We start from the raw sequence: 55,891 nt of genomic DNA, 5'->3' as shown, positions 1-55,891 counted from the left end.
GGCCCCAGGCCAATGCAGCCGTGCGAGAGGTTTGCCAAGCCGAGGTAAGGCATGGCGGAGTCCGTGGCCTGGTGGATGAACTCCCCGCTCGGGGTCAGGCGAGTCGCGAAGTTAACGTCCAGCTGGCCGTAGTAGGCAGGGTCGCCCGGCTTGAGCCCGATCGTGGACGCATCCATGTGCTCCACGCGGTACTTCTCCATGAATACGAGATACCCCCGCGCCGAGGGGAACCGGGTGTCTCCCATGGTCGCGGGCCACTGGCCGACCTTCTGGTCGTTGATGCTGGCCGTAAACGTATGCGCCGCCGCGTCCGCGATGGCGACCCTCTTGTCGCCGATGTGGACGGTGACTTTCTTGTTGAAGTTACCGACCTGCCCGTTGCCGAGCTCCACGCCGAACAGCTGCATGTCCATCGTGATGGTGCTGTTTGCGGTCCAGAAATTCTCCGGGCGGTACCTGACCATCGAGTTGCTGAACCAATGGAAATCCCCCGCCTGCCCGGAGGTGGAGCTAATCTTGATCGCCTTTTCCACGGCGTCCCGGTTCAGGACAGGCTCGCTGAAGGTAATCTGCAGCGGCTGGGCCACTCCGACGCTCATGCCGTCCAGGGGGTAGATGGCGGCGTCGGCTTCGTTGGCGGTGGAGACCGTGCTGAAGGTCCGCGTCACGTTGTCCTTGCGGCCGGCGCCGTCCACCACGGAAAAGGTGTAGCTGTACCGGGTGTTGAACTTCAGCGGTCCAGTCGCCGTCCAACTGGAAGCATCTGCGCTGAGGGTTCCGTCCACGGCGTCACCGGAGCCACTCGTGAGCGAGACGCGGTCAATGCGGCCGTTTATGACTTTCAAGGTGACGGGCGCGGCAGGGTTGACCTGTTTGGCTTCGTCCGCAGGGACGACGTCCAGCTTTGCCGGCGCCACCACCGGAAAGGCGAGTCCCGGCGTCGAGCGTTCCGGCGAGGCGGCCTCGGACGCGAAGGATGCGCGGGCCAGCCCCGGGCCTGCCGCGAACACACCGCCGGCCGCGGCGAGGGCGCAGACGGCCCCGAGCACGGCGAGCTTGCGGCCTGTGCGGCTTCTCGGGGCGTTCACAATACTCAGGTCCTTCCAGACGTTACCTTGAAAGCATAGGTGAGTTTAGGGCGGGAATTGCCGTCGGTCCCGGCACGATCCGGTCACGAATAGGGCCCCGGACGGAAGCCCGGGGCCCTCGTGGCAGTCGCGGTTCCTAGTAGCGGTAGTGGTCCGGCTTGTACGGGCCGGACACCTCGAGGTCGAGGTAGTCGGCCTGCTCCTTCGACAGCTCGGTGAGTTCAACGCCGAGGGCGTCCAGGTGCAGCCGGGCGACCTTCTCGTCAAGGATCTTCGGCAGCACGTAGACCTGCTTGTCGTACTCCCGCTCCCCCTCCGGCTGGTCGCGCTTGGTGAAGAGCTCGATCTGCGCGATCGTCTGGTTGGCGAAGGAGTTGCTCATCACGAAGGACGGGTGTCCGGTGGCGTTGCCAAGGTTCAGCAGGCGTCCTTCGGACAGCACGATGATGGAACGGCTGTCCGCTCCCGTGGCCGCGTCAGCCTCGAAGACCCACTCGTGGACCTGGGGCTTGATCTCGACCTTCTTGATGCCCGGGATCCGGGCCAGCCCGGCCATGTCGATCTCGTTGTCGAAGTGGCCGATGTTGCCCACGATCGCCTTGTCACGCATCCCGGCCATGTGCTCGGCCATGATGACGTCCTTGTTGCCCGTCGTGGTGATGAATATGTGGCCCTCGCCGAGGACGGATTCCAGCTTCGCGACCTGGTAGCCGTCCATGGCTGCCTGGAGCGCGCAGATGGGGTCGATTTCGGTGACGATGACGCGGGAGCCCTGGCCGCGGAACGCCTCCGCGGCGCCCTTGCCGACGTCGCCGTAGCCGCAGACGACGGCGACCTTGCCGCCCATCAGGACGTCGGTGGCGCGGTTGATGCCGTCCGGCAGGGAGTGGCGGATGCCGTACTTGTTGTCGAACTTGCTCTTGGTGACGGAGTCGTTGACGTTGATGGCCGGGAAGAGCAGCTTGCCCTGTTCCGCGAGCTGGTAGAGGCGGTGCACGCCGGTGGTGGTTTCCTCAGTGACGCCAAGCAATCGGGATCCGATGCGGGTCCATTTCTGCGGGTCCGCCTGCAGCGAGGCGCGCAGCACGTCGAGGAAGACGCGGCCTTCCTCGGACTCGTCCTCAGCGGCGGCCGGGACCGCGCCGAGCGCCTCGAAGTCGGCACCCTTGTGGACCAGCATGGTGGCGTCGCCGCCGTCGTCGAGGATCATGTTCGGACCCAGGTCCGGGTTGCTGTCCGCACCGGGCCAGGTCAGGATCTGCTCGGCCGTCCACCAGTATTCCTCCAGCGTCTCGCCCTTCCAGGCAAACACGGGAACACCCTGAGGGTCCTCGACCGTGCCGTTGCCGACCACGACGGCGGCGGCTGCTTCGTCCTGGGTGGAGAAGATGTTGCAAGAGGCCCAGCGGACCTCGGCGCCGAGGGCAGTGAGGGTTTCAATCAGCACGGCGGTCTGTACGGTCATGTGCAGGGAGCCGGCGATCCGGGCGCCCTTGAGCGGCTGACTGGCGCCGAACTCCTCGCGCAGGGACATCAGGCCGGGCATCTCGTGCTCGGCGAGGCGGATCTGGTGGCGGCCTGCCTCGGCCAGGGTGATGTCCGCAATCTTGTAATCGAGAGTCATGTGTTTCCTTCGTTGTGGCCGGCGGGCCCGTCCGGAACCCGGCTGCCTGGGAACGTGCTTATCGGTGGCTGGAAAGTACTTCGGTGCCGAAAGGTGCAGCGATGGGACGGCAGGCTAGCCTGCGGCGGGCTGGCCGGCGTCGTGCTGGAAAGCGGGCGCCGCGGCGGCGGCGGGGAGGAGTTCCGGCGGCAGCAGCAGCGGGATGCCATCCTCGATCGCGTAGCGCAGCTTCTCTCCGGAGGGGCCGGCCGTCGTGGTGACGAGTTCCTCGCCCTCCTGCAGCAACGGCGAACCGGTGACGGGGCATCGCAGGACAGACAACAGTTCGGGACTGATCTTCGGCATGGTGAACGCTCCCTGATGGGCGCCGCAGCAGGCGCCGGTGGCTTACGGATTTTGCAGTTCCCAGCCTACCGCCAGTTGCAGCCTAGGAAGGTTCTCGCAGGACCCGCAGGTGCCCCCGGCGGGTGCCCTCGGCCGGGGCCGGGGCTTCAAGGGCAGCGTGGATGCCGCGCTGGCCCGGGCCGGATTCCGGCGCGGCCGGCCGGGAGGCCGCCTCCCGGACAGCGTTGGCGAGGGCCAGGAGGTCATCAGGGCCGGGTCCTGCCGGGGTGGCGGGCATGGCCAGCCTCAGGACTTCCCAGCCGCGCGGGACGGTCAACGATCCGGCGTGCTGTTCACACAAGTCGTAACAGTGCGGTTCGGCGTAGGTTGCCAGCGGCCCCAGGACGGCCGTTGAATCCGCATAGACGTACGTCAAAGTTGCCACCGCCGAATTGCGGCAGGCTGACCTTGAACAAAGACGAATTGCACCCACGACATCACAGACTACTCCCCCGGGGCCCGGGACGCCGTCCGACGCGCTGACGGCGGGTCGGGCGGGCCATATCGCGTAAACCATTCGCCGGGTTTAGAGTCGAGATATGCAGTCATCGCACCACGATCCGGGGTTTACGGTCCGCTTGGCTGAACCCGCCGCCGGACGCCACGACGCCGGTTCCGCACCATCAGGCACCGGACGCACCGTGACGCCGAGGGGCTTCCGGCAGCGGCGTAGGAACCGGCACGGCCGCGGGCTCCGCGGCGAGATCATGTTGCCCACGCTGCCCGGCTACCGCACGCGTTCGGACCGCTTCGACGACTTCGTCCTGGACTCAGCCGAGCGGCTGCACGACATTTGGGGCAAACCGTTGGACGGCGTCCGCTTCGCCGTCGACGAGATCCCGCCGGGGCTCGAGCAGCTCGTGGCGGACCGGGCTCCCGCCCCGATGGGCGCCTACACCCCCGCGACAGCGGAGGAGGGTCCCGTCATCACCCTGTACCGCCGGGTTGTCGAGCAGGCCTGCGGCACCCGGGAGGAGCTCCAGGACCTGGTCCATGACGTCGTGGTGGAGTACACGGCAGAGATGCTCGGTGTGCCGCCCGAATCCCTGGACCCGGTCTACCGCCGGCGTTACTAGGCAAGCGCGGCCTGAAACCCATTCCCGGAACTGGACGGCCGGGGCCCGGTCAGTAGCCCAGCGTGACCGGGACCTGCTCCTGGCCCGTTGCCCCGGGCGCAATCGCAACTGTGGCGATGTCCGGCCTGCCCTCCTGTTGCAGCAGGACGGCGCCGAAGGCGGGATCTCCAGCGGCGGACACCACGTAGCCGACGATCGGTGAGCCCCCGACGTCGGCAGGGACCTTGATGGAGGCTGTGGTGCCGCCGGCGATGTCGGCGGCTGCGGCCGCGCGGATCTTTCCGTCCGCCGTAACCGGCGTGTAGGAAATCGTCGCCCGGCCGTCGGGAGCGCCGAAGACGAGGTAGCGGTCGCCTGTGCTGGGCACCGGCACGACGTGCTGGCTTCCCAGCCTGGCGGACGCCGCGGACCAGGCGAAGTCGGAGGCATTCTCGGGATCGAGGCCCCTGGTGACGCGGGCCGCCGCGGTGAAGGAGACATCGGAACTGACGGCCACCGTGTAGGACCCCGCCGGCATTCCGGAGAGCGGGACCTCGGTCACGGCTCCGGCCTTGGCCGTGACCACTCCGCCGCCGGGCAAAGCCTTTTGGCCGTCCCGTCCGAACAGCTTAATCGCAGCGACGGCGTCGGCCGACCCGGGCACCGTGATCTGGAGCGCCGGCCCGGCATCTGCGAAGCCGGGCTTCCCGGTGAGGTTCGCCAGCCCGGCTGGGTCCTGGATGTCGACGGCGGAGATCACCTGGCGTACGGCCGGTGCTGTGGCGGGCGCGATGAACTCGACTCCGCCGGGGGTGAGCCCCCGCAGCACACTCTGCTGGATGACCGCGGCCACCGGCCCGCCGGCGCTGCGGACCCGAACGCTGAGCCTCTCCTCTCCCGGGGCGAGCCCGGCCAGGATGACGGCGCGCGTGGTGCCGGGGGCCACGAGGAGTCCGCGGCTGCCCGGGGCCTGGATCTGGGCCTTGGCTCCGAAGAGGTCCAGGCTGACGGTGGCCGGGCTGCCGGAAGTGTTGGTGAGGTTGAGCACGGCCGTCCGGCCGAGCGCGGTGTTCGCGCCGACGAGCCAGAGATCGTTGGCGGGCTGCTGGCACGCCGCTGCCGCCGAACCGCGGAGGTCCCCGTCCTCGGCGGCATAACGCATGACAGCGCCCGCGGAGGCCTGCCTGCCGTCCTGTGAGTCAGCGCTCAGGACACTCACGTCGTCAACGCCCCGCTGGGACACCACGCCGGCCAGTGGGACGGGAGTGCCGTTCGCGGGCCTTGTGGCGGTGCCCGTAGGGCTTGCGGATGCCGGTGTGGCCTTGGCGAGTTCAACCAGGGTGCTGCCCTTGAGCGAGGCAAGGCGGCTGCCGGGCAGGACGCCGGCGCTGGAGCCCAGCACCACGGCATTCACGTCGCTCTTGGCGGTCGCGGACTCCGGGCTGAACTGCGGATCGGTGCCCACGGGAGCGCCTTCTAGAAGCCGCGCCGGCCCCGGGCAGACGCCGATGCTGCTGCCCGCGGGGACCGCCGCCAGCGGAGCCGCGACCGTCCGGCTGCTGCCGGGGCCTTGGGGCGAGAGCGCCGTGGCGGAAACGAGTCCACCTCCGGCGGCGACGAGGACGACGGCGGAGAGGACTCCACCCAGCCGCCCGGCATGCGGCAGCGCCTTCCAGCGTGACAGCAGCGGCGCGGCTGACCGGCGCGCGGACCGGCCGGACCGCTCCGACGTCGGGCCGTTGGGGCTGCCCGCGGTGTCGGGCGCCCCGGCGGAGCTGCCGGCGGTGTCGGGGGTTTCCGGGGCGTTGGTCGCGGGGGTGTCATCCCTGGGCATGGTGATGTTCCTTACGCAGTGAGCCTTCGTCCCTGGAGAGGCCGGTGTTCGGCCGGCGGGCGGGCATGGGGATGGCAAGCAGGATGGTCAAGCCGATGATCACGGCCTGGGCCACGCCCGTCCAGATGGCCCAGTGCGCTTCGTAGCGGAGGCTCAACTGGCCGCCCTGCGCCGGCAGAGTGAAGGCCTGCGCCCAGCCGGACGTGGTGGCGGTGAGGCGGCGGCCGTCGAGCCAGGCGCTCCAGCCCGGATCGGCGCGTTCTGCCAGCACCACGAGCCGGCCCTCCGGCCCTGCGGGAACCGCGGCATCGGCGGACACCGCCGCGGAGGGGACCAGCCCGACGGTGACCCCGGCACCGTCGACGATCCGCACGCGGTGCGCGACGTCGGCCGCCTGGATCACCGGCTGGTTCAGTGGGCTGATACGCCAAAGCCAGCCGACGTCGGTCTTGCCAACAGCGACGAGTCCGGGGACGGCGTCCATGCGGCTCGCGGTGAGCTGGGCCGCGGTGTCGGCGGCCCGCAGGACGACGAAGCCGACGCCGAGCTGCTCGAGCTCTTCGCGCGGGTCGACACCCTGGCCGGCCACGATGGAGGCCACGACGTTGCGGAGCGACGCCGCGACGGCGTCGTCGTCCCGGACGGTTTCCTGCCCCGGTTCCCCCATGATCGGGCGGGCGGCGGCAATCGTGGACAGGGCGTCAAGGGTGGTTCCGGCACCGCGCATGAGCGTGGCGTCGAATGAGCCGTTTTCGCCGGTGGAGATGAGGAGCGTGCGGGATTGTTCCGGCCCCTCGCCGCGGTCGATGGCCGTGGCCGGGAGGGTCCGGGACTCGGCCGGCTGCACGAGTCTCGTCGTGCCGAGGGAGGCAGCGCCGAGCGGGTCGGCGCCGTCGGCTCCGGGTGATGCGGCGGATGCCTCCGTGGCAGGGGCTCCGGCAGCCGGCGTCAGGACGTTTTGCGCGGCCCACACTGTGAGGCCGGCGAGCGGTCCGGCCAGCAGGAGGACCATGGCGGTGACCGCGGTGGTGCGGAGCAGGATCCTGCGGCCCGCCGCCGCGGCAGCGGCACGGTCGGCGGAGTCCAGCAGTCCCGCCGCGCCGACCAGCGCCGCGCCCAGGATGGCGAAGGCGGCGGCCGATACGGCCGGTCCCGTGAAGGCGGTAACCATGACGTCGGCGCTGGCTCCGGTGGCGACCTGGCTGCTGAGCCACCCGCCGGCCAGCAGCAGGAGGGCCGCCGTCCAGAACGCGCGGGCCACCCGCGGCGGCCGGCCGGGGAGGAACAGCGCTGTGACGGCCAGGAGCAGGACGGGCAGGCCGACCAACAGCGCCAGCAGGAGCGCCCACGGCACGGCGGAGTCCGGGCCGAACAGCGGGAGGCCGGTGAGGCCGCCCCCGGCGGCGAAGCGCAGCGGCTGGCCCAGAGCCTGCTGCCAGAGCGGTGCGGCGTCAAAGGCCAGCGGCAGGCCGGGGTCCGCGAGCACGGCGCGGGGACGGTCAAGAGTGGAGACCAGGAACGGCACGAACAACGCAAGGCTGGGCAGCAGCGCCCACCATACGGTGCGGCCGCGGCGGCCAAGAAGAGTGCCGCAAAGTGCCACGAGCACGACGGCGGGCAGCAGCAGCGAGGGGGCTGCCGCGGTGACGACGGCCAGCGCCAGGCCGGCTGCTGCGGCGGCGGTCCAGGACGGTGTGCCGTTGATTCCGGGCTTGGCCGGGGGCGGTTCGGTGAAGCGCCGCTCCCCGGGGGCCGGAACGGCGTAGCGGCCGCGTCCTGCTGCGGAGCCGGTGGCCCGCAGCAGGGCGAGCACCAGCAGCGGCATCATCACGTGGACAAGAAGGGCACCCACGCGGCCCTGGTTGAGTGCCACCTGGAGGGCAGGAGCTCCGGCCCAGACGAGGGCGGCGGCCAGGCGCAGGCGGCGGCGCTGCGTCAGGGCGCCGGCGGCGAACCAGGCGCCGAGGGCGGAGAGCGGCATGGCCAGAATCAACAGCCAGCCGAGCGAACTGTTGGCGTTGCCGGCACCGAGGACGCCGAGAACCCACAGTACGTAGCCGAAGGGGTCGCCATGGCCGGGAAGTCCCGCTCCAAGGGTGATCCACCAGCCGGAGGCATGGCCCCAGATCTCCCCCAGCCGCGGCGAAACCGGAATCATCGCGCCGCCGGAGACTGCCCCGGCCCGGAACAGACTCAGCAGGCCGATCAGGGAGGCGGCGGTGGTGATCAGGATGGCGAGCAGCGCGCCGTTGCCCACCCAGCCCCGCTCCGAGGTCGTGAGGGCTGCGAAGTCCTCAGCCGAGTCGCCGGTCGGTTGCTCCGCCAGCGGGTCGTTCCCGGTAAGGCCTTCCCCGGAGTCGTCGGATCCGAGGGCCTCCATCAGAGAGCGGCGATGGGCCCAGACCTCACGCCGCGGAGTCTGCAGCCCTCTAATCACCGAACGCCGGATCCGGCGGGTCCGGGCTGCGTTGCGGCGGCCGCGGAACACGGCCGCGGGACGTCCAAGCGCACCGAACGTGGCCAGGAGCTGCGAGAAGCCGTGGCCCGGATCTTTGACCGCGATGCTCAGGACCAGCTTGAACAGGCTCCCGAGCAGGGCGCCGGCGGCGTGCAGCGGCACCTTCCACGCGGAGGAGTGCTTGAGCCGCAAGTGCACCTGGGCCTTGCGGGCCGCCGTCGCGTTGCCCAGGGCGTTCGGACGGTGTGTGACGTGGTGCATCCGGGCGCTGGGGACCACCACCACGCGGTGTCCGGCCAGCCGGTTCCGCCAGCAGAAGTCGACGTCGTCGCCGGTGCCCGGCAGGGCGGGGTCGAAGCCGCGGAGGTCCTCCCAGACGTCGCGGCGGACCAGCATGCCGGCGGAGTTGACGGCAAAGGTGTCGCTGCGGCCGTCGTACTGTCCCTGGTCAAGTTCGTCGGCGTCGATGAGGGTCAGCCGTTCCGCCCAGCGGCTGGTGGAGAGTCCGACGTCGATCAGCCGCCTCTCGGAGTGCCAGTCCAGCTGCTTGCAGCCGGCCACGGTGACGGACGGCGCGCGCTCCACGGCATGAAGAAGCTCGGCAAGGGCTTCCGGGGCAGGGGCCGCGTCGTCGTGCAGCAGCCAGATCCATTCGGCTGCCGGTGCGGCGGCAGTACCGTCGCCGCCGCCGTCCCGCCCGGGGGCCAGTGCGCTGAGTCCGGCCTGCACCGCAGCGCCCATACCGCTGCGGGCCTGGTTGAAGACGGTGACGTTGGCTGTGCCGAAGGCCTGCTCGAGGAGGGCCGCGGAATGGTCGTGGGAACCGGTATCAACCCCGATGCAGGTGTCCGCGGGCCGGGTCTGGGCCGCAAGCGCAGCGAGTGTCCTGGGGAGAAAATCACCGCCGTCGTGGGAAACCACGACGGCGGTGACTCGTACTTCCTGAAGAATTAGATCGCTCGCTTCCTAAGCCGGCGCCGCTCGCGCTCGGAGAGGCCACCCCAGATTCCGAAACGCTCGTCGTTGGACAGGGCGTACTCGAGGCACTGCGAGCGGACGTTGCACGCCCCGCAGACCTTCTTGGCGTCGCGGGTGGAGCCACCCTTCTCGGGGAAGAATGCCTCCGGGTCGGTCTGTGCGCACAGCGCGTCTGTCTGCCAGCCCAGTTCGCCTTCATCGTCGAAGTCCTGCTGGGAGGGCAGCCCGATCCATACCGGCTGCGCGGTGGTTCCCGAATGGAGGGTCTGGAGCTCCATCGGCGGATCGGAAAGATCGTTGTCCTGGTCCGGACCGGCCAGAAGTTCGTCGTGCGCCGCAAGGAAGGCAGTCGCCTGGTCCTGCAGCGAGTCGTTGGTGTGTTCGTTGTACCGGTCCGCGGCGTCCGGATCGGCCGGATCTACATACCAGTCACTCGGCACCCCGCGTGAACGGTATTTGGCCGTGGCCTGCCCAGCAACGACGGCCTCTTCATGGATACGCTCTGCTAGCCCCATTGGCGTTCCCTCTCTGATTTTGCAGCCTATGCCTGACCCTCGGACACTCGGTTGTGTGCCGGTTTCTGCGCATTGGCCTTCGATACCTAATTACACGTGTGTAAGTATCCGCGAGTCAAGCCACGGCGGAGATAATAATCAACTTGAGACCTAATTCCGGGGCACGCCACGCCCGCGTTTTTTCGGACCAGCCCCGCAGAACCCGCGGAATAATCAGGGTGCTGAGCACTTCGGGAGGTTTTTGTTGAATTTTCGGGAAACTTTCCGGGGTGGTCCAGGCGCGGCGGCCGGCGGCCCCCAGTCCCGGTATGACGGAGATCACAGCAGCATCCGCCATGGCAAGATGAAGCCATGAGCATCCCGGCAATCGAACTGATGACAGCCCTGCGTTCCGGCCAGGCCACCTCGCCGCGGCTCACCTGGTACGGCCCCGACGCCGAGCGCGTGGAGCTGTCCGGCCGGGTGCTGGATAACTGGGTGGCGAAGACGAGCAACCTTCTGCAGGACGAGCTCGACGCCGAACCCGGAACGCGGCTGCGCGTGGACCTGCCGGCGCACTGGAAGTCCGTGATCCTCGCCCTGGCCGCCTGGCAGCTCGGCATGGAGGTCGTCTTCGGCGATGCCGAGGCTGAACTGCTGGCCACCGCAGACCCGGCCCCCGGAGCGGCGCAGGGGGCGTTCGACGCCGTCGTGGCAGTAGCCCTGCCGGCGCTGGCCATGCGGTGGCCCGGCGCGCTGCCCACCGGCGTCGTCGACTATGCCGCCGAGGTCCGCTCCCACGGGGACGTTTTTATGGCGCACGTGGATCCGGAAGCAACGCGGCGTGCCGTGCTGGCCTCCACCGGGACGGCCCACACCCACGGTGACCTGCTGGACGGCTTCGCGGCGGCGCACGACGCCGGCGTGCGCCTGCTGGTGGCCGCCGGCGACGGCCTCGAGTCCGCCCTGGCCCAGTCGCTGGGCGCCTGGCACGGCGACGGATCAGTGGTGCTGGTGCACCCCGACGTCGTGGTGACGGAGAAGCTGCTCGCCGACGAGCGCGTCAACGGCAACTGAGCGCCCTCTCTTACTGCGGGCCGTCTAGAGCTGCGGGCCCGGCAGCTCCGGATCCTTGACGGCCACGCCCTCGACGCGGATCCCCGGCTTGGTGTGGGGGTGCCGTTCGATGATCTCGTGGTCGTGGGAGAACTCCGGCTCGTCGTCGAGTTCCTTGTTGAAGACGAGGAAGCGGTACGCAAAGAAGCGCACCACGGTAGCTACCAGGATGCCAACGACCCCGGCGGCGAACAGCATGTTCTTGTCCGTGACGCCGAAGGCGTACTTGGCGAGGGCGGTGAATCCGGTGGAGATACCGATGCCGATGCCGTTGATCAGGATGAACATGAGGAATTCGCGCACCACGTTGTCCTGGCGGCGGTGCCGGAAGGTCCAGAAGCGGTTCGCGATCCAGGAGAAGACGGTGGCGATGCTGGCGCCGACGAACCGGGCCTTGGCCTCGCTGTCCGTCATCGGGCCGTGCATCAGGTAGTACGTGAGTCCGTTGTCAATGATGAACGCAACACCGCCCACCGCACCGAACTTGGCCACTTCGCGCCAGAAAAGCGAGGCGAGCCCGCGCATGCGCTCCGTAAGTGTATTAATCATGACCCTCCGTGGCCGTCTTGAACTGTCGGCCATTGGCCCAACGGCCCATTTTAGCGCCGAAAGCCGGGAGCCCGGGTCCGGGTCCGCCTGAAAGCGGCGGAATACCCTGCGTCACCCGCACGGGAAATTCAAAAAGCCGGGATATGGCGAGGCTTTCGGTAGGCTGGGACTTGTGACTTTTCCTGTGATCGGTGTGGTTGGCGGCGGCCAGCTCGCCCGAATGATGGCCCCGGCGGCCACAGCCCTGGGCTTCGAGCTCCGCGTCCTTGCCGAAGGCGAGGACGTCTCGGCCGTCTCGGCCGTGGCCAACGCCCCGGTCGGTGATTACACCGATCTGGACCATCTCCTTGAGTTTTCCCGCGGCCTGGACGTCCTGACGTTCGACCATGAGCATGTCCCCACGGAGCACCTGCGTGCCCTGCAGCGGGCTGGCGTCAACGTCCACCCCGGACCGGACGCCCTGGTCAACGCCCAGGACAAGCTCGTGATGCGGGCCGCCATCGACAGGCTTGAACTGCCCAACCCCCGGTGGGCCTCGGTGGACGACGTCGACGGGCTGATTGCGTTCGGCGACGAGACCGGCTGGCCGGTCGTCCTGAAAACCCCGCGCGGCGGCTACGACGGCAAAGGCGTGCGGATCGTGGACTCCCCGGCAGACGCGGTCGAAACCTCCGACTGGTTCGAGTCGATGTCCCCGCTGCTCGCGGAAGCCAAGGTTGAATTCAGCCGCGAGCTCTCTGCCCTCGTGGCCCGGACCCCCGACGGCGAGGCGCGGGCCTGGCCAGTAGTGCACACGATCCAGGTCGACGGTGTCTGCGACGAAGTGATCGCCCCGGCCCTCGACATCCCGCTGGAGGTCGCGGCCGCGGCGGAGAACGCCGCCCTCCGGATCGCCAGCGAGCTCGGCGTCACTGGTGTGATGGCCGTGGAACTCTTCGAGACGCCCGGTGTGGGAGCAGGCTTCCTGATCAACGAGCTCGCCATGCGCCCGCACAACACCGGCCACTGGACGCAGGACGGCTCGGTGACGAGCCAGTTCGAACAGCACCTCCGGGCCATCCTCAATCTGCCGCTCGGCGCCACGGACCTGCTCAGCCCGGTGGTTGTGATGAAGAACTTCCTGGGCGGCGAGAACCAGAATCTGTTCTCCGCCTACCCCGCGGCCCTGGCCAGCGAACCCGCGGCGAAGGTCCACTGCTACGGCAAGGCCGTCCGTCCGGGCCGCAAGATCGGCCACGTTAACCTGGTCGGCGGCTCCGTGGCAGACGTCGACTCGGTGCGCGAACGCGCCACCACGGTCGCCAACATTATCCGGAACGGAAGGGCCCAGCCGCGCACTGCAGCCGGAACCCACGAGGAGAACGCATGAGCACCAGCAGCACGGCCCAACCCGGCGTCCAGTTCCCGGCGGATGCCGGGGCCGAGGGCCCCATTGTCGGGCTCGTCATGGGCTCAGACTCCGACTGGCCGGTGATGGAGGCCGCGGCCGAGGCCCTTGCCGAGTTCGGGATCCCCTTTGAGGCCGATGTGGTCTCCGCACACCGTATGCCGCTCGAAATGATCCGGTACGGCCAGACGGCCCATGAGCGCGGCCTCCGTGTCATCATTGCTGGCGCCGGCGGCGCCGCGCACCTGCCGGGCATGCTCGCCTCCGTCACGCCCTTGCCGGTCATCGGTGTCCCGGTGCCGCTCAAAACCCTCGACGGCATGGACTCCCTGCTGTCCATCGTCCAGATGCCGGCCGGTGTCCCGGTTGCAACCGTCTCCATCGGCGGGGCCCGGAACGCAGGACTCCTGGCTGTGCGCATGCTGGCTTCTGGCACGGATCCCCTGGCTGGACAGCTCCGCGCCGCCCTGGTCGACTTCGCCCAGGAGCTCAACGACGTCGCCACCCGGAAGGGCGCGAACCTGCGGCAGAAGGCGAGCGAAGTGTTCGCCGACGCAAACGCCGTCGCCCGGGGCAGCCGTTAAGGATCACCAGATGTCCAACAGGTATGCCCCCTCCCGTCTGCCGGCGCCACAGAAGCGTGCGTCTGCACCGTCCCTCACGGATCCGGTCCGCTATCCCGCCGGGGCGTCTGCGTCGGTCCTGACCAAGCGTGCGTTCCTGCTGATCCTGATGACCCTCCTGGTGCCCGGCAGCGCCCAGACCGTGGCCGGGGACAGGCGGCTGGGGCGGATCGCGTTGCGCATCACGCTCACAGTCTGGGTGTTGGCCGTTCTTGCGGCAGTGCTCCTTGTGGCCTCCCGGTCGACGCTGATCAACCTGTTCACCAACTCCTTTGCCTCGTTGGTGCTCATCATCGGCCTGGTGGCGCTGGCCGTCGGCTGGGCCCTGCTCTTCATCAACACATTGCGGCTGATCCGTCCCGTGCTGCTGGCCCCCAAGGCGCGCCCCGCCGTCGTGGTCACGCTGGTGCTGGCGATGATCCTCAGCAGCGGATCGCTGGGCTACGCCGCTTACCTGCTCAACGTCAGCCGCGGAGCCATTTCCGATATTTTCTCCTCCGGACCGGCGATGGAACCCTCCGAAGGCCGGTACAACTTCCTGATGATGGGCGGCGACGCCGGGGCCGACCGTACCGGCCGCCGGCCGGACAGCCTCTCGGTCATCAGCGTGGATGCCAAGACCGGCGCGACCGCCATCATCTCCGTCCCCCGCAATCTGCAGAACGCGCAGTTCAGCGAAGATTCGCCCATGCGCACGATCTATCCCGACGGCTACGACTGCGGCAATGAATGCCTCATCAACGCCATCAACACCGAGGTCACCAACGAACACAAGGACCTGTACCCCGGGGTGGAGGACCCGGGCGCCCAGGCCACGATGGAAGCGGTGTCCGGAAGCCTGGGCATCAAGGTCCAGGCCTACGTGCTGGTCGACATGGACGGCTTCGCCAGGCTGATTGATGCCATGGGCGGCATCCGGATCAAGGCAGGCGGCTGGGTCCCGATCAGCGGCGAGACGATCGACGAGGCCAGCGGAATCCACGGCATGCCGCTGGGTTGGATCCCGGCAGGCGACAATACGCTCGACGGCTACCACGCCCTCTGGTACGGCCGTTCGCGCGAATTCGTGGACGACTACGCGCGCATTGCCCGCCAGCAGTGCGTCCAGCAGGCCATGCTCAAGCAGCTGGATCCGGCAACCCTGCTGTCCAAGTTCGAGGACATCGTCAAGGCGGGCACCAAGGTGGTCGACTCCAACATTTCCTCCAGCCAGCTCGGGAGTTTCGTGGACCTCGCCATGAAGGCGAAGGGCCAGCAAATGAGCCGGCTGACCATCGGACCGCCCGACTTCGACGCTTCCTTCTCGACCGTCCCCGACTTCGACAAGATCCACCAGAAGGTCGATGCGCTCCTCGCGCCTGCCCCCGCGGCGGGCGCCGCCGAAGACGGCATCCGCCAGCAGTACCCGGCGCCCGGACCACTGTCAGCAGCCGGGGCGCTGCCGGGCGCACTGCCCGGCACCCAGCCCGCGCCGCCGCCGCCGTCGGACTTCACACCGATGACCACGACGCCGGACGGCGAGCCGATCACCGAAGAAATGCTGAACCAGTTCAAGCTCAACGGCGACGAACAGTCGATCCGCAACCTGGTCGCCACGAACGGCCAGTGCGCGCCGCTCTAGTTCCGCGGCCACACTATCCTTAGCAGCCTTCCGCAACAGATTGGGACCCCCAGGCAGTGTACGAACTCGAGAACGTCCTCCGGCCCTATGCCTGGGGCTCCACGACGGCGATCGCCGGGCTGCTTGGCAGGCCGGCTTCCGGCGGCCCCGAGGCGGAACTCTGGATAGGCGCGCACCCGGACTCACCGTCGGTGGCGCTCAGCCCGGCCGGATCCGCGGGCGCGCACGCGGCGGTCGAGGGCCGCGGCGGACGCCGGGCGCTGGATACCTTGATCGGGGAAGACCCGGAGCACCATCTGGGCAGCGACAGCGTGGCCGAATTCGGCCCCCGGCTTCCGTTCCTGCTCAAGGTGCTGGCCGCCGACAGCCCCCTCTCGCTCCAGGTGCACCCCACCCTCCAGCAGGCACGGGAAGGGTTCGCCCGCGAAGAGGCCGCCGGCGTCGACCGCAGCGCAGCGGAACGCAATTACAAGGACGACAACCACAAGCCGGAGATGATCTACGCGCTGACACCGTTCGAGGCGCTGTGCGGCTTCCGGCCGGCGTCGGACGCGCGCGCCGTCTTCGAGCTGCTGGTGGCGGATTTTGAACTCGCCGGCCTCGAGCTTCCTCCCCTCGTTCCGCTGCTGCTGGAGGATCTGGCGCATCCCGAGGAGCACACCGCCCTGCGCTCGGCCTTCGAGCGCCTGATCGCCGGCGGCGACGAAGTGACGGAAGCCGCGGCCGCGATTGTGGCGGCCCTGACCTCCGGCGCCCCGACGGCGCCGCACCAGGCGGAACTTGCCACCGTCGTCACGCTCAACGCGCAGTACCCGGGCGATCCGGGCGTCCTGATCTCGCTGCTGCTCAACCGGATCTCGCTGGCGCCGGGCGAGGCTGTCTACCTCCCGGCCGGCAACGTCCACGCCTACCTGCACGGGCTCGGCATCGAGGTCATGGCCTCCTCCGACAACGTGCTGCGGGGCGGACTGACTCCGAAGTTCGTGGACGTGCCGGAACTGCTCCGCACCATCTCCTTTGAAGCCGTCGGCGTTCCGATGCTCAGCCCGGAGACCACGATGCTGGGGCAGGAGGTCTTCCGGCCGCCGTTCAGTGAATTCCAGCTGCAGCGCATCGAGCTGGAACCCGGCGCGGAACCCGTCCCGGTTGCGCAGTCGGGGGCCGCGGTCATCATCGTGGTGTCCGGATCCGTGCTCCTCGACTCCCCCAAGGGCGAGCTGCGGCTGGAACGCGGCGCCAGCGCCTTCCTGGCGGCGGCCGAGGCGCCGGTCAATGCGCACGCCATGTCCGGTGCCACCGGAACTGCCCTTGCCTTCGCCGTCACCACCGCCCTGAAAGCCTGAGACCGTGGACCACTTCCTGCAGAGCCCGCCGTGGGCCGACTTCCAGCGCGGCCTGGGACGGACCGTACACCAGCGCTCCGGCCCCGGCTGGAGCTTCCTGGCCATCGAGGAGAGCAACCCGGCCGGGAAACTCCTTTACGCACCCTACGGCCCGGCGGCCGCTTCCCTCGCCGCGTTCGACGCCGCCCTGGCGGCTTTGACGGACCTGGCCCGCAGCTGCGGGGCGGTGTTTGTCCGGATTGAACCGGTCGATGCCGGCTTCCCGGCCGCCGACGCCGATGCCGTGCTGCGCACGCGGGGCCTCCGCCCTGCTCCGGCCAACCAGCAGCCCGAACTGAGCTGGATTGTTGACCTGGACCGGGATTTCAAGGACGTCCTGGCGGACATGAAGCCGGTGAACCGCAACCTGTACCGGAACATCCACAAGAAAGGCGTGACGTTCCGCTCCAGCCAGGACCCCGACGAGATCTCCGTACTGCTGGCATTCCTGCACATGACGGCGGCCCGCAACGGTTTCAAGCCACAGAGCGACGAATACCTGACCCAGGTTGCCCGCTCACTGATGCCTGCCGGTGCCGCAACACTCTTCGTCGCTGAGCTCGAGGGCGAGCCCATCGCTGCCGCCCTTGCCTACGACTCCGCAGACACCCGCACCTATGCCCACGCGGCACTGGACGATACACACAGGAAGCTCAGCGCCGGGATCCCGCTGCTGGTCACGCTGATGGCCGATGCCAAGGAAAAGGGCCTGAAGCATGTGGACCTCTGGGGCGTCGCCCCCGCGGATCAGCCCGACCACAAATGGGCCGGCTTCACGGCCTTCAAGAAATCGTTCGGCGGGCGCGAAGTGGCGTACCCCGGCACCTGGGACCTGCCGGTGAGGAAGTTCCGCTACAGCGGGTACCAGCTGGCCAGGAAGTGCGCGCAGGCCGCCCGCCGCGGGGCCAAGGCGGCCCGGACCGTGCCCGCCCGGCTGCGCAGCACACTCCGCCGCTAGACCTCAGCAGGGCATTTCCAGCGCCTGACCCACCACGCCCGACTGGACATGCGCCGCGCTGGACTTGGCGGGTGGACATACACCCCCTATGCCCATTCCTGGGCGTGAGGACTGAGCATGTCCCCCTGACACACCTCGTACCGGGGCATAACCACTGAGCATGTCCCGTGGACGCGGTGACACCCGGCGCGTGAGGACTGGGCATGTCCACCGGAGGCAGCACGGACCTGGGCCCACCACTGGACATGTCCCGCGTCAGCCGGGGCTGGTGGACACAAACCCACTGTGTCCATTCCTGAGCGTGGGCACTGGGCATGTCCTCCCGGGGAGAGAGCGCGGCACCCGGGACGCTAGTTTCCGGCGGTGGCTGCTTTCTTCTGCGCTTCGTAGGCGCTGGCGACCATGTCCTCGACGGAGTGGCGCATCTTCCAGTCCAGGTCACGTGCGGCGAGGGAGCCGTCGGCCACGATCCGGTCCGGGTCTCCGGTCCGGCGGGGGCCGATCTCCGGCTCGAAGTCGATGCCGGTGACCTTGGCCATCGCCGTCATGATCTGGCGGACGGACAGGCCGTCGCCGGACCCGAGGTTGTAGACGCGTTCCAGGGGCTTGCCGGCGGCGAGGGCCTGGGCTGCAGCGACGTGCGAGGTGGCCAGGTCGGCCACGTGGACGTAATCCCGCACGCAGGTACCGTCGGCGGTGTTGTAGTCGGTGCCGTTGATCCGCGGGGTTTTCCCGGCGGTCAGCGCGCGGAGCACGATCGGGAAGAGATTGTGCGGGCTCGTGTCGTAGAGCTCGGGCGAGCCGGAGCCGACGACGTTGAAGTAGCGCAGCGAGGTGTGCTTCAGTCCCCGGGCCCTGCCCTGGTCCCGGATCAGCCATTCGCCGATGAGTTTGCTCTCCCCGTAGGGGGATTCGGGGTTCGTCGGGGTGTCTTCGGTGACGATGTCCCCGGTGGGGGTGCCGTAGGTGGCTGCGGAGGAGGAAAAGACCAGTTTGTCGACGTCGGCGAGCTCCATCGCCTTCAGCAGTTCCGCCGTGCCCGTGACGTTCTGCTCATACGTGAGCAGCGGCTCCTGCACGGAAACACCGGCGTATTTGAAGCCGGCGAGATGGATCACTCCGGTGACGCCGAGGTCCAGCATGGTGCGGGCCACGAGCTCCGAGTCGAGGATGGTGCCGTGCACGAAAGGCACGTCGTCCGGGACGAACTCGCGGTGCCCGCTGGAGAGCGAATCAATCACCGCCGCCTGGATCCCGGCCCCGCGCAAAGCGGAAACCACGTGTGAACCGATATATCCTGCGCCACCTGTTACGAGCCATGTCATGGTTCCACCCTACCCAATCCCGCCGCCTCGCCGGCGCTCCCGGAAACGGCGGATCCCGGGGCGCGGAACGCGCCCCGGGATCCGGGTGTTCAGGCTGTTGCGGCAGGTGTTAGCCCTTGCGCGCGTAGCCTTCCCACTTGCTGGCCTGGTGCTCGCCATCCACGAAACGGATGGTGCCGGACTTGGAGCGCATCACGATGGACTGGGTGAGGACCTTGTCCTTGGAGTAGCGCACGCCCTTGAGCAGGTCGCCGTCGGTGATGCCCGTGGCGGCGAAGTAGCAGTTGTCGCTGGAGACAAGGTCGTTGGTGGAGAGCACCCGGTCCAGGTCGTGGCCGGCGTCAATCGCTTTCTGCTTCTCGTCGTCGCTGGTGGGCCACAGGCGGCCCTGGATCACGCCGCCGAGGGACTTGATGGCGCAGGCCGCGACGATGCCTTCCGGCGTACCGCCGATCCCCATCAGGGCGTCCACTCCGGTACCGGAACGGGCTGCGGCGATGGCGCCGGCAACGTCGCCGTCCATGATGAACTTGGTCCGTGCACCGGCCTCGCGGATTTCCTCCACGAGCGGGCGGTGCCGGTCGCGGTCAAGGATCATCACGTTGAGCTGGTTGACCTTGACGCCCTTGGCTTTGGCGATCAGGTGCAGGTTCTGCTTGACCGGCAGGCGCAGGTCAACCATGTCGGCGGCTTCCGGACCGGTCACGAGCTTCTCCATGTAGAACACCGCGGAGGGGTCGAACATGGAGCCGCGCTCGGCGACGGCGAGGACGGCCAGGGCGTTGTTGATGCCCAGGGCCGTCAGGCGGGTTCCGTCGATCGGGTCGACGGCGACATCGCACTCGGGGCCCGTGCCGTCACCGACGCGCTCTCCGTTGAAGAGCATCGGGGCTTCGTCTTTTTCACCTTCGCCGATCACGACGACACCGTTGAAGTGGACAGTCTGGAGGAAAGAGCGCATGGCGTCGACGGCGGCGCCGTCGGCCTTGTTCTTGTCCCCGAACCCGACCCAGTGGCCGCCGGCGATGGCGGCGGCTTCGGTGACGCGGACCAGTTCCAGAGCAAGGTTGCGGTCCGGCTCGTCGATGCCGACGGCGAGGGACGGGGAGAGCGTGGAGTACTTCTGGGTCATTGGCGCTGGTGTCACGTGAACCTCTTCTTCGAGTGGCGATCATTGAAGCCGCACGGACAGGTCGATCCGTCGCGGTGATTCGTTGGTTAGTGATCTCGTCTGTTATTGATCATAGTCGCGGTGAAAAGCTGCGTCTCGGAATGACCATTCCGTGAAACGGCAGAACCTGCCCCACCCGGCACCACCGAATGTGAGATCGGACCGGAATGGGCGACTATAGAGGGGTGAGTGAATTGCAGGAAACGCCCCCCGCAGCCCCAGCCTCCCCCGCCGGCACTGCCGGCCGGGAAGCGCCCGGCGCGGCCGGCCAGCCGCCCGTCAAGCCCGTCCTGACCGCGGGAGCGGCGAAGCGCGCGAATGCCTCCGTGATCGGCATGATCATTGCGCTGGTCCTGAGCATCGCCACGTTCCTGCCCATCGTCTTGATGAACCCGACGCCAAAGACCGACGGCTACCGCCCGGACATCAACGTCAGCGCCGTGGCGCGGAACGCTGCAGATGTGGCGGGATTCACACCTGCGGCCCCGGACACCGGCGAAACATTCCGCGCAAATTACGCCCGTTGGGAGTCCGGAACGGGAAGCGGCGTCCCGACCTGGGAGGTCGGCTTCCTCACCCCCAAGGAATCCTTCATCGGCCTCGTGCAGACGCGGCAGTCCAATCCCACCTGGCTGCTCCAGCAGGTAAAGAGCGCACCCGTCACCGGCACGCGCAACGCCGGGGGCCGGGACTGGGAACTCCGTGACACCGGCAAGGGCGAGAAGTCCATGGTGCTTCTCGACGCCGGCGGGACCACGGTTATCCTGACCGGATCCGCCCAACTGGATGAATTCACGGTCCTGGCCGCAGCTGTGGTCAAGGCGCTCGAGAGCAATTCCGCGGCCACCGGCAGTGCGTCACCCGCGGGCACCGCGGCAGCAACAGTTTCGCCCTCCCCCTCACCTTCGCCGTAAAGTAGGGCCGTGGCCACCTATCTCACCCCCGCACTTGCCTGGCGTCGACTCCGCGAAGGCAACGAGCGCTTCGTATCCGGCGAATCGTCCCATCCCAACCAGGACGCGTCGCGCCGCTCCTCTCTCGTGGAGAACCAGCATCCCTTCGCGGTGATCTTCGGCTGCTCGGATTCCCGGCTCGCCGCTGAAATCATCTTCGATCTCGGCCTCGGGGACGCCTTCGTCGTCCGCACCGCCGGACAGGTGATCGACGACGCCGTGCTCGGATCCCTCGAATACAGCGTCAGCGTCCTCGGCGTGCCCCTGATCGTGGTCCTGGGGCACGACAGCTGCGGAGCGGTCACGGCCACGAAAGAGGCAGTGGAAACCGGACAGATGCCCATAGGTTTTATGCGCAGCCTCGTTGAGCGCATCACACCGTCGGTGTTGACCTCGCTGCGCAACAACCAGAACGACGTCAACGACATGGTGGTGGAGAACGTCAAACAGACGTCGCAGCGGCTCGTGGACAGTTCGCGGGTGATTTCGGATGCCGTCGGAAGCGGCCGGGCAGCAGTAATTGGCCTCGCCTACAGCCTGGCCGACGGCCGGGCGGACATCGTTTCCGGAATCGGCGAGATCTGAGTTCCCGACGCCGCGGTCCTCAAAGTGCCCCGTAGCGGGCAGTTCATGGTTTTCGGTGGAACGCCTCCGCCCAATAAGCTAGCTCCATGACTTCCACAGCAGATTTGAACACTGAAGAGTTCCGCATTGAACACGACACGATGGGCGAAGTCCGCGTCCCCGTGAACGCGTTGTACCGCGCCCAGACGCAGCGTGCCGTCGAAAACTTCCCGATCTCCGGCAAGACCCTGGAGCGCGCCCACATCGAAGCCCTGGCCCGCGTGAAGAAGGCCGCTGCCCAGGCCAACGCAGAACTGGGAGTGCTCGACGGCGAGCTCGCCCAGGCCATCGCCGACGCCGCCGACGAGGTTGCCACCGGCAAGTACGACGGCGACTTCCCGATCGACGTCTTCCAGACCGGCTCGGGCACCTCGTCGAACATGAACACCAACGAGGTCCTCGCCGAACTGGCCACCCGCGCGCTCAAGGCCGGCGGCAGCGACAAGGTGGTCCACCCGAACGACCACGTCAACGCCTCGCAGTCCTCCAACGACGTCTTCCCCACCTCGGTCCACGTGGCCGCCACCTCCGCCCTGATCAACGACCTGATCCCGGCGCTGGGCTACCTCGCGGAGTCCCTGGAGCGCAAGGCCGTCGAGTTCAAGGACGTCGTGAAGTCCGGCCGCACCCACCTGATGGATGCCACTCCCGTGACGCTGGGCCAGGAGTTCGGCGGCTACGCCGCGCAGGTCCGCTACGGCATCGAGCGCATCAATGCCTCCCTCCCCCGCGTCGCTGAAGTTCCGCTCGGCGGCACCGCCGTCGGCACCGGCATCAACACCCCCGCCGGCTTCCCGGAGCGTGTCATCGAACTGCTCTCCGCCGACACCGGCCTGCCGCTGACCGAGGCCCGCGACCACTTTGAGGCCCAGGCGAACCGTGACGGCCTCATCGAGGCCTCCAGCCAGCTGCGCAACATCGCGATCTCCTTCATGAAGATCAACAACGACCTGCGCTGGATGGGCTCCGGCCCCAACACCGGCCTCGGCGAAATCGCGATCCCGGACCTGCAGCCGGGCTCCTCGATCATGCCGGGCAAGGTCAACCCGGTCATCTGTGAAGCCTCGATCATGGTCTGCGCCCAGGTCATCGGCAACGACACGGCCATCGCCTGGTCCGGCACCAACGGCGCGTTCGAGCTCAACGTCGGCATCCCGGTGATGGCCGCCAACCTGCTCGAATCCGTGCGCCTGCTCGCGAACACGAGCCGCGTCATGGCCGACAAGATGATCGACGGCATCACCGCCAACGTCGAGCGTGCCCGCTTCCTCGCCGAGGCGTCCCCGTCCATCGTCACGCCGCTGAACAAGTTCATCGGCTACGAGAACGCGGCAAAGATCGCGAAGAAGTCCGTGGCAGAGGGCCTCACCATCCGCGAAACCGTGGTGGCGATGGGCTTCCTGGAGCGCGGCGAACTGACCGAGGAGCAGCTGGACACCGCCCTGGACGTCATGTCTATGACGCGTCCGCCGCACAAGGCCTAGCACCCACGCCCCGCCGCCGCGCCCGTCCGGCGCGGCCGCGGCAGCGTCCGACGGCGGTCGGCACCTTTCTGGCGAAAGGCGCCGGCCGCCGTCGTGCGTGGTGCCGGCACACGCCTTCTACGGCTGCGGCGTTCCTCCCCCGGCCGCCTCCCGCTCGTCCGCCGTGTAGGCCGCCGCGGCAGCAGCGTCGGCCATGCTCGCCCCGCCGATCCGCGCCTCCCGCAGCCGTCGTGTTTTGGCCGACTGGACCGAGAACGCCGCATCCACGTTCCCCGCTGCGTACGTGAGGGCGTCCTCGGCCCGGATGCCGAGCCCGTGAGCGGTCAGCACGGCGTCCTGGTTGGCCCCCAGGTAGGTGAACTGCCAGCCCCACTGGCGCTGCTGCCGTTCCACCAGCTCCTTGACCATGGCGCCCGTGGCCTCCCGTGAGGAGTTCTCGTGGCCGTCGGTCAGGACAGCCACCAGCACGGTGCCGGGGCGCTGATCCTCGGGCAGGGCGGCCAGCTCCGCTCCGGCCTCGCCGATCAGCCGGACCATGGCGTCGTGCAGGGCCGTGCTGCCGCGCGGCTGAAGATCCAGCGGAGGAACGTCCTGGATGTCCACGGCGGCGTAGACCCGTTCGTAGCTGTCGTCGAACTGGGCAAGGGAGAGCCGGCAGCGGCCGGCCACGGACTGCTGGTCCCGCACGAAGGCCGCGAACCCGCCCACCGTGTCGTCGGCAATGGCGCTCATGGACCCCGATCGGTCCAGGAGAACGTAAACGTGTGTCAGTGCAGCGTCTGTCATGCTTCCCCATTTCCGGTCCGGGCGCACCCGGACCAACTCTCCCCAGCGTCTGGCTGGACAGGAGCAGGCTACTGCGGGGCACCGACAGGATTAGTGAACACCGAAGCGGTAGCCGTCAGCCCCGGAAGTGGGCGGCCCCGTCCGGCTGCGCCGCACGTTCGATGCTCTCCAGATGCCCGGGCATCAGCGCCGGGAACTCCTCCGGGCCGAACCAGCCCACGGCGAGGGATTCGTCGTCGTTGACCCGCGCCTCCCCGGAGACATAGCGGCACCGGAACACGAGCGTCAGGAAGTGGCAGACGTCCCCGTTCGGATACGTGGTGGGCCCGACGGCGTCCACCGAGACGAGGCGTTCGGCCGCGGCAACGACGCCGGTCTCCTCCAGGACTTCCCGCAGCATGCCCGTCGCCGGCTCCTCCCCGGGCTCCAGAATCCCGGTGATCAGCCCCCATTGGCCGTTGTCGGCCCGCTGGCCGAGCAGGACCCTGCCGGCGTCGTCGAACACCACGGCCCGGGCGCCGGGGATCCAAAGGGTTTCGTGGCCGATCTTGGCACGGAGCTTGAGGATGAAGTCGGGGGTAGCCATCACGCCAGCCTAGCCAAGTGCGCGGGAGAGCGGGCAGCGGTTCAGGCCGCCGGCAGGAGGGCCATGGCGGCGGCGGCGCCCGCCAGCATAAACGGCCCAAAAGGAATGCTCGATTTCAGGGAGCCGCGCCGCGAGACCAGCAGGGCCAGGCTCCACAGCCCGCCGAGGAGGAACGCGGCGAAGGTCCCGGCAAAGACGTGCGGCCAGCCGAGGAACCCCAGGTACATGCCGAGGACGCCTGCCAGCTTGACGTCGCCAAACCCCATCCCCGGCGGATAGACGGCCCGCAGCAGGAAGTAGAACAGCCACAACGCCGCTCCCCCGGCCACCACGCGGAGCCCGGGAACACCGAAGAGTCCGGCGCCGCCGTCGGGAACTGCCGCCGAGGCAACGGCTCCCGCCGCGGCGTGGACCGCCGCTGCGCCCAGCAGCAGCACCCCGGCGACGGCATAGGCCGGAAAGACGATCCGGTCCGGCAGCAGATGGTGGCGCACGTCGATGACGGTGAGCCGTATGGCCGCGACCGCCAAATAGGCGCAGGCCAGCAGCACCAGCCAGAAGGCCAGCGGTGTCACTTCCCCCAGTCCGCCGAGTCGTTGGATCACCCTCGGATGCTACTGGAAATTCCGGCTGCCAGCGCCGGGCCCGCGCGTAAACTGTGGATATGGCCGCATGGGACAACTCGAACCGGCGTGAGCCGCGCCCGCCCGGGGACGCCGCGGAGCAGGCGGCCGCATTCCGGGACCTGTGCCGTTCCTCGCCGTGGAAGTGGCATTCCCTGCGGTTTGAGTACCTGGACCGGCCCCTTGCCCCCGGCCAGGGGACCCTTGAAAAGGCAGCTCCAGACCTGGTCCGCGCGTGGCTGCGCCGCCCGGGTGCCCTGCGGCTGGAGACCGCGGACGGGCTGGTCCTGCAAAGCAGCACCGGAATCAACGATTCCCGCGACGTGTTTTACGTCCGGTCGACCCGGAAGACCTGGCTGCTGCCGCCCCACCTGGTCACCCCGGTCTACGATGACCGCGGCCTGGTCCGGCGCCGTCCCGAAGCGGCCTATGGCGAGCCCGGCTTCGGTAATGGCCGCTTTTCCGCCGCTCTGGACCCGGTGGAACTGGCAGGCAACGCCCCCGTGCCGCTCGAATTTCCCAACTCGAATGCCGTGGAGCTGGGCCCCATCACCGAAATCCTGCACGAGGGCCGGCCCGCCCTGGAAGTCACTGTCACCCCGAACCCCGGGTACCGCCCCACCGACCCCGCCTCGCCGCTGTGCCGGCCCGGCCGCACGCAGGTGAGAGTCGACGCCGGCACTGGCGTTTGCGTCGCGAGCCGCTGGCTGGAGGGCGGACAGGACGGGGACGAACCCGAGGAATACGGGCACTGGCTGCGGATCCTGGCCGTGGACGAATACATGCTGGACGACCTGTTCCTCGCCGAGTCCATGAACCTGACGGATGTCCGCCGGCACATCAGCTGGGAACTCCCGGCGGGCTGAGCGCCTGTGTGACTCGCTGGGAGTCCCGCGCTCGGCTAGGCTTCCCGGATGACTGAGCTCGCCCGCTACTGGCCGCCCTTCGGCCTCACGCTGACTACACCCCGCCTCACGCTGCGGCCAATCCGTGATGAGGAGATCCCCGCGGCGGTGCAGGCGGCCCTGAGCGGCATTCACGAGCCCGGCCGCAGCCCGTTCAGCAAACCATGGGCGGAAGCCCCTGCAGAGGAGCTCGGGCCCAACATGGCGCAGTGGTACTGGCGGTGCCGCGGGACGATGTCGCCGCAGGAGTGGACGCTGCTGCTGGGCATCTGGCACGACGGCGAGTTCATCGGCTGCCAGGACGTCGAGGCCAAGGACTTCGCCACGCTGAAGACTGTCAGCACGGGTTCCTGGCTCCGGCGGAGTGTGCACGGCCAGGGATTCGGCAAGGAGATGCGTGCCGCCGTCGCCCTCTATGCCTTTGATTGGCTCGGTGCGGAGGTCGCGGAATCCGAGGCGGCAGCCTGGAACCAGCAGTCGCTGGGCGTGTCACGTTCCCTCGGCTACGAACTGAACGGAGTCACCCGCGCCGCCTGGGGCGGTCAACGCCAGGAAGCCCAGAAGGTCCGCCTCATCCCGGCGACCTTCAAGCGCCCCGACTGGAACCTGCAGGTAGCCGGCCACGACGCCACGGCGAAATTCCTGGGCATCGGCGGCTAGCGCCACCGGTACCGGCTTTTCCCAAGCCGGGCGGGCTTCAATGACCGCATGACCGCCATCGAGCTCGAAGCGAAGCCAGCAGCGCGCGGCACACGCCGGCGTCTCATACTGATTCCCGTCGCCATGCTGAGCCTCATCGGGCTTACCCTGGTGTACCTGTTCCTCACCGCGCGGCCCGAACCAAGCGTTCCGCTGGGCGCGTCCGCCTCTATTCCGGGCGGCATGGCCAGCATCGGCGAGATCGTCCCGGTCGAGGACGACGGCTGGGAACCGGAAGACAATGACGACGCGCTGGACGGCGCCCCTGCGGAAGGCACCCACAGGGTCCGGCTCGTGGTCCGGATCACCGCGCTGGAGCCCGGCGGCCTGCGGCTGGATACCGGCGACTTCAGTGTCTCGGGCCTGGGCCGGGAGCAGTTCCGGCCGCTCTGGCAAGCGCCGGCCGCCGCGGACCTCCAACAGGGCGAGGCAGTCGCGGCAACCCTGATCTTCGAACTTCCGGACAAGGCGGTCGCCCTGGTCCTCGACGGGCCCGGCGGCTCACGGCTGTCCCTGGGCCTGTCACACCACACCGGCTAGCCTCAAACCCGACCGACCTGCCCGGACAGCCGGCTTTGGCACGGTCCCGCAGGCCGCACCTGCGGACACTCGTTCGGTAGGTTTTTCCAAGCTCCTTGGCCCACTCTGGCGGAAGAAACACCAATGTTGAAAGGAAGCTGATCAACATGTCCCTAACACGGAGGCAGGCGCTCATCCTCGGCGGAGTCGGAGTGGTCGGGGCGGGCATCGTGACAGTACCCATTTCCGGCGTCAGCGCGAAGTCTGCCAGCAAGCTCAGTGACAGTGACATGCCCCGGCCTTTCCGGGAGCCGCTGACTATTCCGCCGCCCCTGGCCTACCAGACAACTGTCGGCGCTGACGGCGTCACCACGCGCCACTACACCATGACGCAGCGGCTGGGCAGCGCCAAGATCCTCTCCCGGTTGAGCACTCCGATCCTGGGCTACAACGGCATCTTCCCGGGCCCCACCATCCGGATCGACAAGGGAACCCGGTCCATCGTCCGTGTCCGCAACCAACTCCCCGCCAAGCACCCGACGCTGGGCCATGCCATGCCCACATCGACCCATCTGCACGGATCCGCGTCCCTTCCGCAGTTTGACGGCTACGCGAACGACCTCACGCTGCCCGGTTTCTACAAGGATTACCACTACCCGAACAGCCAGCCGGCACGGTCCCTCTGGTACCACGATCACGCTGTGCACTTCACGGCGCAAAACGTCTATTCGGGGCTGGCCGGCCAGTACCTGATCAGCGATCCGGTCGAGAAGGGGCTGCTCCCCCAGGGCAATTTCGACGTCCCCCTCACCATCAGCGACGCCATGTTCGCGGCCAACGGCGCGCTGGGCTTTGACGACCGCGAGCACTCGGGCCTGTGGGGAGACGTCATCCTGGTCAACGGCAAACCCTGGCCGGTCATGAAGGTCCAGAAACGCGTCTACCGCTTCCGGGTCCTGAACGCTTCCGTGTCCCGGTCCTACAACTTCAAGCTCAGCACCGGAGACCCTGTCACCTTGGTGGCCACGGACGCAGGGCTGGTGCCCGTGGCGCAGACGCTCGCGTCCTGGCGCCACGGCAGTGCCGAGCGCTATGAGATCCTGATTGACTTCCGCAAATACGCCACCGGGACCCGGATCGAACTGCGCAATTCGTCGAACGACAACAACCGCGATTTCGACAACACCGGAAAGATCATGGCCTTCGACGTCGTCGGTGACGCCGTCAACACGGCGGACCCCACGTGGAACACCATCCCCACCACACTCGCCACCAGCCACGCGATGGACCTCACCGCAGCGGATTCCATGAAGACCCGCAGGTTCCGGATCCGGCACGACGACGTCACCAACATCTGGATGATCGACAACCTGACCTGGGAAGAAGTCATCGCGAGCGGTTTCAAGCGGGTGATGGCCGATCCCGCGCTGGACGCCGTGGAGATCTGGGAGTTGGAAAACAGCTCCGACGGCTGGTTCCACCCCATGCACATGCACCTCGTGGACTTCCAGATCCTCAGCCGGAACGGCAAACCGCCGTTCGCCCACGAGAAGGGGCCCAAGGACGTGGTCTACGTCGGGGAACGGGAAACCGTGCGGTTGTTGGTCCACTTCGGCCCGCACCGTGGACGCTACATGCTCCACTGCCACAACCTGACCCATGAGGACCACGCCATGATGCTCCAGTTCCGCGTGGGGCTCGGCGCCAATGAAGCAGACCCGAACGATCCGATCACCGCGGCCCCGGCCGTCTGGGACCCAGTCCAGGGCTGAGCAGGTGCAACGACGCACCGTGGCCGGCGCCGCCCTCTGCCTGGGCGGGCTGCTGGCGCTCCGGCTCTGGGTGGTCGAACCGATCACGGTCAGCTCGGAAAGCATGGAACCGACCGTCGCGGCCGGCAGCATCGTCTGGCTGAACAAGGCCCTCCCCCGTCTGGCCGGGGTCCAGCCGGGCCAGCTGGTCGTCTTCAACGGACCGGACGACGGCGAGATGCCCAACGAAGCGGTCCTGCTCAAACGCGTGGTGGCCACCGAGGGACAGACTGTCGCCATCCTCGACGGCGTCCTCTACGTGGACGGAACCGAAGCCAAAGAACCCTTCGTCGACCAGCGAACCATCGACGGCGTCTACTTCGGCACCGTAACAGTCCCGCCCGGCGGCCTCTTCGTCCTCGGCGACAACCGAGAATCCTCAGTAGACTCCCGAGACTTCGGCCCCATCCCCATCACAGCAGTCCAAGGCACAGTCCTGGGCCGATAGCCAAGACGTGGGAGCGTCCGGCGAGCGGTCCCACGGCGCCCCGCCGTCGCTTAGACACCTCCCGCCGCTTCACTGCGGTCGCTGGGCGACCTCCGCTTCGCTCTGGTCGGCGATGCGCTCCTCAGCGGGACACCGCGGGCCCGCGAAGGTGACCCCCCTCCCCCGCAAGGAGCAACCGGACGAACGCACCGGACCGCGGTTCTTCGCAAAAGGTGACTGCAGCAGCCGCCGGACCGCGGTTCTTCGCAAAGGAGCGCATCGCGGCGCATCGGGCCCCGAAGGTCGCCCAGCGACCGCAGCGGGTCCGATGGGCCGTGTCTAAGCGACGGCGAAGGGCCGCGGCCCGGCGACCCGGACCACGGCCCCTCGCAAAGGCGAGCCCAGGAACGAAAACCTAGATCTCCGCCCCCTCCAGCAGATCCGTTACCAACGCCGCAATCGGCGAGCGCTCTGACCGGGTGAGGGTGACGTGGCCGAAGAGCGGGTGGCCCTTGAGCGTTTCGACGACGGCGGCGACGCCGTCGTGCCGGCCGACCCGGAGGTTGTCACGCTGGGCGACGTCGTGGGTGAGGACGATCTTGGAGTTCTGCCCGATCCGGCTCATGACGGTGAGGAGGACGTTTTTCTCGAGCGACTGGGCCTCGTCCACGATCACGAAGGCGTCGTGCAGGGAACGGCCGCGGATGTGGGTCAGCGGCATCACCTCGAGCATGCCGCGGTCCATGACCTCCTCCACGACTTCCTGGCTGACCAGGGCGCCGAGGGTATCGAAGACGGCCTGCGCCCACGGGTTCATTTTCTCCGCCTCGGAGCCCGGCAGGTAGCCGAGTTCCTGGCCGCCCACGGCGTAGAGCGGCCGGAAAACGATCACCTTGCGGTGTTCCCTGCGCTCCAGGACGGCTTCAAGGCCCGCGCAGAGGGCGAGGGCGGACTTCCCCGTGCCCGCACGCCCGCCGAGGGACACGATGCCCACGGAAGGATCCATCAGCAGGTCGATCGCCAGCCGCTGCTCGGCCGAACGCCCGTGCAGCCCGAACACGTCGCGGTCACCCTTGACGAGGCGGACCTGCTTGTCGGCGCCCACCCGGCCGAGTGCTGATCCCCGCTGCGAGAGGATCACCAGGCCCGTGTTCGTCGGCATCTCGGCTGCCTCCGGAATGAAGACCGGCTCGTGGCCGTAGAGCGTGGCGACTTCCTCCTCGCCCGCGTCGATTTCTGCGACGCCGGTCCATCCCGAGTCCTTGACGAGTTCGTTGCGGTACTCGTCAGCCTGTAGCCCCATGGCCGAGGCCTTGACGCGCATCGGGAGGTCCTTGGACACCACCGTGACGTCGCGGCCCTCGTTGGCGAGGTTCTTGGCGACGGCGAGGATCCGGCTGTCGTTGTCCCCGCCGCGGAAGCCGGCCGGCAGCACCTCGGCGGAGATGTGGTTCAGTTCCACCATAAGCGTGCCGCCGTCGTGGCCGAGCGGGATGGGCCGGTCGAGTCCGTCGTGCTCCACCCGCAGGTCATCGAGGAGCCGGAGCGCCTTGCGGGCGAAATAGCCGAGCTCGGGGTCGTGCCGCTTGCCTTCGAGTTCGGTGATGACGACGATCGGCAGGATGACTTCGTGTTCCGCGAACCGCAACAGGGCCCGCGGGTCCGAGAGCAGCACCGAGGTGTCGATCACGAAGCTCCGGGCCGGTTCCGTGCTTGCTGTCCCTTCCCCGGAAACAGCAAGACCGGCTGCGGCGTCCCTGGACGCTGCACCGGTCTTTGAGGTGGCTCGCTTGGCGCGAGAGGTAGCTTTCTGTCCCTGGTCGGTCACGACGTCGGGCAGTTGTTCAGAAATAGCCACATCGACTCCAGCCCCGGGACGCATGCCCGGAATTGTTATTGGTGAGGCGGCTCGGCCTGGAGGCCGGACGCGGCCTCCCATACACCCGGTGCGAACTTCCGCTCCATGTACTGGCCTCCCCGATCAGCCGGCGGTTTGCCTGCTGATGGGATTAACGTACGTCCCGGACATGGCGTTTCCGTGCCAATTTTTCGGCGATTCTTGTTGCCATCGCGTGAACACCAAATAACGGCTCAGGAGCCGTAGCGGCGCTGCCTGCCGGCGTAGTCGCGCAGGGCCCGGAGGAAGTCCACTTTCCGGAACGCCGGCCACAGGGCTTCGCAGAAATAGAACTCGCTGTACGCGCTTTGCCACATCAGGAAGCCGGAGAGCCGCTGCTCCCCGGAAGTGCGGATCACGAGGTCCGGATCGGGCTGGCCGCGGGTGTAGAGGAAGCGTGAGATGTCGTCGACGCTGAGCTCATCGGCCAGTTTCCCGATGTCCGAACCGCGGGCGACGGCGTCGTGCAACAGTTCGCGGACGGCGTCGACGATTTCGCGGCGTCCGCCGTAGCCGACGGCGACGTTGACATGGATTTTCTCCCGCGCCGGGGTGCGGGCTGTGAGCCGGTTGAGGCGCGCCGCCAGATAGTCGGGCAGCAGTTCCGGGGCGCCCATCGCATGGACCGAGATCTCGGCGTCCTCGTCCAGCCGGTCCAGGGTGTTGGCGATGATGCCCATGAGCAGGTCGAGCTCTTCGCCCGAGCGGTTCATGTTGTCCGTGGAGAGCATGTAAAGGGTGACCACTTTGACGCCGAGTTCCTGGCACCAGCCGAGAAACTCATGGATCTTGTCGGCCCCGGCCTGGTGGCCCTGGCTGGTCGGTGCGTTGAACTGCCGGGCCCAGCGGCGGTTGCCGTCCACCATGACGCCGATGTGCCGGGGGATGCGCTCCGGGTCCAGGGACCGCTGGAGCTTGCGCTCGTAGAAGCCATAGAGGAACCCGGGCATTTCCATCCGGAGATTTCACCTGGCTTCCTTGTACGACTGCAGTGCAAATCCTAGGCTACCCGCCGGAGGACACACCGAGGCACAAGGTCGTTACGATTCTGCCCGGTCGACTTTGTTACTAGTGGGTAACTTACTGGACCGTAGGTTATTATTGCGGCATGGAAAGCAACACCCCCGAGCCCCGGCCGGAGCAGCCGGCGGACCGTGGAACCGGCCCGATCGACGAGGCTGCGGTCCGGCTGGCCGAGCTCCTGATGATCAAGCCGAAGTGGCGGGGCTGGATCCACACGGTGACGGCTCCCCTGGCGCTGGCCGCCGGCCTGGTGCTCGTGCTGCTGGCCCCGACGCCGGACCTGAAGATCGCGTGCGCCGTCTATGCGTTCACCGGGGTGCTGCTGTTCGGCATCAGCGCCATCTACCACCGGGGCAACTGGTCACCGCGCGTCAAGATAGTGCTGAAGCGGCTGGACCACACGAACATCATGCTGGTGATCGCGGGAAGCTACACGCCGCTTGCCTGGGCGCTCCTGGACCGGCCAAAGGCCGAGCTGCTGTTGTGGGTGATCTGGTCCGGGGCGATCCTCGGCGTGCTGTTCCGGCTGCTGTGGACCGACGCCCCGCGCTGGCTCTATGTGCCGATCTACATCGCCCTGGGCTGCGGCGCGCTTTTCTACCTGCCGGAGTTCTTCGCAGCCAATGTGGCCTCGGCGGTGCTGATCTGCGTCGGTGGCGCGCTCTACATCACCGGCGCCGTGTTCTACGCTCTGAAGAAGCCGAACATTAGCTACTCACACTTCGGTTTCCACGAGCTGTTCCACGCCCTGACGGTCCTCGCCTTCGCCGCGCACTACATCGCGATTGCCATCGCCGTCCTGAGCTGAAATCCGCCGCTGGTCCCGCCGCCTGCGCGGGCTCTCCCCACCTTCCAGACGGCGACGTCGCGGCTCGCCGGATCCACTGCCCGACACGCGGGCACAGACTCCAAAGGTGGGGAAATTCCGGCGTCGAGGTCCGGCTCAGGAGGGCGAGGGCCGCCCGGCCTCGATGAGCCCGGGCAGTTGCCGCATATCGGAGAACACCGTGGTGCCGGGCCCTTCCAGCCGCTCCGCCGGGGTCACCCCGCCGGCGTACGCGAAAACATGCATCCCGGCCGACCGGGCCGCTTGGACGCCGTGGGCGCTGTCTTCGACGACGGCGCAGCGCTCCGGTGCGGTGCCGAGCGTCCCTGCGGCGTGCAGGAACAGATCCGGGGCGGGTTTGCCGTTGGCGACTTCCGTCGCGCTGAAGATCCGGCCTTCGAAGCGGTGCCACAGCCCGGTCTGCCCGAGCGTCTGCCGCATCTTGGCATGGGTCCCGCTGGAGGCAACGCAGTTCGGGAGCCGGAGCTCATCGAGTGCTTCCACGACGCCGTCGACCGCCACGAGGTCGCGTTCGAACGCCGTCCGGTACCACGGCTCGTACTTCCGGTCCCACCCCTCAGCCAGCTCGACGCCGAGCTGCTCTTCGAGCGTGGCAACGAAGTGCGCCTCGCTCCTGCCGACGAAGCGCTCCACGATTTCGTCCAGTTCCAGTTCCCAGCCGAGGTCGGCGAGCACCAGCTGGTCCACCCGCACTGCGATGACCTCGGAATCGACCAGGACGCCGTCGCAGTCGAAAACCACGAGTTTGAAAGGGTGAGGAGTCATTCCGCCAGTGTAACCAGCCGTTCCCCCACCTCAACGGCAGAACCCCGAGGGGGTTGAGGCCGGCCGGCCTAGGTGTTGAGATAGGGCCACACACCGCGACAAGCGCGAAGGAGGACCACCATGACAATGGCCCGGCAGATCCTGTTCATCCAGGGTGGTGGCGCGGGCACGCACGACGACTGGGACAACAAACTGGTTGGGAGCCTGTTGCGGGGGCTTGGCGACGGGTACGAGGTCCAGTACCCGCGGATGCCGGACGAAGACGACCCGGATCCGGCTGCGTGGAGCACGGCCATCCGACGTGAGCTGGCGGCTTTGGAGGACGGCGCCGTCGTGGTGGGCCATTCGGTGGGTGCGGCAATCCTCATCAACGCTCTTGCCGGGCAGCCCCCAGGGTGCGCGCTGGCGGCGATCGTGCTGATCGCCGCGCCGTTCGTCGGCGACGGCGGCTGGCCCGCCGACGACTTCGAGTTGCCAACGAACCTCGGAACGAGGCTTCCGCACGGGGTACCGGTTCACGTGTTCCACGGTCTCGCGGACCAGACCGTCCCGCCGTCGCACGCGGACCTGTATGCCGGGGTGATCCCCCAGGCGCAGGTGCACCGGCTCCCCGGCCGCGACCACCAACTGAACAACGATCTGAGCGACGTGGCAAAGGCGATCGGCGCCGGCGCCAGCGCCGTGCCCCAATGAGTTTTGGCCCGTTGAGTTAGGCAGAAGTCCGCGTCCGGCAGCCGGTTCATCCCCCCATGCTGGCGAGGCGCTCCCGCACTGCCCGGACCGAACCCACGGGAAGCCCGCAGACCATGCCGCGGCACAGGAAGACCAGCGGCGAGCCGTCCGGGGCCGCCGCCCGGCCGCGCAGCAGGGGCGGCCCCTGCCCGTCCGCCTCAGGCTGCAGGGCGATCACCAGCCCGGGGCTAGGCGAGCGCAGCAACGCCAGGTGAAGCGCCGCCCTTTCCGGGGTGTCGGGCCCGACCACGGCGGCCTCCACCGGGCCCGCGAGCGCGGCCTGCGCCGTCGCGAGCAACCAGCCTGCCGCCCGCGGCGCTCGGGTGGCCAGCGGCGGCAGCAGAGCGAGGATGTTGCCGGCGAGGGCCCGGTATTCAGGTGAACCGGACAGGGCCGAGAAGGACAGCAGCGCTCCGGCGAAGGCTGCGGCTCCGCTGGGGGTGGCGTCGTCGAACGGATTCAGCGGGGCCCGTCCGCCCTGCGCGTTGGCGAGCTGCTCCGACTCCCCCGCAGCGTCCTGGAGCGTGCCGTCCGTGGCGAAGCGCTCGCACGCCGCCGCCAGGATGTCCCCGGCCAGCCGGTACCAGCGGGTCCGGCCCGAGGCCGCGTAGAGCGCGATCAGGCCCTCGGCGCAGAACGCGTAGTCCTCCAGGAGCCCGCCGATTCCCCGCGCCACGCCGTCATGGGAGACCCGCATCAGCGTGCCGGGACCGCCGTCGGCACCCGGCTTCCAGTGCACCCGCGCCAGGTACTCCGCGATGCGCCCCGCCGCGGCCACGAGCCTGGGCTGGCCCAGAACCGCTCCGGCCTCGGCCAGGGCGGCAACGGCCAGGCCGTCCCAGCCGGCTACCACCTTGTCGTCCCGGGCAGGCTGCGGCCGTCGCGAGCGCCCGGCGAGCAGCACCGGCCGGACCTGCTGCCAGAGTTCCGCTTCGTCGGCACTGAGCGCCCGGCCAGGGTGCAGTGGGGAGCCGTCGGCGGTCACGGTGCCGCCGGCGTGGACGTTCATCAGGCGGCCGACGGCGCCGCCGTCGGCCGGTCCCAGCACAGACTCCAGGGCTGCCGGCGTCCACAGGTAGCTGGCACCCTCCGTGTGAACACCGTCCACGACTGTGTCGGCGTCGAGGGACGAGGCAAGGGCCTCGGGCAGCTGCCCGTTCCCGGCATCGTCAGCGCCCAGCCCCAGCGATGCCAGCAGCCAGCCGGCGGTGCGGCCGGCGACGTCGGCGGCTTCCGCGGCCGGGTACCCGGGCGTGCCGCCGAGCCGGACCCAGTGGACGTAGACCCGCAGCAGCTGGGCGTTGTCGTACAGCATTTTCTCGAAGTGCGGCACCGACCAGTCGCGGGTCACGGAGTAGCGGGCGAAGCCGCCGTCGAGCTGGTCGAACAGGGCCGAACGGGACATCGCCGCGAGCGTCCGGCCCGCCAAATCGCGGGCCTGCGCCGGGGTTCCGGCGTCGAGGGCCGGCGAGGCAACCGCCGCGTGCCGGATCAGGAATTCCAGGACGGCCGACGGCGGGAACTTCGGAGCGCCGCCAAAGCCGCCATAGGCTGTGTCTTCGTCACCTGCCAGGGCCTCCACGGCTTCCCTTGGAAGGTACGGATCGAACGGTTCCGGCACACCGTCCAGGCGGACGGCGGCGCCGGGCCGGGAAGCGGCGAGGCCGCGGGCCAGGGTGTCGGCGTTTTGTTCCACGGCTCCGCGGCGTTCCTGCCACGCGTCCGCTACGGCCTCCAACACCTGGCGGAAGGACGGCCTGCCCGGCAGCGGCCGGGGCGGATAGTAGGTGCCAGCGTAGAAGGCCCGCCCGTCAGGCAGCAGGAAGACGGACATCGGCCAGCCGCCTTCTCCGCTGAGCGCCTGGGTCGCGGCCATGTAGGCGGCGTCGACATCGGGGCGCTCCTCACGGTCCACCTTCACGGCCACGAAGTTGGCGTTCAGGAAGTCCGCGGTGCCCTGGTCTTCGAAGGATTCGTGGGCCATGACGTGGCACCAATGGCACGCCGCATAGCCGATCGAGAGGAAAACCGGCACGTCGCGGGCCGTTGCGGACGCAAACGCCTCGTCACCGAATGGCCGCCAGTGGACGGGGTTTCCGGCATGCTGCCGGAGGTAGGCAGAGGGTTCTCCGCCCAAGGCGTTGGAGGCCTCGGGTGCGTGCGGAGACGAGCCGCCGTCAGCGGCTTCCGGGCCCTGCATCACCGTTGATTTCGGGACGGTTGCCGGACCGGCCGGCGGGATCTCCGGCACCGTCGGCCTGCGGAGCGCCGTCGTTGACCGAAGCCTCGGCAGCGGCCGCGCGTTCCTCCTCCACCTGGGCACGGTAGCGGACCCGGCGGATGCGCCGCACCATGTCGACGATCAGGAGGGCAGTCAGCACCACGATAAAAGCGGTCAGGACGAAACCCAGCAGGCCGGGCGTCACCTGATCCTGGGTCAGCCCCTCGCGCAGCGACGGCGACGGGGCGGGCGCCGGGGTGGTTGCCAGGGCGATAAGCAAGGAATGCACGGTAAGGACCTTCTATGGGGCTGGATGGCGGCCCGACGGCGGCTGGCCGCGGAACTGCGTTGAACTGGTTCCACAACGTCTTCTACGCGTCATAGAAATGCCGGATATGTCTATCTTAGCCCGGCGAAGAAGTCCTTTTCAGGCAGCTCCGACGGAACCCGGGACTGGATCAGCGAGTAGTCCTCCCACGGCCATACGCGCCGCTGCATCGCCGGGGAGACCGCGAAGAAGAAGCCCTCAGGGTCCACCTGGGTACGGTGTGCCCGCAGCGCATCATCACGTGCCTCGAAGAAATCACCGCATTCGATCTGGGTGGTGGTCGGGTGGGTCGGCGCGGGCGGGGTGTGGCCCTCCGCGTCGGCTTCCAGCCAGGCGGCCAGCCGTTCGGCGTAGGGCGACTGCAGGCCCGATTCCTCCAGCGCAAAATGCAGGGCACGGAACCGCTCGGGGCTGAACGCGCGGTCGTAGTACAACTTGCTCGGCGCCCAGGCCTCACCGGTTCCCGGGTAGCGGGCCGGGTCCCCCGCGGCTTCGAAGGCTTCGACGGCGACGCGGTGCGCCATGATGTGGTCCGGGTGCGGGTAACCGCCGTTCTCGTCGTAGCTCAGGATGACCTGGGGCTTGAAGCGGCGGACCAGCCGGACCAGCGGGGCGGCGGCCCGTTCCAGCGGCAGCGTGGCGAAGGAGCCTGCCGGCAACGGGGGCAGCGGATCACCTTCCGGAAGCCCGGAATCGACAAAGCCCAGCCACTGCTGGCGGACGCCGAGGACCTTGGCGGCGTGCGCCATCTCGAGCCTGCGCGCGCCGGCCATGTCCCGTTTGGGGTGCGGCATGCCTGCGACCGCAGGGTTCTGGATATCGCCACGGGAGCCGTCCGTGCAGGTCGCCACCAGGACCTCGACGCCGGCCGCGGCGTAGCTGGCCATCGTGGCGGCGCCCTTGCTGGATTCGTCGTCGGGATGAGCATGGACAGCCAACAGTCGAAGCGGCGCTGACGGGTTGGTGGACGCTGTCATCGTGAGACGGCTCCTCTTTCTTCTACGGTTTTCATCTACGGGTACGGATCGTCAGGCAGGTGTATCGGGCTCGAACGGCGGCGCGGCGGCCACCCCTCCCGATCCACACTAAACTGGACTGGTGACTTCCAAGGATCAGCCTTCCGCGCCTGCCCCGGCATCTCCCAGCCTAGCCAATCGTTACGGCGGCCAAAAGCGAACGCTGAGCGGCAAAACCAAACGCATCATTTTGGTCGTTGCCCTCGCCGCCGGAATGGCCTTTATGGCCTGGATCTCGACGTCTAACGCGACCGGGAGCGTCACCTTCAAGGACATCGGCTACAGCACTCCTGACGCCACCCTGGCTGAAATCGATTTCCAGGTCACCAAGGAACCGGCTACCGCGGCGAAATGTTCGGTCAAAGCGCTGGATTCCAAGTTCGCCGTCGTCGGCTGGAAGGTTTTGGATATCCCCCCCAACGCCGCCGACGCCGGTTCCGACGGCGGACGCACCACAGCCCACCGGGCAACCGTGCGCACCGAGTCCCAGGCCGTGTCCGGTGTCGTGGACAGCTGCTGGATCCCCGACGCCGCCAAATAGCGCCGCGTCCGTAACACGGGTGTGATCCACACCGCAGGGTTCTTTGGTTTATCCACAGGATTGACTACAATGGATCAATACCTTTCCCCCGCTGAGCTGGTTGCTGAGTTCCAAAAGTGGCCACCGTGGCGGGGTCTTTGCTTGTTTGACCATAAAGGAGAAGTCCGTGTCTACCACGAACAGCGCAACTGCAGCTTGGCTTACCCAGGAAGCTTTTGACCGCCTGAAGGCAGAGCTGGACCACCTCTCCGGCCCCGGCCGGGCGGAAATCGTTCAGAAGATTGAGGCCGCGCGCCAGGAAGGCGACCTCAAGGAGAACGGCGGCTACCACGCGGCCAAAGAGGAGCAGGGCAAGATCGAAGCCCGCATCCGCCAGCTGACCGCGCTGCTCAGGGACGCCCACGTGGGCGAGTCCCCGGCCGACGACGGAATCGTCGAGCCCGGGATGATCGTCGTGGCCAGGATCGCCGGCGACGAGGAGACCTTCCTGCTCGGCTCCCGGGAAATCGCCGGCGACTCGGATCTCGACGTCTTCAGCGAGAAGTCACCCTTGGGTGCTGCCATCGTCGGCCACAAGGAGGGCGACAAGCTCAGCTACACCGCCCCGAACGGCAAGGACATCACGGTGGAGATCATCTCCGCCAAGCCGTACGCCGGCTGACACCTGCACACTGAAACGCACGACGCCGGCGCTCCCCATGCGGGAGGGCCGGCGTCGTTCTTTGTGTCGCGGTCTCTGTGTCGCGGTGCGCTGCCGGCCTGGTGGGCTACTGGCCGGTGCGCGGCGTTCCGGCGCGCGGCGCGCTCAGGATGAGGGCGGCAATCACACCGCCGATGGCGCCGCCGAGGTGCGCCTGCCAGGAAACGTAGCCCGCCACCGTGGGCAGGATTCCGAACAGGATCCCGCCGTAGGTCAGGAACAGCACCACGGAGAGCAGGATCTGCCACCAGTTGCGGTTGAAGAAGCCGCGCACCAGCAGGAACGCGAAGAGCCCGAACACCAGTCCGGACGCCCCCACCGTGACATTGAACCCGCCGATCAGCCACACCACGGTCCCGGAGACCAGCCAGCTCAGGGCCAGGGTGATGAAGAACACCCGGCGCCCGGACAGCAGCACCAGGAAGCCGAAGATGATCAGCGGCAGCGTGTTGGAGAACAGGTGCGCCAGGTTGGCGTGCAGCAGCGGGAACGTCAGGATGTCCAGGAGCCCGTCGGGGCTGCGCGGGCGCAGCCCAAACGTGCCGTTGAGCGACCGGAGCATGAGTGCGTTGATGATCTCAATGACGTACAGCACCAGGACAAACGACCCCACCACGAGCAGTCCCTTGCGGGCGCGCACCGCGGCGGTTTCGACGGCGCGCGGCCGGCCGTTCCGGGTGGAGTCGAGCATCAGGTCCCCTTAATGCACCACGATCGGCTGGAAGCCTTCGGCCCGGAGCGCCGCGAGGACCTTCTCGCAGTGTTCGTGGCCCTTGGTCTCCAGGTTCACGGTAATGGACACGTCCCCCATGCTGATAGAGCCGCCCACGCGGGTGTGGTCCAGGCCCGTGACGTTGGCGTCGTTCTCGGCAATGATCCGGGCGATCGTCGCCAGCGAGCCGGGACGGTCGTCCAGCATCATGCGCACGGTCATGTACCTGCCCGCGGCGGAGAGGCCGCGCTGGATGACCTTGAGCATCAGCATCGGGTCGATGTTGCCGCCGGAGAGCACCACGGCGACCGTGCCCGGGTTCTCGATCTTGCCTTCCATCAGCGCCGCGACACCCACCGCCCCGGCCGGCTCAACAACCATCTTGGCGCGTTCCAGCAGGAAGATGAGTGCCCGGGCCAGGGCGTCCTCGCTGACAGTGACGACGTCGTCGACGAGTTCCCGGATGATGCTGAAAGGCAGCTGGCCGGGCCGGCCGACGGCGATGCCGTCCGCCATGGTGGAGACACGTTTGAGCGGGACAAGGGCGTCCGCGGCGAGCGAGGGCGGGTAGGCGGCGGCGTTTTCGGCCTGCACACCGATGATCCGGATCTCCCGGCCCAGCTCCTTGGCCCTGGCCTTCACGGCCACCGCGACGCCGGCGAGGAGCCCGCCGCCGCCGACGCCCATCAGGATGGTGTCAACGTAAGGGACCTGTTCCAGGATCTCCAGCCCGACGGTGCCCTGGCCGGCAACGACGTCGACGTCGTCGAAGGGGTGGACGAAGACCGCGCCGGTTTCGTCCGCGTAGCGCTTCGCTTCGGCGAGCGCCTCATCGACGTTGTGGCCGTGCAGGACCACCTCGGCCCCGTGGCTGCGGGTAGCGGCGAGTTTGGGCAGCGCGACGCCCAGCGGCATATAGATCCGGGCCTTGATGCCCAGGCTCTTGGCGGCGACGGCCACACCCTGGGCGTGGTTGCCGGCCGAGGCCGCCACGACTCCGCGCTTCTTTTCGTCCGGGGCGAGTTTGGCCATCCGGACGTAGGCGCCGCGGACCTTGAAGGAGCCGGCCCGCTGCAGGTTCTCGCACTTGAGGAAGACTTCGCCGCCGACCATGCTGCCCAGGGCACGCGAGGATTCAACCGGCGTCCGCGTAATAATCCCGTCGAGCAGCTTCTGCGCCTCCAGGACATCGTCCAGCGTGACGGGCAGGCTCTCAAGGGTGTTCACGAACTAGTCTCCTTTTTCGGATCAGTCTTCGGATCAGGGTGCGGACCCGGCGCCCCGTCCGGCATCGCTGCCTGGGGAACCATTGTCGGGGGCAGCGCCATCGCTGCGGCCGGAGGTTGCGCCCGGCAGTCGGGCCAGCGCACTTTCATGTTCCCACGTTCTGCCGGCAATGTAGCGAATCGACGAGTTTGCTACGGCGAGGATGGGAACGGAGAACAGGGCTCCGGGAATTCCGGCGAGGTAGGAGCCGGCGGCGACGGCCAGGATGACGGCCACCGGGTGCAGGGAGACGGCCTTTCCCATGACCAGCGGCTGGAGGATGTGACTCTCCAACTGCTGGACCAGCAGGACGATCCCCAGCATGATCAGTGCATTGACCCAGCCGTTGGCAACGAGTGCCAGCAGTACCGCGACGGCGCCGGTGACGAGGGCGCCGACGATCGGGATGAAGGAACCAAGGAACACGAGCACGCCCAGCGGCAGGGCCAGGGGCACCCCGATGATCGCGGCCCCGACCCCGATCCCGACGGCGTCCACGAACGCGACGAACATCTGGATCCGGGTGTAGCTCACCATCGAGGCCCAGCCGACGCGGCCGGCCCCGTCGGTGGCGGCGCGGGCTTTCCGGGGCAACAGCCGCACAAGGAAGGACCAGATGCGTTGGCCTTCCAGCAGGAAGAATATGAGGATGAACAGCGCCAGGACCATCCCGGCGGCGAAGTGCCCGGCGGTGCTGCCGAAGGAGAGTGCTCCGCTGAGGATGCTGCTGCTGTTGTTCTGCAGCGCCGCGGTGCCTTCCTTCAGGTATTGGTCGATCTGCGCCGCGGAGAGGTGCAGGGGGCCGTCCGCGAGCCAGACCTGGATCTTTTGGACCCCGGTCAGCGCTTCGCTCCACAGCTCGGCGAAACCTGCGACGAGCTGCCGGCCCACAAGCGCCAGGGCGCCGACAATCAGGCCGATGAAGCCCAGGACGGTTATGGCGACCGCGAGCCCGTTGGCAACCCCGTTCCGCCTGAGCCAGTTCTTCACCGGTGCCAGCAGCCCGGCCAGGAGCGCGGCGACCATCACGGGGATCAGCAGGAAGCTGACCCGGCTGAGCAGCCACACGAGGGCGCCCGCCATGAGAATGATGAGCCCCAGCCGCCAGGACCAGGACGCGGCAATCCGCACGCCATAGGGGATGTCCTGGTCGATCTCCCGGTCCGTGACAATTCGCCCCTGTACGGGGACGCTGGCGGGGACGCTGGCGGGGGCGCTCCCAGCGCCAGCGCGGGCAACGTCGGGGTTCTCTCGCGGGGCGGAATCGTCAGCTGGCGTCATAGCCCCATGATTCACCAGCACTCCCCGGATGGGAAACTCGGATGGGAAACCCAGCCGCCGGTCACGGTTCAAGGGACGCGCTGATTCCCCACGTCATGGCGAACCGCTCCCCCGGAGGCAGCCAGCGGAGGCCGTCGCCGCTGTTGAAAGCGTTGGCCGGACCGGTCATGGGCTCGATCGCCACGGCCTTGGTCCTGCCCGGGAACTCCGTGGTGACAAAGACATGGACGTAGCTGCAGTTCTCGTCCTGCCAGAGGCTCACGCTGCGCCCGTCCGCCGCGCTCAGCGTGTGGCGGGCCATGCCGCCGTCGAACTCCAGCTCCGTGTAGGCGGAATCGAGGTCCAGTTCACCGACCAGCCGCCCGGCGCGGAGGTCGAAGTCTCCGCCCGCCGGTTCCGTGCCGCGCGGGATCAGGCGCTGGTCCGTCACGAGCCTCGTGCCGGCGCGGACGGTGACGGTGAGTTCCTCGCTCGGCAGCTCCCCCAGCCGGAGGTAGGGGTGGGCGCCGAGGACGAACGGGGCCGGCTCCTGTGAGTCGTTGATGAGCAGCTGCCGGACCACCAGGCCCAGGTCCGCGGCCAGTTCGTAGCTCACTCGGTGGCGCAGCAAGAAGGGATAGCCGTGCTGCGGGAACACGGCCGCTTCGAGCGTGACCGAAAACTCGGATTCGTCGACGAGCGCATAGGAGGCGTTGCGCAGCAGCCCGTGGCTGGCGTTGTTGCGGGACACCTCGGTGATGTCCAGCTGCTGCTTCTTGCCGTTCAGGTACCAGACGCCGTCTTCCACGCGGTTCGCCCACGGCGCCAGGGTGATGCCGGCGGCGCCAGGCGAAATCACCCCGTCCCCGTAGCTTTCCGTCAGGGCCGTGCCGCCGCGGCTGTACAGCCGCAGCCCGGCGGCCAGTTCGGTGACGACGGCGAGCGCGTCGCCGCGCCGCAGCTCGTACTGCCGGCCCGTGGCGTAGCGCCGGGCCGCATCGTCCGGGCCGGTGCCATCGGCGGGGCTGTCGCTGTGGGGAGAGTCCGGGAAAGCGGGGGTCTGAACGTCCATGGTCCCCACCGTACCCAGCGTCGCGCCGCGGCGTATACCGTGGACCCATGACGCGCTTTTCCAGGACCGCCGCCGCTGACGGCACGGCATGACGCTTCCCCTCGATGCCGTGCGGCTGGCGGACCGGTTCGAGTCCGTCTTCGGCGCGCCGCCGGACGGGGTGTGGCAGGCGCCGGGCCGGGTCAACCTGATCGGCGAGCACACCGACTACAACGAGGGTTTTGTGCTGCCCTTTGCGATCGACCGGACTGCCCGGGTGGCGGTCCGGCTGCGTCCGGACCCCACGATCCGGCTGCTGTCCACCTTCGGCAACCAGGGACTGACCACCGCGGATGCCGGTTCCCTGAACCGCGGCACGGCGAGGGGATGGACCAAGTATCCGCTGGGTGTCCTGTGGGCGCTGCAGCAGCGCGGAATCGACGTCGGCGGCCTGGACCTGTTGCTGGACTCCGATGTTCCCCGCGGAGCCGGGCTGTCCTCGTCCCACGCCATTGAGTGTGCCGTCATCACTGCGGTCAACGAACTTGTCGGGGCGGGCCTGGGCACCGCGGACATGGTCCTGGCCACCCAGCGCGCGGAAAACGACTTCGTCGGCGCCCCCACCGGCATCATGGACCAGTCAGCGTCCCTGCGCGGGGCGGCCGGGCACGCGCTCTTCCTCGACTGCCGCGACCAAGGCGTCCGGCTGGTGCCGTTCGACGCCGGGAGCGCTGGCCTGGTCACACTGGTGATCGACACGAAAGTGTCGCATTCCCACGCCGGCGGAGGCTACGCAGACCGGCGCGCCTCCTGCGAACTCGGTGCCGAAGTCCTCGGCGTGCGTGCCTTGCGCGACGTCGGGCTTGTGGACCTGGCCGAGGCGGGCGGCCTGCTGGACCCGGTAACGTTCCGCCGCGTCAGGCATGTAGTGACGGAGAATGAGCGGGTCCTGCAGATGGTCGGGGTCCTTGAAAACACCGGGCCGGAGGCGATCGGTCCCCTGCTGGATGCTTCCCACGCGTCGATGCGGGACGACTTCGAGATTTCCTGCCCCCAGCTGGACCTCGCCGTCGAAGCCGCTCGCACAGCCGGTGCGATCGGCGCCCGGATGACCGGCGGCGGTTTCGGCGGCTCCGCCATCGCACTCACCCCGGCAGCAGCCGAACAGCAGGTGCGTGCCGCCGTCGGACGCGCGTTCGCGGAGGCCGGATACACCGCGCCGGACATCTTCAGCGTCCGCCCGGCGGCCGGCGCGATGCGGCTGGCATAGGCGGAGCGTAGGCTGGGCGCATGTCAGAAGCGGTCATTGTTTCCACTGCCAGAAGCCCGATCGGACGGGCCTTCAAAGGCTCGCTGAAGGATGAACGGCCCGACGATCTCGCTGCCGCCATGGTGGCAGCGGCACTGGCCCGGATTCCGTCCTTCGACGCGGCGGACGCCAGCGGCCGGGGACTGGACGACCTCTACCTGGGCTGCGCCGAGCCCAGCGGCGAAGCCGGTTCCAACATGGCCCGGGTGGTCACCATCCTGGCCGGGCTGGACAACGTCCCTGGCGCCACCATCAACCGCTTCTGCGCCTCGAGCCTGCAGACCCTCCGGATGGCCTTCCACGCCATCAAGGCCGGCGAAGGGCACGCGTTCGTCGCAGCCGGGGTGGAGGCCGTGTCCCGCTACCGCGACTGGGCCGGCGCCGGAGAAACGGACTCAAGCACGCACAACCCGCTCTTCGACGCCGCACGGCAGCGTACAGCCGCCAGGGCCGGGTCCAATACCCCGTGGACGGATCCGCGGCTGGGCGGCCGCATGCCGGATATCTACATCGCCATGGGCCAGACGGCGGAAAACGTCGCGACCAGCTTCGGCATCAGCCGGGCGGACCAGGACGCCTGGGCGGTGCTGAGCCAGAACCGCGCCGAAGCAGCTGCCGCGTCCGGGTTCTATGCCCGGGAGATCACGCCCTACACCCGCAAGGACGGCACCGTGATCAGCCGGGACGACTCGCCGCGGGCCGGCGTCACCCTGGAGGCGGTCAGCGCCCTGCAGCCGGTCTTCCGCGCCGAGGGCACGGTCACAGCCGGCAACGCCTGCCCGCTGAATGACGGAGCGGCCGCCGTCGTCGTGATGAGCGACGTCCGGGCGCGCGAACTCGGGCTGGATCCGCTGGCACGGATTGTCTCCACCGGCGTCAGCGCCCTCTCCCCCGAGCTCATGGGCATGGGTCCGGTGGAGGCGAGCCGCCGCGCCCTCGAGCTTGCCGGGCTGGGTCTCCAGGACATCGACCTTGTGGAACTCAATGAGGCCTTCGCGGTGCAGGTCGTCGCCAGCGCCGGGGAACTCGGGATCGATCATGAGAAGCTCAACGTCCACGGCGGCGCCATCGCACTGGGGCACCCCTTCGGCATGACCGGCGCCCGGATGACCACCACGCTGATCAACGGCCTCCGCGAACGTGATGCGACCCTCGGGCTGGCGACGCTGTGCGTCGGCGGCGGCCAGGGCATGGCCGTGGTGCTGGAGCGGCTGGGCTGAGCCGGCCCCGCGGCAGCGGCACCACGGGCAGACGCAAGAGGAGCCCTACCTTGCGGCGGGGCTCCTCTTTGTCAGGTTTCAGCTAGCGGCTGCGAGCGACGCTGTTAGTCGTCGCCACGGAGGATGGCCAGCAGGCGGATGATCTCAACGTACAGCCACACCAGCGTCACCGTGAGGCCAAAGGCCGCGGTCCAGGAGAAGCGCTGCGGGGCGCCGCTGCGGACGCCGGCTTCGATGCTGGTGAAGTCCATGATCAAGGAGAATGCGGCGAGGCCGATCGCCAGCAGGCCGATGAAGACGCCCAGCGGGATCCCGAAGATTTCCACCTGGGTACGCAGTCCGAACGGGGAATCGACGGCGCCGGTCCACATCATGACCATGTTCACGAGCGCGAACACGGCGTAGCCGATCATGGCGATCATAAAGAAGCGCATGGCCTTCGGCGTGGCCCGGACCTTGCCGCTCCGGAAGAGCACCAGCGTCACGGCGAACACGGAGAGCGTGCCGATCACGGCCTGCAGGCCGACGCCCGGGAACATGCCGTCGAGGATCCGCGTCAGTCCGCCGAGGAAGAGGCCCTCGAGCGCCGCGTAGGCCAGGATCAGCGCCGGGGAGGGCTGCTTCTTGAAGGTGTTGACGAGCGCGAGGACGAACCCGCCCAGCGCGCCGACGATCATCAGCATGTAGGCCAGGCCCTCAGCCACCAGGAGGGTAACGGCAGCACCGGCAACGACTGCGCCGAGGCAGGCCGCGGTCTTCATGATGACGTCGTCATAGGTCATGCGGCCGGTATCGGCGGGGCCGGCGGCAGGCCGGTTGTACATGTCCTGGAGCTGGTCCTGGGTCATGCCCTGCTGGGCAGGGTTCCAACCGGTCTGGGTCTGGCCGTACTGGGCCTGGCCGAGCTGGCCCTGGCCGAACTGGCTCTGGCCGTGGGTGTTTTGGCCGTAGGGGCCCTGTCCGTAAGCCTGCGGGGCAGGCGGTGCCTGGGTTGCTCCACGGAAGTTCTTTCCGTTGAAGACTGGGTTTCCGCCAAGTGCCATTGCGGGTGTCCTCCAAATAGGGGGTGAATGATGATCCGGTGGTGAACCGTCAGTGATCCGATACAAAGTGACCGGTTACAAAGCTATCGGTTACAACACGCTACCAATTCCAACAGCCGGCGTGCAGTGTTAGTTCCCGGGGCTGCCCGCCGCAACTCAACTGTGACCTCCGGGCCGTGTTCCCGCACCCCTTTCCCGCAGGGCGTGGACCGACAGTTAAGGCGTACTCCTGAACAACAAAAGTTTACTTTAGGACAGGTAAACCACCCCGCCTCCCGGGCTTCACGGTTGTTACCCGATCGCGACGTTCTGCCTGCTCGCGACGGCATTCATTGCCCCGAACGGGCTGTAACATGGGCCAAATAGGGTGACGGACATCACAAGCCAGACGCTCCACCGCATCGCACCACGCACCACCCCGTCGCCCTGACTGTTCGCAGCGGTTGCAATGGCGCAACCCACACCACCCCATGTGGAGGTTTTCATTTTGAGAAGCACACCGAGAGGCCTGTCGCAGAGACGGCGCGGCAGACTGCTGAAAGCTGTGGGGGCCGTTTTTGCCGCCGTAGCCGCGCTACTGCTGATCGTCGCGCCGGCATCACAGGCCACGAGCCCCTCTCCGACACCATCCCCGTCGGCAACCACGTTCCAGAACAGCATCAGCGGCTTCCTGCGCGGCGATGACCGCGCGCCGATCGCTGACGTCACCATTACCGCCAAGGGCGGCGACTTCACCGGAACGGCCAAGTCGGGCGCCAACGGCTCCTGGACCATCGGGGTTCCCACCCAGGGAACCTACGAAGTCGAGTTGGATGAATCCACACTCCCGGAAGGCATCAAGCTCGCCGACGGCCAGGAAAACCCCCGCCAGGTCACGTTCAGCCAGACCTCCAACCTCTCGGTGATCTTCGCCTTCGGTAAAGGCATCGTTGTGCAGCAGCAGGACTTCGGCCAGAACCTGATCAACCGCCTCGTCGCGGGCCTGAGCTTCGGACTTCTCCTGGCCCTCGCCTCCGTGGGGCTCTCGCTGATCTTCGGAACCACCGGGCTGACCAACTTCGCCCACGGTGAGATGGTCACCCTCGGCGCCGTCCTGGTCTTCGCCTTCAACGCCATGAACCTCCCGTTCTGGCTGGCAATCCTTCTAGCACTGCTCGGCGGCGGTCTATTCGGCTACGTCCAGGACGCGGGCCTGTGGAAGCCGCTGCGGCGCCGCGGCACGGGCCTGGTTCCGATGATGATCGTCAGCATCGGCCTTGCCCTGGCGGTCCGTTACGTGATCCAGTTCTTCTTCGGCGGCGCCACCCAGCAGTTGCCGTTCGCGCAGAGTGCGGAGATCCAGATCGGCCCGATCTCGATCTCCCCCAACAACCTGTGGTCCCTCGTGATCAGCGCCGCGGTCATTGCCATCCTTGGCATCGTCCTGCTCAAGACCCGGCTCGGAAAGGCCACCCGCGCAGTCGCCGACAACCCGGCACTGGCGGCTGCCTCCGGCATCGACGTCGACTCCGTGATCCGGATTGTCTGGGTCACCGGCGGCATGCTCGCCTCGCTCGGCGGCATCCTGTGGGCGTACTACCGTCCCGGCGTCACCTTCGATATGGGGTCGCAGATCCTGCTGCTGATCTTCGCCGGCGTCACCCTGGGCGGCCTCGGCACAGTGTGGGGTGCCCTGATCGGATCCATCATCGTCGGTATCTTCGTGGAGCTGACCACCGTGTTCGGCCTCGCTGCCGACCTCAAATACGTTGGAGCACTGTTCATCATGATTATTGTCCTTCTGATCCGGCCCCAAGGCATCTTGGGCCGGCGCGAGCGCGTGGGTTAGGAGACAGCCATGGACTTCGGATTCATATTTTCCAGCGCTGCCGGCGAACTGTTCAGCCCGACGACGGCGGCGTACGCGCTTGCCACCCTCGGCCTTGCAGTTCACTTCGGCTACACGGGCCTGCTCAACTTCGGCCAGGCAGGCTTCATGGCGGTGGGGGCCTACGGCTTCGCCATCTCCACCCTGACGCTCGGCGTCCCGTTCTTCGTGGGCCTGCTGATCGCGGTGGTCTGCTCGGCCATCTTTGCGTTGCTGCTCGGTATTCCCACCCTCCGGCTCCGGGCCGACTACCTGGCCATCGTGACGATCGCGGCGGCGGAAATCGTGCGCTACATCGTCACGACCAACCAGCTGACGGCCATCACCGGTTCGGCCAACGGCCTCGCCGCGTTCGAAGGCGACTTCTACGCCATGAACCCGTTCCCCCCGGGGTTGTACATGGGCATGAACAACCGGGACTTCTACATCCGGGTCGTCGCCTGGGCGGTCGTGGCCCTGTTCTGCACCCTGGTATGGCTGCTGATGCGCAGCCCCTGGGGACGCGTTCTCAAGGGCATCCGTGAGGACGAAAACGCCGTCCGTTCACTCGGCAAGAACGTTTATGCGTACAAGATGCAGGCCCTGATCATCGGTGGTGTCCTCGGCGCCCTCGCAGGCATGATCTTCACACTCCCCCGCGGCGCTGTCCAGCCGGCGAACTACGGCACAGAACTGACGTTCTTCCTCTACACCTGCCTGCTGCTCGGCGGCCTGGGCACGGTGCTGGGGCCGGTCGTCGGCGCCATGATCTTCTGGGTGGTGCTGTCCCTTACTCAAGGCATCCTGTACGGCCTGATCGAATCCGGCACTATCACGTGGCTGAACACGGTCCAGGCCGGCCAGCTGCGCTACATCCTGGTGGGTGTCGCACTGATGCTGCTGATGATCTTCAGGCCCCAGGGTGTCCTCGGCAATAAGAAGGAGCTGGCATTCGCATGAGCACGCAAAGCGAAGAACCGCAGCAGTCGGAAAATCCGGAGAACCCGGAGAACCCGGGACGTACGGTAAATCCGGAGAACCCGGAGAATATTGACTACATGACGGACACGCGTCCGATCGCCGCCGGGGAGACTGCGCCCGGCTGCAAGAAGCGTGACCCGATCGTGGTGGCGGAGAACGTCACCCGCAGCTTCGGCGGCATCAACGCCGTCGACGTCGAGTACCTCGAGATCCCGCGGCACAAGATCACCGCGCTGATCGGTCCCAACGGCGCCGGCAAGACCACCCTGTTCAACCTGCTGACCGGCTTCGACACTCCGAACACCGGCAAGTGGCAGTTCGAGGGCAACAGCCTCGCCGGGGTCTCCTCGTACAAGGTGGCCCGGATGGGCATGGTCCGCACGTTCCAGCTGACCAAGGTCATGGGCAAGCTCACGGTGATGGAGAACATGCGTCTCGGCGCCTCCCATCAGTCCGGCGAGCGGCTCTCCAAGGCACTGTTCAAGGGCATCTGGGGCGGGCAGGAAAAGAAGATCACTGCAGAAGCCAACGTGCTGCTGGAGAAATTCAAGCTGGATGCCAAGAAGGACGACTACGCAGCGTCCCTCTCCGGCGGCCAGCGCAAGCTCCTGGAAATGGCACGCTCGCTGATGGTCCGGCCCAAGCTGGTCATGCTCGACGAGCCGATGGCAGGCGTGAACCCGGCCTTGACACAGTCACTGCTGGACCACATCAAGAACCTCAAGGCCGAGGGCATGACCGTGCTGTTCGTCGAGCACGACATGCACATGGTCCGGCACATCGCGGACTGGGTCGTGGTCATGGCTGAGGGCAAGATTGTGGCCGAAGGCCCGCCGGGCGAGGTCATGAAGAACCCGGCCGTGATTGACGCCTACCTGGGCGCCCACCACGACGTGGATCTCGGTGACTCGGAAGGCATCAAGGAGCTTGCCGCCGAACTGGTCGCCGACGAGGAATCGATTGTCGGCACCGAAAACGCCGGCATCATTTCGCTCGACGTCGTCGCCGGTGAAACGGACTCGGCCACTGCCCCGGACACCAGCGGTCCGGCGCGCGGCCGGCGCAGCGCCGAGGAGCCGACCCGCACAGAGAAGGACACAGAATGAGCGCCACCAGCGCGGCAGCCGCCGCAAAGCCCGTGCAGGACGAGGATTCGGTCGTCAAGGTCACCAATCTGGTGGCCGGATACATCCCGGGTGTCAACATCCTCAACGGCTGCAGCATCGAGGCCCGCAAGGGTGAGCTGATCGGCATCATCGGCCCGAACGGCGCCGGCAAGTCGACGCTGCTGAAGGCGATGTTCGGCCTGGTCAAGGTCCACTCGGGTTCCGTTGTGGTCCGCGGCCAGGACATCACCGGACTCAAGGCCAACAAGCTGGTCAGCCGCGGCATCGGCTTCGTCCCGCAGAACAACAACGTGTTCGCGGCGCTGACCATCGAGGAGAACCTCCAGATGGGCATGTTCCAGCGGCCGAAGGACTTTGCGGAGCGCTTCGACTTCGTCACGGGCCTGTTCCCGGAACTCGGCAAACGGCGTGCACAGCGCGCCGGCTCGCTGTCCGGCGGCGAACGCCAGATGGTGGCGATGGGACGGGCCCTCATGATGGACCCGGCCGTGTTGTTGCTCGACGAGCCGTCCGCGGGCCTCTCCCCTGTCAAGCAGGACGAGACCTTCCTCCGGGTCCACGAGATCAACCGCGCCGGCGTCTCGGTCATCATGGTGGAGCAGAATGCGCGGCGCTGCCTGCAGATCTGTGACCGCGGCTATGTCCTGGACCAGGGCAAGGACGCATACACGGGTACGGGCAGGGAGCTTATGAAGGACCCGAAGGTCATCCAGCTGTACCTGGGTACCCTCGCCGACACCGTCGACTAGCGTTTCATCCCCGCAGGGCCGTCACCAGCCGGTGGCGGCCCTTCTGCGTGCCGGGGGCGTCAGCAGCCCGGCGGGCGTTTTCCGCACCGGTTCCGGAGCACCGAGCCCCGGATCCGGGCAGCCCCCGTCCAAATCCGCAGCGCATTTCCGATTCCGCAGCCCCGGCGGCCCGAAGCATGCCCACGACGCCGGCCCAGGCGCTGCAGCACCCCAGCCATGTTTCCGCACCAGTTCCAAACTGTGGCACCCGACCCGGCATTTTCCGCACCGGTTCCGGTCCAGCGCACCGGGGATCCGCGTAGCCCTCGTCCGATTCCAAAGCGCTAATCCGTTCCTGCAGCCCTCTGGACGTCTTCCACGCGCTTGCCCCGTCACCATCTGTTTGGTGGTCCAAGGTACGCGTCCGGCTGGCCCTGGAACTCCTGCTGCCGCCGCCGGCCCGACGACGGCGTCACGCGGCACAGTCTTTTGGCCTGATTGCCGGGACGCAGAGCCGAATGCCCGCCGTCGGGCAGCCCAATGCCGGGCTATAGCCTGCCGTGCGTGACGCCTCTCCCACCAACCCGCCGGCCCCTAAGAAACGACGACGGCGTCACGCGGCGCAGTCTTTTGGCCTGGTTGCCGGGACGCAGGGCTGGATTCCCGCCGCCGGGCAGCCCGACGCCGGCCGAAAGCTTGCCGCACGTGACACAGCCCCTCCCCCAAATCCCCAGCACGCAGAAGACCCCCGTCCGGTGGACGGGGGTCTTCTGTGGCTAGGGAAAGTCGGGCTTACAGCTTGCCGAACTCTTCCTTGACTGCCTTGTAGGTGTTGTCATCCTGGAACTCGTAGATGCCGATGTAGGCTTCCGTCGGGTCGCCGGCGTCGGAGAACGTTACGGGGCCGGACTGGCCGTCGTAGTCGATGTCCTTGCCGTTGCGGAGCAGGGTGACGCAGGACGGGAAGTCGTTGCACTTTTCCCCGCCCTCGGAGACTGCCTTCAGCTGCGCGGCGATGTCCGTGCCCTTGGTGCTCTTGGCGGCTTCGGCGGCCAGCGCGATCAGGTTCACTGCGTCGTAGGACTCGCCTGCGTAGCTGTAATCCTTCAGCGCCGGATCGATGGCCAGCAGCTTCTTCTTGAAGTCATCCTTGGCGAAAGTACCCGGGATGGTGCCCTGGGCGCCCTTCAGCGTGCCCGCCTGGAAGTCCTTGCTGTAGTCGGACATGTTGCCGTCGACGAGGAACATCTGGGTGGGCTTGACGCCCTTGCCGGTCATCAGCGGAACGATGCTCTTGGCCTGGTCGAAAGTGATCAGGGCGATGGCGTCCGGCTTCGCGGCCAGGACCTTGTCAACCTGGCTGCTGAACTGGGAATCGCCTTCGTTGAAGAGTTCCTCTGCAACGACCTTGCCGCCTGCCGCCTCGAATGCCGACTTCACGTTCTTCGCGAGGCCGGTTCCGTAAGCGTCGTTCAATACGATCATGCCAACGGTCTGGGCGCCACAGGTAGCCATGTAGTTGCCGAGGACCTTGCCCTGAAGCACATCCGAGGGTGCGGTGCGCCAGTAGAGGCCCTTGTCGTCCCAGGCGGTGAAGTCCGGCGAGGTGTTGGCCGGGGAGAACTGGATGACGCCCGCGCCGGTGATCTGGTTGATCACGGTCTTGGAAACGCCGGACGATGCTGCACCGACGATCGCGCTGACGCCCTGGCCCAGCAGAGCCGTGGTGGACTGCGTGGCGATATCGGTCTTGGTGTCACCGGAGTCGCGGTGGATGACCTCGACAGGCTTGCCCAGCACGCCGCCGGCATCGTTGACTTCCTTGATGCCAAGGTTGACGCCAGCGATTTCGGGCGGGCCGAGGAAGGCCAGCGACCCGGTGGTCGGCAGGAGCGAGCCGATCTTCAGGGCAGTTTCGGTGGTCGAGGTGGAGGGAGGTACTGCAGCGCCGGCGCCGGCCGGGGTGGTGGCGCCGCCGGTTGCGCTGGGTGCCGGGCAAGCGATGCCGGCGGCGTTGGCGCTAGCGGATCCGGTTCCGGTCGACGACGGGGTGGACGTGCCACCACAAGCCGTAGCCAGAAGAGCGACGCCGATGCTAAGCGCGGTGAGCTTAGCGATGCGCGGCGCCACCTGGGGGAGTGAAGTCATTTACAATCTCCTCGATCTAAAGGTGCGAACGGCCTTTGATGCGAAAGATCAGGTGTTCCTGATTTAACTTCAAGCTAATGCAAATTCGGCCCGAACCAAAGTGACTACGGTCACATCCTTATAACACTCGTTGCATAGAGGAAATCTGGCCGCCGGACCCGGGCGCGCCAAGAAGCGTGCCCCAGGTGGGACTCGAACCCACAACACGCGGATTTTAAGTCCGCTGCCTCTGCCAATTGGGCTACTGGGGCGCCCGGTCCATGGTATCCCGCCTGACCTCCGGCTAGGCGCTGCCAAACGGCTTGGCGTAGCGGAATGTTCCGCTCACGCCGCCCGGCCAGAGGGCCAGCGGGAGCAGCTGGAAGTGCACACCCCAGGCCGGATCGGGGGCCTCCACGCCGAGCGAGGTCGACGTCACGAAGCCGAAGCGCGAGTAGTACTCCGGGTCGCCCAGCAGCGCGATGCCGCGCTCCCCCGCCCCGTTGGCCCGGGCGATCGTTTCCTTCATGAGAGCGCTGCCGATTCCGTGGCGCTGCAGGCGCGGCACGACGCCGATCGGGCCGAGTCCCAGGAGCGCCAGCTCCCCCGCCCGCCCACGGGTGCTGATCACGTGCCCGACGACCTCGCCGCCCAGCACCGCGACGATGCTGAAGTCCGGCAGGTATTCCTCACAGTCGAAGAGCGCACGCAGGAGCTCCACCTCTTCGGGTTCACCCTCGACCGGCAGCCCGGTGACCGGGGAGACGGCAAACGCCGCGGCCGTGAGGGCGAGGATGGCGGCCCGGTCCGCGGGCTGCTCGCTGCGCAGCACCAGCTCGGGGGCCGGCTTCTGTTCCCCGCTGGCTGCGACCAGCTCGTGCAGCACCTCGAGAGCCCGATCAGCGTCCGCCACCGGGACCAGGATGTGGTCATGGTGGAAGCCGGCCAGGACGTTGCAGCTGATCTTTGCCTCGGTCAGGGCGGCGCTGACGGCTGCCGTCAGGCCGATGGCTTCGAGCGAGGAGTGCACTTGAAGGGTGATCCAGGCACCGACAAAGTCGTAGGGCAGTCCCAGGCTGTCGGCTTCGGCCCGCGGCAGCACGACCGTCAGGCCTTCCGCCTCCCGGACGGCGGCGGCCACCGCGCCGGCCAGGGGTCTGCCGTGCGGCCAGAGGACGTAGACGAACTCCCCCTCGCGGAGTTCCGGGTGCATCGTGGCCAGCAGGGTGTGGAGGTCCTTTTCAGCGGTCATGGAGCCAGTCTAGGCTCGGGCCGCCCGGGTCCCGGGCGGCGGATGACGGGTTAACGGCGACGGCGGCCGCTCCCCCGCAAGGGAACGGCCGCCGTCGAATGCTGCTGCGGGCTACTTGGAGTCGGCCGAAACCGCTTCCTTGTTGGCAGGCTTGCCGGCATCTGCCGCCGGCTTCTCAGCCGGAGCCGCAGGCGCAGCCTCAGCCGGCTTGGGGGCCGGCGTTGCGGCGGCCACGAAAGCGCCGCGCGGGTTGTCCAGGTCGATCAGCTGGGTGGTGTCGCGGCCAACGAAGAACGCCAGGATCCAGCCGAAGATCACGCGGATCTTGCGCTCTACGGTCGGCATGGCCAGGCCGTGGTAGCCACGGTGTGCCAGCCAGGCGAGCGGGCCCTTGAGGCCGATCCGGCCAACGATGTTGAGGTTGGCAACACCCTT

53 protein-coding genes and 1 tRNA gene (2 of these 54 only partly in view) are annotated in these 55,891 nt (G+C 67.8%); 25 read left to right on the top strand and 29 right to left on the bottom strand.

The genetic code is table 11. The features are described 5' to 3' along the window. The 4 genes from AB4Y67_RS10975 to AB4Y67_RS10960 form a co-directional block, all read right to left on the bottom strand. Positions 1–1,097, bottom strand: partial view of a L,D-transpeptidase gene (locus tag AB4Y67_RS10975; RefSeq protein ID WP_441405848.1) — the 5' portion only. Its footprint begins 136 nt before the window's first position; 1,097 of the gene's 1,233 nt are visible here — the first part of the coding sequence; the start codon lies at positions 1,095–1,097; its stop codon lies beyond the left edge, outside the window. A gap of 127 nt (positions 1,098–1,224) precedes the next feature. Beyond that, the gene (ahcY, locus tag AB4Y67_RS10970) at positions 1,225–2,712 is read right to left on the bottom strand and encodes an adenosylhomocysteinase (protein WP_441405800.1); all 1,488 of its coding nucleotides are present in this window, start codon (positions 2,710–2,712) and stop codon (positions 1,225–1,227) included. A gap of 114 nt (positions 2,713–2,826) precedes the next feature. Then, entirely contained in the window at positions 2,827–3,057 is a 231-nt protein-coding gene (locus AB4Y67_RS10965) for a Trm112 family protein (protein WP_441405799.1), read from the bottom strand. Positions 3,058–3,139: 82 nt separating this feature from the next. Further along, positions 3,140–3,529, bottom strand: coding sequence for a DUF3499 domain-containing protein (locus AB4Y67_RS10960; RefSeq protein WP_441405798.1), 390 nt, complete (start codon positions 3,527–3,529; stop codon positions 3,140–3,142). A gap of 106 nt (positions 3,530–3,635) precedes the next feature. On the opposite strand from AB4Y67_RS10960, the gene AB4Y67_RS10955 reads away from it, so the two are divergent. After that, positions 3,636–4,172: a metallopeptidase family protein gene (locus AB4Y67_RS10955; RefSeq protein WP_441405797.1), complete on the top strand. Its 537-nt coding sequence runs from the start codon at positions 3,636–3,638 to the stop codon at positions 4,170–4,172. 49 nt (positions 4,173–4,221) lie between these two features. On the opposite strand, the gene AB4Y67_RS10950 is transcribed toward AB4Y67_RS10955, so the two are convergent. The 4 genes from AB4Y67_RS10950 to AB4Y67_RS10935 all read right to left on the bottom strand — a co-directional run bounded on the left by AB4Y67_RS10950 (position 4,222) and on the right by AB4Y67_RS10935 (position 10,273). Beyond that, positions 4,222–5,985, bottom strand: a complete 1,764-nt coding sequence (locus AB4Y67_RS10950) for a DUF5719 family protein (RefSeq protein WP_441405796.1) — start codon at positions 5,983–5,985, stop codon at positions 4,222–4,224. Next, positions 5,972–9,364, bottom strand: coding sequence for a glycosyltransferase (locus AB4Y67_RS10945; RefSeq protein WP_441405795.1), 3,393 nt, complete (start codon positions 9,362–9,364; stop codon positions 5,972–5,974). Before AB4Y67_RS10945 ends, AB4Y67_RS10950 begins: the two co-directional genes overlap by 14 nt. Positions 9,365–9,393: 29 nt before the next feature. Continuing rightward, on the bottom strand, positions 9,394–9,936 hold the full coding sequence (locus tag AB4Y67_RS10940) for a WhiB family transcriptional regulator (protein WP_441405794.1): 543 nt from the start codon (positions 9,934–9,936) through the stop codon (positions 9,394–9,396). 115 nt (positions 9,937–10,051) lie between these two features. Then, the gene (locus AB4Y67_RS10935) at positions 10,052–10,273 is read right to left on the bottom strand and encodes a hypothetical protein (protein WP_441405793.1); all 222 of its coding nucleotides are present in this window, start codon (positions 10,271–10,273) and stop codon (positions 10,052–10,054) included. Positions 10,274–10,287: 14 nt separating this feature from the next. Here AB4Y67_RS10935 and AB4Y67_RS10930 point away from each other — a divergent pair, with 14 nt between their 5' ends. Further along, on the top strand, positions 10,288–10,992 hold the full coding sequence (locus AB4Y67_RS10930) for a TIGR03089 family protein (protein WP_441405792.1): 705 nt from the start codon (positions 10,288–10,290) through the stop codon (positions 10,990–10,992). Positions 10,993–11,016: 24 nt separating this feature from the next. On the opposite strand, the gene AB4Y67_RS10925 is transcribed toward AB4Y67_RS10930, so the two are convergent. Further along, positions 11,017–11,580 (bottom strand): GtrA family protein, encoded by a 564-nt coding sequence (locus AB4Y67_RS10925; RefSeq protein ID WP_441405791.1) that lies wholly within the window; start codon positions 11,578–11,580, stop codon positions 11,017–11,019. Positions 11,581–11,800: 220 nt separating this feature from the next. Between AB4Y67_RS10925 and AB4Y67_RS10920 the strand changes: the two genes are divergently transcribed. From AB4Y67_RS10920 to AB4Y67_RS10900, 5 genes are read left to right on the top strand one after another with little or no spacing between them, the layout of a single operon-like run. Then, a complete protein-coding gene (locus tag AB4Y67_RS10920; protein WP_441405847.1) occupies positions 11,801–12,949 on the top strand; it encodes a 5-(carboxyamino)imidazole ribonucleotide synthase in 1,149 nt (382 codons plus the stop codon). Next, positions 12,946–13,551 carry a 5-(carboxyamino)imidazole ribonucleotide mutase gene (purE, locus tag AB4Y67_RS10915; protein ID WP_441405790.1) on the top strand — a complete coding sequence of 202 codons (606 nt, stop codon included), beginning with the start codon at positions 12,946–12,948 and terminating at the stop codon, positions 13,549–13,551. The genes AB4Y67_RS10920 and purE overlap by 4 nt, the downstream gene beginning before the upstream one ends. A gap of 10 nt (positions 13,552–13,561) precedes the next feature. Further along, positions 13,562–15,211: an LCP family protein gene (locus AB4Y67_RS10910; protein WP_441405789.1), complete on the top strand. Its 1,650-nt coding sequence runs from the start codon at positions 13,562–13,564 to the stop codon at positions 15,209–15,211. Positions 15,212–15,267: 56 nt separating this feature from the next. After that, positions 15,268–16,554, top strand: a complete 1,287-nt coding sequence (gene manA / locus AB4Y67_RS10905) for a mannose-6-phosphate isomerase, class I (RefSeq protein WP_441405788.1) — start codon at positions 15,268–15,270, stop codon at positions 16,552–16,554. Between the two features lie 4 nt (positions 16,555–16,558). Beyond that, positions 16,559–17,551, top strand: a complete 993-nt coding sequence (locus AB4Y67_RS10900) for a lipid II:glycine glycyltransferase FemX (RefSeq protein ID WP_441405787.1) — start codon at positions 16,559–16,561, stop codon at positions 17,549–17,551. Between the two features lie 350 nt (positions 17,552–17,901). On the opposite strand, the gene galE is transcribed toward AB4Y67_RS10900, so the two are convergent. Both galE and glpX read right to left on the bottom strand, forming a co-directional pair. Then, a complete protein-coding gene (gene galE / locus AB4Y67_RS10895; RefSeq protein WP_441405786.1) occupies positions 17,902–18,876 on the bottom strand; it encodes a UDP-glucose 4-epimerase GalE in 975 nt (324 codons plus the stop codon). A 109-nt stretch (positions 18,877–18,985) separates the two neighbouring features. Then, positions 18,986–20,008: a class II fructose-bisphosphatase gene (glpX, locus tag AB4Y67_RS10890; RefSeq protein ID WP_186329239.1), complete on the bottom strand. Its 1,023-nt coding sequence runs from the start codon at positions 20,006–20,008 to the stop codon at positions 18,986–18,988. Positions 20,009–20,214: 206 nt separating this feature from the next. Between glpX and AB4Y67_RS10885 the strand changes: the two genes are divergently transcribed. The 3 genes from AB4Y67_RS10885 (at position 20,215) to AB4Y67_RS10875 (ending at position 23,108) form a co-directional block, all read left to right on the top strand. Next, positions 20,215–20,961: a DUF4245 domain-containing protein gene (locus AB4Y67_RS10885; RefSeq protein ID WP_441405785.1), complete on the top strand. Its 747-nt coding sequence runs from the start codon at positions 20,215–20,217 to the stop codon at positions 20,959–20,961. Positions 20,962–20,970: 9 nt separating this feature from the next. Next, a complete protein-coding gene (locus AB4Y67_RS10880; protein WP_441405784.1) occupies positions 20,971–21,585 on the top strand; it encodes a carbonic anhydrase in 615 nt (204 codons plus the stop codon). Between the two features lie 86 nt (positions 21,586–21,671). Next, positions 21,672–23,108 (top strand): class II fumarate hydratase, encoded by a 1,437-nt coding sequence (locus AB4Y67_RS10875; protein ID WP_441405783.1) that lies wholly within the window; start codon positions 21,672–21,674, stop codon positions 23,106–23,108. Between the two features lie 117 nt (positions 23,109–23,225). Here the strand turns inward: AB4Y67_RS10875 and AB4Y67_RS10870 are convergent, their stop codons facing one another. The 3 genes from AB4Y67_RS10870 to AB4Y67_RS10860 all read right to left on the bottom strand — a co-directional run bounded on the left by AB4Y67_RS10870 (position 23,226) and on the right by AB4Y67_RS10860 (position 25,085). Further along, positions 23,226–23,894 carry a VWA domain-containing protein gene (locus AB4Y67_RS10870; protein ID WP_441405782.1) on the bottom strand — a complete coding sequence of 223 codons (669 nt, stop codon included), beginning with the start codon at positions 23,892–23,894 and terminating at the stop codon, positions 23,226–23,228. Positions 23,895–24,009: 115 nt separating this feature from the next. Beyond that, positions 24,010–24,480 (bottom strand): NUDIX hydrolase, encoded by a 471-nt coding sequence (locus tag AB4Y67_RS10865; RefSeq protein WP_441405781.1) that lies wholly within the window; start codon positions 24,478–24,480, stop codon positions 24,010–24,012. Between the two features lie 41 nt (positions 24,481–24,521). After that, complete coding sequence (locus AB4Y67_RS10860) at positions 24,522–25,085, bottom strand: prepilin peptidase (RefSeq protein WP_441405780.1); 564 nt, start codon at positions 25,083–25,085, stop codon at positions 24,522–24,524. Between the two features lie 59 nt (positions 25,086–25,144). Between AB4Y67_RS10860 and AB4Y67_RS10855 the strand changes: the two genes are divergently transcribed. The 5 genes from AB4Y67_RS10855 to lepB all read left to right on the top strand — a co-directional run bounded on the left by AB4Y67_RS10855 (position 25,145) and on the right by lepB (position 29,485). Then, the gene (locus AB4Y67_RS10855; protein WP_441405779.1) at positions 25,145–25,969 is read left to right on the top strand and encodes a hypothetical protein; all 825 of its coding nucleotides are present in this window, start codon (positions 25,145–25,147) and stop codon (positions 25,967–25,969) included. Positions 25,970–26,017: 48 nt separating this feature from the next. Beyond that, positions 26,018–26,668, top strand: coding sequence for a GNAT family N-acetyltransferase (locus tag AB4Y67_RS10850; protein ID WP_441405778.1), 651 nt, complete (start codon positions 26,018–26,020; stop codon positions 26,666–26,668). A gap of 48 nt (positions 26,669–26,716) precedes the next feature. Continuing rightward, positions 26,717–27,247, top strand: a complete 531-nt coding sequence (locus tag AB4Y67_RS10845) for a hypothetical protein (RefSeq protein ID WP_441405777.1) — start codon at positions 26,717–26,719, stop codon at positions 27,245–27,247. A gap of 146 nt (positions 27,248–27,393) precedes the next feature. After that, complete coding sequence (locus AB4Y67_RS10840; RefSeq protein WP_441405776.1) at positions 27,394–28,998, top strand: multicopper oxidase family protein; 1,605 nt, start codon at positions 27,394–27,396, stop codon at positions 28,996–28,998. 4 nt (positions 28,999–29,002) lie between these two features. Then, entirely contained in the window at positions 29,003–29,485 is a 483-nt protein-coding gene (lepB, locus tag AB4Y67_RS10835) for a signal peptidase I (protein ID WP_441405775.1), read from the top strand. Positions 29,486–29,879: 394 nt separating this feature from the next. Here lepB and AB4Y67_RS10830 read toward each other — a convergent pair whose 3' ends face one another. Beyond that, positions 29,880–31,322 (bottom strand): PhoH family protein, encoded by a 1,443-nt coding sequence (locus tag AB4Y67_RS10830; protein ID WP_441405774.1) that lies wholly within the window; start codon positions 31,320–31,322, stop codon positions 29,880–29,882. A 233-nt stretch (positions 31,323–31,555) separates the two neighbouring features. Continuing rightward, on the bottom strand, positions 31,556–32,317 hold the full coding sequence (locus tag AB4Y67_RS10825) for an isoprenyl transferase (protein ID WP_441405773.1): 762 nt from the start codon (positions 32,315–32,317) through the stop codon (positions 31,556–31,558). Between the two features lie 152 nt (positions 32,318–32,469). On the opposite strand from AB4Y67_RS10825, the gene trhA reads away from it, so the two are divergent. Then, entirely contained in the window at positions 32,470–33,192 is a 723-nt protein-coding gene (gene trhA, locus AB4Y67_RS10820) for a PAQR family membrane homeostasis protein TrhA (protein ID WP_441405772.1), read from the top strand. Positions 33,193–33,327: 135 nt separating this feature from the next. Here the strand turns inward: trhA and AB4Y67_RS10815 are convergent, their stop codons facing one another. Then, complete coding sequence (locus AB4Y67_RS10815; RefSeq protein WP_441405771.1) at positions 33,328–33,996, bottom strand: HAD family hydrolase; 669 nt, start codon at positions 33,994–33,996, stop codon at positions 33,328–33,330. 120 nt (positions 33,997–34,116) lie between these two features. Here AB4Y67_RS10815 and AB4Y67_RS10810 point away from each other — a divergent pair, with 120 nt between their 5' ends. Further along, positions 34,117–34,689 (top strand): alpha/beta fold hydrolase, encoded by a 573-nt coding sequence (locus AB4Y67_RS10810; RefSeq protein WP_441405770.1) that lies wholly within the window; start codon positions 34,117–34,119, stop codon positions 34,687–34,689. Positions 34,690–34,735: 46 nt separating this feature from the next. On the opposite strand, the gene AB4Y67_RS10805 is transcribed toward AB4Y67_RS10810, so the two are convergent. From AB4Y67_RS10805 to mca, 3 genes are all read right to left on the bottom strand, one after another. Beyond that, positions 34,736–36,928: a thioredoxin domain-containing protein gene (locus AB4Y67_RS10805; protein WP_441405769.1), complete on the bottom strand. Its 2,193-nt coding sequence runs from the start codon at positions 36,926–36,928 to the stop codon at positions 34,736–34,738. Beyond that, positions 36,906–37,238: a hypothetical protein gene (locus AB4Y67_RS10800; RefSeq protein ID WP_441405768.1), complete on the bottom strand. Its 333-nt coding sequence runs from the start codon at positions 37,236–37,238 to the stop codon at positions 36,906–36,908. Before AB4Y67_RS10800 ends, AB4Y67_RS10805 begins: the two co-directional genes overlap by 23 nt. A 110-nt stretch (positions 37,239–37,348) precedes the next feature. Then, positions 37,349–38,254 (bottom strand): mycothiol conjugate amidase Mca, encoded by a 906-nt coding sequence (mca, locus tag AB4Y67_RS10795; protein WP_441405767.1) that lies wholly within the window; start codon positions 38,252–38,254, stop codon positions 37,349–37,351. A gap of 121 nt (positions 38,255–38,375) precedes the next feature. On the opposite strand from mca, the gene AB4Y67_RS10790 reads away from it, so the two are divergent. Together AB4Y67_RS10790 and greA are read left to right on the top strand one after the other, a co-directional pair. Further along, on the top strand, positions 38,376–38,834 hold the full coding sequence (locus AB4Y67_RS10790) for a DUF4307 domain-containing protein (RefSeq protein WP_441405766.1): 459 nt from the start codon (positions 38,376–38,378) through the stop codon (positions 38,832–38,834). 166 nt (positions 38,835–39,000) lie between these two features. Beyond that, positions 39,001–39,495: a transcription elongation factor GreA gene (gene greA, locus AB4Y67_RS10785; RefSeq protein WP_346924763.1), complete on the top strand. Its 495-nt coding sequence runs from the start codon at positions 39,001–39,003 to the stop codon at positions 39,493–39,495. A 106-nt stretch (positions 39,496–39,601) separates the two neighbouring features. Here greA and AB4Y67_RS10780 read toward each other — a convergent pair whose 3' ends face one another. The 4 genes from AB4Y67_RS10780 to AB4Y67_RS10765 form a co-directional block, all read right to left on the bottom strand. After that, positions 39,602–40,225 (bottom strand): rhomboid family intramembrane serine protease, encoded by a 624-nt coding sequence (locus AB4Y67_RS10780; RefSeq protein ID WP_441405765.1) that lies wholly within the window; start codon positions 40,223–40,225, stop codon positions 39,602–39,604. A gap of 9 nt (positions 40,226–40,234) precedes the next feature. Next, a complete protein-coding gene (ilvA, locus tag AB4Y67_RS10775; protein WP_441405764.1) occupies positions 40,235–41,473 on the bottom strand; it encodes a threonine ammonia-lyase in 1,239 nt (412 codons plus the stop codon). Positions 41,474–41,506: 33 nt separating this feature from the next. Beyond that, a complete protein-coding gene (locus AB4Y67_RS10770) occupies positions 41,507–42,793 on the bottom strand; it encodes an AI-2E family transporter (RefSeq protein WP_441405763.1) in 1,287 nt (428 codons plus the stop codon). Positions 42,794–42,854: 61 nt separating this feature from the next. Then, positions 42,855–43,844, bottom strand: a complete 990-nt coding sequence (locus tag AB4Y67_RS10765) for an aldose 1-epimerase family protein (protein WP_441405762.1) — start codon at positions 43,842–43,844, stop codon at positions 42,855–42,857. 88 nt (positions 43,845–43,932) lie between these two features. Here AB4Y67_RS10765 and galK point away from each other — a divergent pair, with 88 nt between their 5' ends. Both galK and AB4Y67_RS10755 read left to right on the top strand, forming a co-directional pair. Then, complete coding sequence (gene galK, locus AB4Y67_RS10760) at positions 43,933–45,093, top strand: galactokinase (RefSeq protein WP_441405761.1); 1,161 nt, start codon at positions 43,933–43,935, stop codon at positions 45,091–45,093. A 20-nt stretch (positions 45,094–45,113) separates the two neighbouring features. Continuing rightward, positions 45,114–46,352, top strand: coding sequence for an acetyl-CoA C-acetyltransferase (locus AB4Y67_RS10755; protein WP_441405760.1), 1,239 nt, complete (start codon positions 45,114–45,116; stop codon positions 46,350–46,352). A 104-nt stretch (positions 46,353–46,456) separates the two neighbouring features. On the opposite strand, the gene AB4Y67_RS10750 is transcribed toward AB4Y67_RS10755, so the two are convergent. Beyond that, positions 46,457–47,395, bottom strand: coding sequence for a Bax inhibitor-1/YccA family protein (locus AB4Y67_RS10750; protein WP_441405759.1), 939 nt, complete (start codon positions 47,393–47,395; stop codon positions 46,457–46,459). A 544-nt stretch (positions 47,396–47,939) separates the two neighbouring features. On the opposite strand from AB4Y67_RS10750, the gene AB4Y67_RS10745 reads away from it, so the two are divergent. From AB4Y67_RS10745 to AB4Y67_RS10730, 4 genes are all read left to right on the top strand, one after another. After that, on the top strand, positions 47,940–49,223 hold the full coding sequence (locus tag AB4Y67_RS10745) for a branched-chain amino acid ABC transporter permease (RefSeq protein WP_441405758.1): 1,284 nt from the start codon (positions 47,940–47,942) through the stop codon (positions 49,221–49,223). Positions 49,224–49,232: 9 nt separating this feature from the next. Continuing rightward, positions 49,233–50,201, top strand: a complete 969-nt coding sequence (locus tag AB4Y67_RS10740) for a branched-chain amino acid ABC transporter permease (protein ID WP_441405757.1) — start codon at positions 49,233–49,235, stop codon at positions 50,199–50,201. Between the two features lie 98 nt (positions 50,202–50,299). Continuing rightward, positions 50,300–51,328 carry an ABC transporter ATP-binding protein gene (locus AB4Y67_RS10735; protein ID WP_441405846.1) on the top strand — a complete coding sequence of 343 codons (1,029 nt, stop codon included), beginning with the start codon at positions 50,300–50,302 and terminating at the stop codon, positions 51,326–51,328. Continuing rightward, the gene (locus AB4Y67_RS10730; RefSeq protein WP_441405756.1) at positions 51,325–52,098 is read left to right on the top strand and encodes an ABC transporter ATP-binding protein; all 774 of its coding nucleotides are present in this window, start codon (positions 51,325–51,327) and stop codon (positions 52,096–52,098) included. The genes AB4Y67_RS10735 and AB4Y67_RS10730 overlap by 4 nt, the downstream gene beginning before the upstream one ends. Positions 52,099–52,869: 771 nt before the next feature. Here the strand turns inward: AB4Y67_RS10730 and AB4Y67_RS10725 are convergent. The 4 genes from AB4Y67_RS10725 to AB4Y67_RS10710 form a co-directional block, all read right to left on the bottom strand. Further along, positions 52,870–54,225 carry an ABC transporter substrate-binding protein gene (locus AB4Y67_RS10725; RefSeq protein ID WP_441405755.1) on the bottom strand — a complete coding sequence of 452 codons (1,356 nt, stop codon included), beginning with the start codon at positions 54,223–54,225 and terminating at the stop codon, positions 52,870–52,872. Between the two features lie 177 nt (positions 54,226–54,402). Then, positions 54,403–54,476: transfer RNA gene (locus tag AB4Y67_RS10720), tRNA-Leu, on the bottom strand. Positions 54,477–54,508: 32 nt separating this feature from the next. Next, positions 54,509–55,456, bottom strand: a complete 948-nt coding sequence (locus AB4Y67_RS10715; RefSeq protein WP_441405754.1) for an N-acetyltransferase — start codon at positions 55,454–55,456, stop codon at positions 54,509–54,511. 111 nt (positions 55,457–55,567) lie between these two features. Beyond that, positions 55,568–55,891: the 3' end of an NAD(P)/FAD-dependent oxidoreductase gene (locus tag AB4Y67_RS10710; RefSeq protein ID WP_441405753.1), read on the bottom strand. 1,146 nt of this gene lie beyond the right edge of the window; the window shows 324 of its 1,470 coding nt (coding positions 1,147–1,470); the start codon falls outside the window, past its right edge; the stop codon is at positions 55,568–55,570.

This window comes from Arthrobacter sp. YAF17 (genome assembly GCF_052113365.1).
Lineage (GTDB): Bacteria > Actinomycetota > Actinomycetes > Actinomycetales > Micrococcaceae > Arthrobacter.
The sequence above is the reverse complement of the archived record's forward strand: the minus strand, read 5'-3'. Positions and strand labels throughout refer to the sequence as shown.

Excerpts from the sequence above, each read along its gene's own strand:
- ahcY (WP_441405800.1), bottom strand. The coding sequence starts at position 2,712 with ATGACTCTCGATTACAAGATTGCGGACATCACCCTGGCCGAGGCAGGC.
- AB4Y67_RS10965 (WP_441405799.1), bottom strand. The coding sequence starts at position 3,057 with ATGCCGAAGATCAGTCCCGAACTGTTGTCTGTCCTGCGATGCCCCGTC.
- AB4Y67_RS10955 (WP_441405797.1), top strand. The coding sequence starts at position 3,636 with ATGCAGTCATCGCACCACGATCCGGGGTTTACGGTCCGCTTGGCTGAA.
- AB4Y67_RS10950 (WP_441405796.1), bottom strand. The coding sequence starts at position 5,985 with ATGCCCAGGGATGACACCCCCGCGACCAACGCCCCGGAAACCCCCGAC.
- AB4Y67_RS10940 (WP_441405794.1), bottom strand. The coding sequence starts at position 9,936 with ATGGGGCTAGCAGAGCGTATCCATGAAGAGGCCGTCGTTGCTGGGCAG.
- AB4Y67_RS10935 (WP_441405793.1), bottom strand. The coding sequence starts at position 10,273 with ATGGCGGATGCTGCTGTGATCTCCGTCATACCGGGACTGGGGGCCGCC.
- AB4Y67_RS10930 (WP_441405792.1), top strand. The coding sequence starts at position 10,288 with ATGAGCATCCCGGCAATCGAACTGATGACAGCCCTGCGTTCCGGCCAG.
- AB4Y67_RS10925 (WP_441405791.1), bottom strand. The coding sequence starts at position 11,580 with ATGATTAATACACTTACGGAGCGCATGCGCGGGCTCGCCTCGCTTTTC.
- AB4Y67_RS10920 (WP_441405847.1), top strand. The coding sequence starts at position 11,801 with ATGATGGCCCCGGCGGCCACAGCCCTGGGCTTCGAGCTCCGCGTCCTT.
- purE (WP_441405790.1), top strand. The coding sequence starts at position 12,946 with ATGAGCACCAGCAGCACGGCCCAACCCGGCGTCCAGTTCCCGGCGGAT.
- AB4Y67_RS10910 (WP_441405789.1), top strand. The coding sequence starts at position 13,562 with ATGTCCAACAGGTATGCCCCCTCCCGTCTGCCGGCGCCACAGAAGCGT.
- galE (WP_441405786.1), bottom strand. The coding sequence starts at position 18,876 with ATGACATGGCTCGTAACAGGTGGCGCAGGATATATCGGTTCACACGTG.
- glpX (WP_186329239.1), bottom strand. The coding sequence starts at position 20,008 with ATGACCCAGAAGTACTCCACGCTCTCCCCGTCCCTCGCCGTCGGCATC.
- AB4Y67_RS10885 (WP_441405785.1), top strand. The coding sequence starts at position 20,215 with ATGGGCGACTATAGAGGGGTGAGTGAATTGCAGGAAACGCCCCCCGCA.
- AB4Y67_RS10875 (WP_441405783.1), top strand. The coding sequence starts at position 21,672 with ATGACTTCCACAGCAGATTTGAACACTGAAGAGTTCCGCATTGAACAC.
- AB4Y67_RS10870 (WP_441405782.1), bottom strand. The coding sequence starts at position 23,894 with ATGACAGACGCTGCACTGACACACGTTTACGTTCTCCTGGACCGATCG.
- AB4Y67_RS10865 (WP_441405781.1), bottom strand. The coding sequence starts at position 24,480 with ATGGCTACCCCCGACTTCATCCTCAAGCTCCGTGCCAAGATCGGCCAC.
- AB4Y67_RS10855 (WP_441405779.1), top strand. The coding sequence starts at position 25,145 with ATGGCCGCATGGGACAACTCGAACCGGCGTGAGCCGCGCCCGCCCGGG.
- AB4Y67_RS10850 (WP_441405778.1), top strand. The coding sequence starts at position 26,018 with ATGACTGAGCTCGCCCGCTACTGGCCGCCCTTCGGCCTCACGCTGACT.
- AB4Y67_RS10845 (WP_441405777.1), top strand. The coding sequence starts at position 26,717 with ATGACCGCCATCGAGCTCGAAGCGAAGCCAGCAGCGCGCGGCACACGC.
- AB4Y67_RS10840 (WP_441405776.1), top strand. The coding sequence starts at position 27,394 with ATGTCCCTAACACGGAGGCAGGCGCTCATCCTCGGCGGAGTCGGAGTG.
- AB4Y67_RS10825 (WP_441405773.1), bottom strand. The coding sequence starts at position 32,317 with ATGGAAATGCCCGGGTTCCTCTATGGCTTCTACGAGCGCAAGCTCCAG.
- trhA (WP_441405772.1), top strand. The coding sequence starts at position 32,470 with ATGGAAAGCAACACCCCCGAGCCCCGGCCGGAGCAGCCGGCGGACCGT.
- AB4Y67_RS10815 (WP_441405771.1), bottom strand. The coding sequence starts at position 33,996 with ATGACTCCTCACCCTTTCAAACTCGTGGTTTTCGACTGCGACGGCGTC.
- AB4Y67_RS10810 (WP_441405770.1), top strand. The coding sequence starts at position 34,117 with ATGACAATGGCCCGGCAGATCCTGTTCATCCAGGGTGGTGGCGCGGGC.
- AB4Y67_RS10805 (WP_441405769.1), bottom strand. The coding sequence starts at position 36,928 with ATGCAGGGCCCGGAAGCCGCTGACGGCGGCTCGTCTCCGCACGCACCC.
- mca (WP_441405767.1), bottom strand. The coding sequence starts at position 38,254 with ATGACAGCGTCCACCAACCCGTCAGCGCCGCTTCGACTGTTGGCTGTC.
- AB4Y67_RS10780 (WP_441405765.1), bottom strand. The coding sequence starts at position 40,225 with ATGCTCGACTCCACCCGGAACGGCCGGCCGCGCGCCGTCGAAACCGCC.
- AB4Y67_RS10770 (WP_441405763.1), bottom strand. The coding sequence starts at position 42,793 with ATGACGCCAGCTGACGATTCCGCCCCGCGAGAGAACCCCGACGTTGCC.
- AB4Y67_RS10765 (WP_441405762.1), bottom strand. The coding sequence starts at position 43,844 with ATGGACGTTCAGACCCCCGCTTTCCCGGACTCTCCCCACAGCGACAGC.
- galK (WP_441405761.1), top strand. The coding sequence starts at position 43,933 with ATGACGCTTCCCCTCGATGCCGTGCGGCTGGCGGACCGGTTCGAGTCC.
- AB4Y67_RS10755 (WP_441405760.1), top strand. The coding sequence starts at position 45,114 with ATGTCAGAAGCGGTCATTGTTTCCACTGCCAGAAGCCCGATCGGACGG.
- AB4Y67_RS10750 (WP_441405759.1), bottom strand. The coding sequence starts at position 47,395 with ATGGCACTTGGCGGAAACCCAGTCTTCAACGGAAAGAACTTCCGTGGA.
- AB4Y67_RS10740 (WP_441405757.1), top strand. The coding sequence starts at position 49,233 with ATGGACTTCGGATTCATATTTTCCAGCGCTGCCGGCGAACTGTTCAGC.
- AB4Y67_RS10735 (WP_441405846.1), top strand. The coding sequence starts at position 50,300 with ATGACGGACACGCGTCCGATCGCCGCCGGGGAGACTGCGCCCGGCTGC.
- AB4Y67_RS10730 (WP_441405756.1), top strand. The coding sequence starts at position 51,325 with ATGAGCGCCACCAGCGCGGCAGCCGCCGCAAAGCCCGTGCAGGACGAG.
- AB4Y67_RS10725 (WP_441405755.1), bottom strand. The coding sequence starts at position 54,225 with ATGACTTCACTCCCCCAGGTGGCGCCGCGCATCGCTAAGCTCACCGCG.
- AB4Y67_RS10715 (WP_441405754.1), bottom strand. The coding sequence starts at position 55,456 with ATGACCGCTGAAAAGGACCTCCACACCCTGCTGGCCACGATGCACCCG.